Origin of the sequence: Herbaspirillum autotrophicum, assembly GCF_001189915.1 — a bacterium.
Taxonomy (GTDB): Bacteria; Pseudomonadota; Gammaproteobacteria; order Burkholderiales; family Burkholderiaceae_D; genus Herbaspirillum; species Herbaspirillum autotrophicum.
Window position 1 is genome coordinate 1 of the sequence record NZ_LFLS01000035.1, and the last position, 56,955, is coordinate 56,955.

At 57.8% G+C, this 56,955-nt stretch carries 60 protein-coding genes; 33 read left to right on the forward strand and 27 right to left on the reverse strand.

Features of this window, described 5'->3' with window-relative positions:
- The 3 genes from AKL27_RS28535 to AKL27_RS21840 form a co-directional block, all read left to right on the forward strand.
- Positions 1–346 (forward strand): hypothetical protein (locus tag AKL27_RS28535; RefSeq protein WP_232311063.1); only part of this gene is annotated, 346 nt, incomplete at its 5' end.
- Between the two features lie 56 nt (positions 347–402).
- The gene (locus AKL27_RS21835) at positions 403–1,209 is read left to right on the forward strand and encodes a tyrosine-type recombinase/integrase (protein WP_232311064.1); all 807 of its coding nucleotides are present in this window, start codon (positions 403–405) and stop codon (positions 1,207–1,209) included.
- Positions 1,210–1,508: 299 nt separating this feature from the next.
- Positions 1,509–1,973, forward strand: coding sequence for a GNAT family N-acetyltransferase (locus tag AKL27_RS21840; protein ID WP_050464988.1), 465 nt, complete (start codon positions 1,509–1,511; stop codon positions 1,971–1,973).
- Positions 1,974–1,977: 4 nt separating this feature from the next.
- Here AKL27_RS21840 and AKL27_RS21845 read toward each other — a convergent pair whose 3' ends face one another.
- The gene (locus tag AKL27_RS21845) at positions 1,978–2,886 is read right to left on the reverse strand and encodes a LysR family transcriptional regulator (RefSeq protein WP_050464989.1); all 909 of its coding nucleotides are present in this window, start codon (positions 2,884–2,886) and stop codon (positions 1,978–1,980) included.
- 115 nt (positions 2,887–3,001) lie between these two features.
- Here AKL27_RS21845 and AKL27_RS21850 point away from each other — a divergent pair, with 115 nt between their 5' ends.
- Both AKL27_RS21850 and AKL27_RS21855 read left to right on the forward strand, forming a co-directional pair.
- Positions 3,002–3,415 carry a VOC family protein gene (locus AKL27_RS21850; RefSeq protein ID WP_050465048.1) on the forward strand — a complete coding sequence of 138 codons (414 nt, stop codon included), beginning with the start codon at positions 3,002–3,004 and terminating at the stop codon, positions 3,413–3,415.
- Between the two features lie 150 nt (positions 3,416–3,565).
- Positions 3,566–4,528, forward strand: a complete 963-nt coding sequence (locus tag AKL27_RS21855) for a LysR family transcriptional regulator (protein ID WP_050464990.1) — start codon at positions 3,566–3,568, stop codon at positions 4,526–4,528.
- On the opposite strand, the gene AKL27_RS27930 is transcribed toward AKL27_RS21855, so the two are convergent.
- Entirely contained in the window at positions 4,503–4,718 is a 216-nt protein-coding gene (locus AKL27_RS27930) for a hypothetical protein (RefSeq protein WP_157057045.1), read from the reverse strand. The two genes, AKL27_RS21855 and AKL27_RS27930, sit on opposite strands and share 26 nt — an antisense overlap.
- 107 nt (positions 4,719–4,825) lie before the next feature.
- Between AKL27_RS27930 and AKL27_RS21860 the strand changes: the two genes are divergently transcribed.
- The 9 genes from AKL27_RS21860 (at position 4,826) to AKL27_RS21900 (ending at position 14,300) form a co-directional block, all read left to right on the forward strand.
- The gene (locus AKL27_RS21860) at positions 4,826–6,301 is read left to right on the forward strand and encodes a 2-hydroxymuconic semialdehyde dehydrogenase (RefSeq protein WP_050464991.1); all 1,476 of its coding nucleotides are present in this window, start codon (positions 4,826–4,828) and stop codon (positions 6,299–6,301) included.
- 8 nt (positions 6,302–6,309) lie between these two features.
- Positions 6,310–6,708, forward strand: coding sequence for a RidA family protein (locus AKL27_RS21865; protein WP_083439213.1), 399 nt, complete (start codon positions 6,310–6,312; stop codon positions 6,706–6,708).
- Between the two features lie 10 nt (positions 6,709–6,718).
- Positions 6,719–7,501, forward strand: coding sequence for a 2-keto-4-pentenoate hydratase (mhpD, locus tag AKL27_RS21870; protein WP_198156047.1), 783 nt, complete (start codon positions 6,719–6,721; stop codon positions 7,499–7,501).
- 20 nt (positions 7,502–7,521) lie between these two features.
- Positions 7,522–8,310 (forward strand): 2-keto-4-pentenoate hydratase, encoded by a 789-nt coding sequence (locus AKL27_RS21875; protein ID WP_050464992.1) that lies wholly within the window; start codon positions 7,522–7,524, stop codon positions 8,308–8,310.
- Complete coding sequence (locus tag AKL27_RS21880; protein ID WP_050464993.1) at positions 8,307–8,744, forward strand: RidA family protein; 438 nt, start codon at positions 8,307–8,309, stop codon at positions 8,742–8,744. Before AKL27_RS21875 ends, AKL27_RS21880 begins: the two co-directional genes overlap by 4 nt.
- A gap of 34 nt (positions 8,745–8,778) precedes the next feature.
- Positions 8,779–9,339 carry a 3-hydroxyanthranilate 3,4-dioxygenase gene (locus AKL27_RS21885; protein WP_050464994.1) on the forward strand — a complete coding sequence of 187 codons (561 nt, stop codon included), beginning with the start codon at positions 8,779–8,781 and terminating at the stop codon, positions 9,337–9,339.
- Entirely contained in the window at positions 9,336–10,343 is a 1,008-nt protein-coding gene (locus tag AKL27_RS21890; protein WP_050464995.1) for an amidohydrolase family protein, read from the forward strand. Before AKL27_RS21885 ends, AKL27_RS21890 begins: the two co-directional genes overlap by 4 nt.
- A 53-nt stretch (positions 10,344–10,396) precedes the next feature.
- Positions 10,397–11,785, forward strand: a complete 1,389-nt coding sequence (locus AKL27_RS21895) for an amino acid permease (protein WP_050464996.1) — start codon at positions 10,397–10,399, stop codon at positions 11,783–11,785.
- Positions 11,786–12,191: 406 nt separating this feature from the next.
- Positions 12,192–14,300: a TonB-dependent receptor family protein gene (locus tag AKL27_RS21900; RefSeq protein ID WP_050464997.1), complete on the forward strand. Its 2,109-nt coding sequence runs from the start codon at positions 12,192–12,194 to the stop codon at positions 14,298–14,300.
- Positions 14,301–14,367: 67 nt separating this feature from the next.
- Here the strand turns inward: AKL27_RS21900 and AKL27_RS21905 are convergent, their stop codons facing one another.
- From AKL27_RS21905 to AKL27_RS21970, 14 genes are all read right to left on the reverse strand, one after another.
- Positions 14,368–15,312 carry a DMT family transporter gene (locus tag AKL27_RS21905; protein WP_050464998.1) on the reverse strand — a complete coding sequence of 315 codons (945 nt, stop codon included), beginning with the start codon at positions 15,310–15,312 and terminating at the stop codon, positions 14,368–14,370.
- Between the two features lie 64 nt (positions 15,313–15,376).
- Complete coding sequence (locus tag AKL27_RS21910; RefSeq protein ID WP_050464999.1) at positions 15,377–16,135, reverse strand: AraC family transcriptional regulator; 759 nt, start codon at positions 16,133–16,135, stop codon at positions 15,377–15,379.
- 319 nt (positions 16,136–16,454) lie between these two features.
- Positions 16,455–18,188 (reverse strand): LVIVD repeat-containing protein, encoded by a 1,734-nt coding sequence (locus AKL27_RS21915; RefSeq protein WP_050465000.1) that lies wholly within the window; start codon positions 18,186–18,188, stop codon positions 16,455–16,457.
- A gap of 72 nt (positions 18,189–18,260) precedes the next feature.
- On the reverse strand, positions 18,261–19,292 hold the full coding sequence (locus tag AKL27_RS21920; protein ID WP_050465001.1) for a porin: 1,032 nt from the start codon (positions 19,290–19,292) through the stop codon (positions 18,261–18,263).
- Between the two features lie 127 nt (positions 19,293–19,419).
- A complete protein-coding gene (gene kynU / locus AKL27_RS21925; RefSeq protein WP_050465002.1) occupies positions 19,420–20,655 on the reverse strand; it encodes a kynureninase in 1,236 nt (411 codons plus the stop codon).
- A gap of 344 nt (positions 20,656–20,999) precedes the next feature.
- Entirely contained in the window at positions 21,000–21,620 is a 621-nt protein-coding gene (locus AKL27_RS21930; RefSeq protein WP_198156048.1) for a malonic semialdehyde reductase, read from the reverse strand.
- Between the two features lie 24 nt (positions 21,621–21,644).
- Complete coding sequence (locus tag AKL27_RS21935; RefSeq protein WP_050465003.1) at positions 21,645–22,055, reverse strand: RidA family protein; 411 nt, start codon at positions 22,053–22,055, stop codon at positions 21,645–21,647.
- A 2-nt stretch (positions 22,056–22,057) separates the two neighbouring features.
- Positions 22,058–22,969 carry a dihydrodipicolinate synthase family protein gene (locus AKL27_RS21940; protein ID WP_050465004.1) on the reverse strand — a complete coding sequence of 304 codons (912 nt, stop codon included), beginning with the start codon at positions 22,967–22,969 and terminating at the stop codon, positions 22,058–22,060.
- 35 nt (positions 22,970–23,004) lie between these two features.
- Entirely contained in the window at positions 23,005–23,925 is a 921-nt protein-coding gene (locus AKL27_RS21945; RefSeq protein ID WP_050465005.1) for an alpha/beta hydrolase, read from the reverse strand.
- A complete protein-coding gene (locus tag AKL27_RS21950) occupies positions 23,925–24,728 on the reverse strand; it encodes an ABC transporter ATP-binding protein (RefSeq protein WP_232311065.1) in 804 nt (267 codons plus the stop codon). The genes AKL27_RS21945 and AKL27_RS21950 overlap by 1 nt, the downstream gene beginning before the upstream one ends.
- 11 nt (positions 24,729–24,739) lie before the next feature.
- Positions 24,740–25,483 carry an ABC transporter permease gene (locus AKL27_RS21955; protein ID WP_050465006.1) on the reverse strand — a complete coding sequence of 248 codons (744 nt, stop codon included), beginning with the start codon at positions 25,481–25,483 and terminating at the stop codon, positions 24,740–24,742.
- An 87-nt stretch (positions 25,484–25,570) separates the two neighbouring features.
- Positions 25,571–26,116, reverse strand: a complete 546-nt coding sequence (locus AKL27_RS21960; protein WP_050465007.1) for a VOC family protein — start codon at positions 26,114–26,116, stop codon at positions 25,571–25,573.
- A gap of 85 nt (positions 26,117–26,201) precedes the next feature.
- Positions 26,202–27,200 (reverse strand): ABC transporter substrate-binding protein, encoded by a 999-nt coding sequence (locus AKL27_RS21965; protein ID WP_050465008.1) that lies wholly within the window; start codon positions 27,198–27,200, stop codon positions 26,202–26,204.
- Positions 27,201–27,290: 90 nt separating this feature from the next.
- Positions 27,291–28,184, reverse strand: coding sequence for a fumarylacetoacetate hydrolase family protein (locus AKL27_RS21970; protein WP_332308360.1), 894 nt, complete (start codon positions 28,182–28,184; stop codon positions 27,291–27,293).
- A gap of 213 nt (positions 28,185–28,397) precedes the next feature.
- Here AKL27_RS21970 and AKL27_RS21975 point away from each other — a divergent pair, with 213 nt between their 5' ends.
- Entirely contained in the window at positions 28,398–29,342 is a 945-nt protein-coding gene (locus AKL27_RS21975) for a 2-hydroxyacid dehydrogenase (protein WP_050465010.1), read from the forward strand.
- A gap of 102 nt (positions 29,343–29,444) precedes the next feature.
- Here AKL27_RS21975 and AKL27_RS21980 read toward each other — a convergent pair whose 3' ends face one another.
- Positions 29,445–29,927 (reverse strand): VOC family protein, encoded by a 483-nt coding sequence (locus AKL27_RS21980; RefSeq protein ID WP_050465053.1) that lies wholly within the window; start codon positions 29,925–29,927, stop codon positions 29,445–29,447.
- 284 nt (positions 29,928–30,211) lie between these two features.
- Between AKL27_RS21980 and AKL27_RS21985 the strand changes: the two genes are divergently transcribed.
- The 6 genes from AKL27_RS21985 to AKL27_RS22010 all read left to right on the forward strand — a co-directional run bounded on the left by AKL27_RS21985 (position 30,212) and on the right by AKL27_RS22010 (position 36,137).
- Complete coding sequence (locus tag AKL27_RS21985; protein WP_050465011.1) at positions 30,212–30,856, forward strand: GntR family transcriptional regulator; 645 nt, start codon at positions 30,212–30,214, stop codon at positions 30,854–30,856.
- 317 nt (positions 30,857–31,173) lie between these two features.
- Entirely contained in the window at positions 31,174–32,271 is a 1,098-nt protein-coding gene (locus tag AKL27_RS21990) for a porin (RefSeq protein WP_050465012.1), read from the forward strand.
- Positions 32,272–32,542: 271 nt separating this feature from the next.
- Positions 32,543–32,845 carry a c-type cytochrome gene (locus AKL27_RS21995; RefSeq protein ID WP_050465013.1) on the forward strand — a complete coding sequence of 101 codons (303 nt, stop codon included), beginning with the start codon at positions 32,543–32,545 and terminating at the stop codon, positions 32,843–32,845.
- Positions 32,846–32,936: 91 nt separating this feature from the next.
- Positions 32,937–34,316 (forward strand): sulfatase-like hydrolase/transferase, encoded by a 1,380-nt coding sequence (locus AKL27_RS22000; protein WP_157057048.1) that lies wholly within the window; start codon positions 32,937–32,939, stop codon positions 34,314–34,316.
- Between the two features lie 87 nt (positions 34,317–34,403).
- The gene (locus AKL27_RS22005; RefSeq protein ID WP_050465014.1) at positions 34,404–35,426 is read left to right on the forward strand and encodes a porin; all 1,023 of its coding nucleotides are present in this window, start codon (positions 34,404–34,406) and stop codon (positions 35,424–35,426) included.
- Positions 35,427–35,666: 240 nt separating this feature from the next.
- Positions 35,667–36,137: a VOC family protein gene (locus AKL27_RS22010; protein ID WP_198156053.1), complete on the forward strand. Its 471-nt coding sequence runs from the start codon at positions 35,667–35,669 to the stop codon at positions 36,135–36,137.
- Positions 36,138–36,149: 12 nt separating this feature from the next.
- On the opposite strand, the gene AKL27_RS22015 is transcribed toward AKL27_RS22010, so the two are convergent.
- A complete protein-coding gene (locus AKL27_RS22015; RefSeq protein ID WP_050465016.1) occupies positions 36,150–37,181 on the reverse strand; it encodes a GGDEF domain-containing protein in 1,032 nt (343 codons plus the stop codon).
- 641 nt (positions 37,182–37,822) lie between these two features.
- On the opposite strand from AKL27_RS22015, the gene AKL27_RS22020 reads away from it, so the two are divergent.
- Both AKL27_RS22020 and AKL27_RS22025 read left to right on the forward strand, forming a co-directional pair.
- Positions 37,823–39,124: an OmpA family protein gene (locus AKL27_RS22020; protein WP_198156050.1), complete on the forward strand. Its 1,302-nt coding sequence runs from the start codon at positions 37,823–37,825 to the stop codon at positions 39,122–39,124.
- A gap of 86 nt (positions 39,125–39,210) precedes the next feature.
- Entirely contained in the window at positions 39,211–39,630 is a 420-nt protein-coding gene (locus AKL27_RS22025; RefSeq protein WP_050465055.1) for a hypothetical protein, read from the forward strand.
- 28 nt (positions 39,631–39,658) lie between these two features.
- On the opposite strand, the gene AKL27_RS28675 is transcribed toward AKL27_RS22025, so the two are convergent.
- The 5 genes from AKL27_RS28675 to AKL27_RS22045 all read right to left on the reverse strand — a co-directional run bounded on the left by AKL27_RS28675 (position 39,659) and on the right by AKL27_RS22045 (position 46,536).
- The gene (locus AKL27_RS28675) at positions 39,659–39,793 is read right to left on the reverse strand and encodes a hypothetical protein (protein ID WP_269749264.1); all 135 of its coding nucleotides are present in this window, start codon (positions 39,791–39,793) and stop codon (positions 39,659–39,661) included.
- A gap of 92 nt (positions 39,794–39,885) precedes the next feature.
- Positions 39,886–41,244 (reverse strand): sigma-54-dependent transcriptional regulator, encoded by a 1,359-nt coding sequence (locus tag AKL27_RS22030; protein ID WP_050465018.1) that lies wholly within the window; start codon positions 41,242–41,244, stop codon positions 39,886–39,888.
- Positions 41,245–41,250: 6 nt separating this feature from the next.
- Entirely contained in the window at positions 41,251–43,047 is a 1,797-nt protein-coding gene (locus tag AKL27_RS22035; RefSeq protein WP_050465019.1) for a sensor histidine kinase, read from the reverse strand.
- A gap of 78 nt (positions 43,048–43,125) precedes the next feature.
- Complete coding sequence (locus AKL27_RS22040) at positions 43,126–44,433, reverse strand: MFS family transporter (protein ID WP_050465020.1); 1,308 nt, start codon at positions 44,431–44,433, stop codon at positions 43,126–43,128.
- A 483-nt stretch (positions 44,434–44,916) separates the two neighbouring features.
- On the reverse strand, positions 44,917–46,536 hold the full coding sequence (locus tag AKL27_RS22045) for a methyl-accepting chemotaxis protein (protein WP_050465021.1): 1,620 nt from the start codon (positions 46,534–46,536) through the stop codon (positions 44,917–44,919).
- A 571-nt stretch (positions 46,537–47,107) separates the two neighbouring features.
- On the opposite strand from AKL27_RS22045, the gene AKL27_RS27935 reads away from it, so the two are divergent.
- The 3 genes from AKL27_RS27935 to AKL27_RS22055 all read left to right on the forward strand — a co-directional run bounded on the left by AKL27_RS27935 (position 47,108) and on the right by AKL27_RS22055 (position 48,742).
- Positions 47,108–47,260: a hypothetical protein gene (locus AKL27_RS27935; protein ID WP_157057049.1), complete on the forward strand. Its 153-nt coding sequence runs from the start codon at positions 47,108–47,110 to the stop codon at positions 47,258–47,260.
- A gap of 77 nt (positions 47,261–47,337) precedes the next feature.
- A complete protein-coding gene (locus tag AKL27_RS22050; protein WP_083439215.1) occupies positions 47,338–48,039 on the forward strand; it encodes an MgtC/SapB family protein in 702 nt (233 codons plus the stop codon).
- Positions 48,040–48,172: 133 nt separating this feature from the next.
- Positions 48,173–48,742, forward strand: a complete 570-nt coding sequence (locus AKL27_RS22055) for a gamma-glutamylcyclotransferase (RefSeq protein ID WP_050465023.1) — start codon at positions 48,173–48,175, stop codon at positions 48,740–48,742.
- Between the two features lie 32 nt (positions 48,743–48,774).
- Here AKL27_RS22055 and AKL27_RS22060 read toward each other — a convergent pair whose 3' ends face one another.
- Together AKL27_RS22060 and AKL27_RS22065 are read right to left on the reverse strand one after the other, a co-directional pair.
- Positions 48,775–49,404, reverse strand: coding sequence for a LysE family translocator (locus tag AKL27_RS22060; RefSeq protein ID WP_050465024.1), 630 nt, complete (start codon positions 49,402–49,404; stop codon positions 48,775–48,777).
- A gap of 33 nt (positions 49,405–49,437) precedes the next feature.
- Positions 49,438–49,689, reverse strand: a complete 252-nt coding sequence (locus tag AKL27_RS22065) for a VF530 family protein (RefSeq protein ID WP_050465025.1) — start codon at positions 49,687–49,689, stop codon at positions 49,438–49,440.
- Between the two features lie 232 nt (positions 49,690–49,921).
- On the opposite strand from AKL27_RS22065, the gene AKL27_RS22070 reads away from it, so the two are divergent.
- The 4 genes from AKL27_RS22070 (at position 49,922) to AKL27_RS22085 (ending at position 52,337) form a co-directional block, all read left to right on the forward strand.
- On the forward strand, positions 49,922–50,335 hold the full coding sequence (locus AKL27_RS22070) for a VOC family protein (RefSeq protein WP_050465026.1): 414 nt from the start codon (positions 49,922–49,924) through the stop codon (positions 50,333–50,335).
- Between the two features lie 104 nt (positions 50,336–50,439).
- Positions 50,440–50,799 (forward strand): arsenate reductase (glutaredoxin), encoded by a 360-nt coding sequence (arsC, locus tag AKL27_RS22075; protein ID WP_050465027.1) that lies wholly within the window; start codon positions 50,440–50,442, stop codon positions 50,797–50,799.
- Positions 50,800–50,874: 75 nt separating this feature from the next.
- Positions 50,875–51,726 (forward strand): hypothetical protein, encoded by an 852-nt coding sequence (locus AKL27_RS22080; protein WP_050465028.1) that lies wholly within the window; start codon positions 50,875–50,877, stop codon positions 51,724–51,726.
- A gap of 2 nt (positions 51,727–51,728) precedes the next feature.
- On the forward strand, positions 51,729–52,337 hold the full coding sequence (locus AKL27_RS22085) for an IMPACT family protein (protein ID WP_050465029.1): 609 nt from the start codon (positions 51,729–51,731) through the stop codon (positions 52,335–52,337).
- Positions 52,338–52,356: 19 nt separating this feature from the next.
- On the opposite strand, the gene AKL27_RS22090 is transcribed toward AKL27_RS22085, so the two are convergent.
- Positions 52,357–53,787, reverse strand: a complete 1,431-nt coding sequence (locus AKL27_RS22090) for an MFS transporter (RefSeq protein ID WP_050465030.1) — start codon at positions 53,785–53,787, stop codon at positions 52,357–52,359.
- A 54-nt stretch (positions 53,788–53,841) separates the two neighbouring features.
- Here AKL27_RS22090 and AKL27_RS22095 point away from each other — a divergent pair, with 54 nt between their 5' ends.
- From AKL27_RS22095 to AKL27_RS28680, 3 genes are all read left to right on the forward strand, one after another.
- On the forward strand, positions 53,842–54,516 hold the full coding sequence (locus tag AKL27_RS22095; RefSeq protein WP_050465031.1) for a helix-turn-helix transcriptional regulator: 675 nt from the start codon (positions 53,842–53,844) through the stop codon (positions 54,514–54,516).
- A 146-nt stretch (positions 54,517–54,662) separates the two neighbouring features.
- Positions 54,663–55,085, forward strand: coding sequence for a hypothetical protein (locus AKL27_RS22100; RefSeq protein WP_050465032.1), 423 nt, complete (start codon positions 54,663–54,665; stop codon positions 55,083–55,085).
- A gap of 681 nt (positions 55,086–55,766) precedes the next feature.
- Positions 55,767–55,898, forward strand: coding sequence for a hypothetical protein (locus AKL27_RS28680; RefSeq protein WP_269749266.1), 132 nt, complete (start codon positions 55,767–55,769; stop codon positions 55,896–55,898).
- 50 nt (positions 55,899–55,948) lie between these two features.
- On the opposite strand, the gene AKL27_RS22105 is transcribed toward AKL27_RS28680, so the two are convergent.
- The gene (locus AKL27_RS22105) at positions 55,949–56,797 is read right to left on the reverse strand and encodes an alpha/beta hydrolase (protein WP_050465033.1); all 849 of its coding nucleotides are present in this window, start codon (positions 56,795–56,797) and stop codon (positions 55,949–55,951) included.
- Positions 56,798–56,955: the final 158 nt, after the last annotated feature.

The following is a 56,955-nucleotide window of genomic DNA, read 5'->3' on the forward strand; positions in this document are numbered from 1 at the left end:
CGCACTGCCCTTGGGCTGTTTCGATTGGGAGGAAATGATGGGAACCAGAGAAGGCCGGCGCGTACCGACCAAGGAAGCTGCGGCGATTCTCGGTATTGATGAACACCTGATGAGTCGTCTCGATGCTGAAGGTCGCTGGATCAAGCGCTACAAACTGACTCGTAAGACTCATGTCTACGATGTTGAATCACTCTATAACTATCTCGAATCATGCCAATCGAAACCTTTACAAAAGCCGGTCGTAAGCGCCTCCGCTGGACGTTCAACCGCATCATTTCAGGGCAGCGTGTCCGCCAAACAAAAATTCTCCCTGCGGGAATTTCTACCGCAGAAGCGGATAGCCTAGCTCGCAGCTGGGAGGCAGAGATATACGCTCTGGCTACCGGCCAACGGAAGGAGGTAGTGACGATCGGCGAATGTGTGAAATTGCATGTCGCTGATAAGTGCGCCGAATGGAAAGATGCCTCAGCCAGAATCGGGATTTTAGAAAAGTGGGCGCCTGAATACAAAGACCAGGATGCGACGGACTTACACGAATGGTCGAAGCAGCTAGTTGGCTACATGCGCGCAAAAAAAACGCACGATGGCAAGCCGAAGCGATCACTCGCGGATAGTTCGATCAGAAATGTATTGGCGTATCTGCGGGCGGCAATCAAGTACGCCTTCAAGGTCGGGAAAATCGCCGAGGATAAAACTGCTCGAATGGCAATGCCTACTGTCAGCAATGAACGCCACCATTATCCTGACCGGAGGGAAATGCTGAGAATCGCAATGAAATGCCGAAATCGCCAGGTCAGAGCCGCAATCCGGATAGCTTTCTATTCTGGCATGCGGAAGGCCGAAATCTTGCGCGCAAAGCGAACCAAGAAAGGATTCTTGCTGGAGGATACGAAGAATGGCGAACGGAGAATCATACCGATCCACCCGCGTATCGCTGTGCTGGCCCGTAAAATTAGATTCACGATTGATGAGGAAAAAGTGTCTGATCAATGGGACATTGCCCGCGAACTCGCTGGATATCCAGAGACTCGGTTCCATGATCTACGGCATGGGGCAGCATCAGAAATGATCAACTCCGGCGTTGACCTATATACGGTGGGCGCAGTTCTCGGCCATATGTCCCCGGCGTCAACAAGGCGCTACAGCCATTTAGTGACCGATAAGCTCGCCGAAGCAGTAGGAAAAATCGGAGGGAAAAAGCGGAAATAGCGTGTGCATTTTTCTGCCATTTCATTGAATTTCACTGTATTTATTCACAGTATTAAAGTAACGTAAGTCATTGATTTTCTACTGCAATGGCGTAGATATGCTGTGTTTACAAACAGCTAAATGGGACTCTTAATCCGTAGGTCGAGTGTTCGAGCCACTCACGCCCCACCAAGCATTCGAAGGGATTCCAAGCAATTGGAATCCCTTTTCTGTTTAGCGCTGCATATTTGTGTACCTGCTCTTCTGCCCGATTGCCCTCTACTCTGCTGTACGTTTTATCGCTACGGTAAAATCCCGCCATGACAGAAATCCACCACGCCCGATTCCCCCAAGACCTCGAAACGGTCAAAGATATTTTCCGTGAATACGTCGGCAGCGCCACCGTCAGTCTTGAATTTCAGGATTACGAAGCGGAGTTTGCCGCGCTGCCGGGCAAATATGCCGCACCACAGGGCCGTTTGTTGCTGGCCTGGCGCGGTGAACGCCTGGTTGGCTGTGCCGCCTTGCGTCAGGTTGACGCGACTACCTGCGAAATGAAACGGGTGTATGTGCGGCCGGAAGCGCGGGGTGAACAGCTTGGCCGGCGGCTGGTCGAGCGGATTCTCGATGAAGCACGCGCGGCTGGCTACGCACGCATATGCCTCGATGTGTTGCCGGAGTTCACGGCGGCGCAACAGATTTATGCTGCGCTTGGTTTTACCGATGCCCCGCCGGTCACGTTCAATCCGGTGCCCGGCACCAGATTTCTTGCTCTGGATTTATAGGCACTCAATTCTTGCCGCCGAGGCCCCCGAAGCCGGGACAACTGAGGGCCGCCCGTGTCAATGCCGTCACCATGCCCGGCCGCTCGGTCCGGGTATTCGTCAGTAAAATGATTTCTCTGTCGTACTGCCCCGGTGATGCCGATGCGGATGCCGCTATCGGCGTGATCCGGCAATCCGGCGCCAGACGTTTGAGTCCATGCCAGTCCGGCACCAGACTGACGCCGACGCCATCAGCTACCAGCATGGCAATCGCCTCCAACGCGTCGAGATCAAACAGTGTCGCCGGTTGCAAGCCGTTCTCCTCGAGATACTTGACGGCGTGGCGGCCACCCCAGGCATGCGGGTCGTAGCGGATATACGGTTGCTGCCGCAATACGGTGGTGATGCTGTCGCGGGTCTTTTGCTTTGACAACAACACCAAGCGCTCCTTGCGCAAGGACACGGCGCGCATCATCTTCGGCAGTTCGAACGGTGGCGCCACCAGGATGGCGACATCCAGTTCGCCGTCGTGCAGCGATTGATACAGTGCCCGCGAGGTGCCGGGCAAGATCGCCGGTTTGATGCCGGGTGCCTGTTGCGTCAATGCCAGCAAGGCTGCCGGCATCAGTCCGGTCAACACCGTGGAAATGGCGCCGATGCGCAAGGTGCCGGTGAGTCTGGCCGGATCGGCGTCACCCGCCAGCAAGCCCACCTCGCGCACGATCTGTCGCGCCCGCGGCAATAATCCAAGACAGGCATCACTGGCCTTGGCGGCATGGCCGACACGTGACAGCAAGGCAAAACCGAAATGGCGCTCCAGTGCCTGAATGCGCTGACTGACGGCGGCGGCGGTCAAACCTTCGGTGCGCGCGGCGTCGGCAATCGAACCGCAATCAACAACGGCAATCAGGCTTTTCAGGTAGCGGGTATCCATAAATAATTCTTTTGGATGCGATAAAAATTACATGCTATCTCTTTCGCATCAAAAACGCTACGCTGACGGCAATATACAAAACCTCAATCCGCCCATCATTTTTTTGGAGCCTGTCTTGCAATCCATTTTCCATCTGGCGTATCACGTTCTCGATCTGGATCAGTCACGCCACTTCTACGGCCAGTTGCTGGGCTGCAAAGAAGGTCGCAGCACCGAGACCTGGGTCGACTTTGACTTTTTCGGGCATCAGATTTCGCTGCATCTGGGACAGCCGTTTGCCGTGACCAATACTGGCAAGGTCGGCGAGCACTGGGTACCGATGCCGCATCTGGGCATCATTCTGGCGATGCCGGACTGGCAGGCGCTGGCGCAGCGTCTGCGCGAAGCCAGGATTGCTTTTGTGCTCGATCCGAGCATTCGTTTTGCCGGCGAGCCTGGTGAACAGGCCACCATGTTTTTCCTTGATCCCTCCGGCAATCCGATTGAAGTCAAAGGCTTTGCCGATCTGAACAGCGTCTACGCCAGCTGAATTATTCCAGCCGGCAAGGCAGCAAGTATTGCCGAATGCCGGTTGCATGCAGCCGGCACGACGCCATGAGCACGCCCGCAGAGGAAGCCATGTCATTCCATATAATACCGACCGGTATCTGGCTCCGCGCCGGCCGGCAGGGAGACCAGCATGTCCGACAAACGCGCCAACATTCCGCTGACCGATGTCATGTTGCGGCGACTGAAACTCAAACCGCTGCTGATTTTTGACCGGGTACTCAGCTCGTCATCGATTGCCGGTGCGGCACGCGAACTGAATCTGACCCAGCCGGCGGTAACCAAAGCCATTCAGGAACTGGAAGCGGATCTCGACGTGGCGCTGTTCGAACGCACCAATCGCGGCGTAACGCCAACCTGCTATGGCAACCTGTTGGGCACGCGGGTCAAAACGGTGATCGCCGAACTGCGTTACCTGACCGATGAGCTCAACACGTTCCGCACCGGCGACAGCGGTCACGTCATCATCGGCACCGGCATTTCAGCATCGGCCCGGCTGCTGCCGCAAGCGATAACCAAACTCAAGCAACAGCGACCGGGGGTGCTGGTCACCGTGCGCGATGGCCCGACCGATCAATTGTTTCCGGCACTGTCCACCGGCGAAATCGATATCGTGGTCGGTCGCCTGCCCGAACGCGATCTGCCATTGGCGCGCATGTATGCGTTTCAGCATGAAGTGCTGTATCGGGAAGCCTTGTGCGCCGTCACCGGCTGCAAGCATCCGCTGGCCCCACGCCACGACATCGAATTGCGTGATCTGCTCGACTGGCCCTGGATCTTCCCGTTGCAGGCATCGCCGGCGCGCCTGACGGCAGAACATTTGTTTCTCGATGCCGGTCTCAGCTTACCGGTCAACGTGGTCGAATCGCTGTCGCTGCTGACCAACATCGGCCTGATGCAAAAAACGCCATCGATCTCATTGATGCCACGCGCGGTGGCCGAACATTTTTCCGAACTCGGTCTGCTGTCGATCCTGAAGCTGGGCGATCTCGGCGATTTCGGTGATATCGGTTATTCGATTCGTGCCGACCGCGCGCCGACACCGGCGGCAAAAGTGTTCATCGCCTGTCTCAAAGAAGCTGCTGCCGAATACTGACCATCATCAGACAGCGTGACATTTCATGTTTACCCGTTACCGGCAGGCGCCGTCTTTCTGCGGCGCCCTCTTCAACTTCGACAGCAGGCCGAAAAGCGCTTTCCGACAAGGCTTTTCTGCGCTCTCCGCAGGTCGCATGTCGTTGCGAATCGCCATAAATAAGCGGCATGTCAGCGTCCATTTTTTTCATTATGTTTCATATCAGGCAGTTCTTATACTAGCCCTGCAAAGTGATCTGACATGGCCGCCAGCGGCGCTGTCATCCACACCACTTCAGGACCAGTTCAATCAGGAGACATGCTTGTGAGTTCCACCCATCCAAAGCAATTGCAGCACTTCATCAACGGCGAGTTCCTTGCTACCCAAAAGACCTTTCGCAATATCTCGCCGGTGAATGGCCAGGTGATCAGTGATGTGTGCGAAGCCGATGCCGCCACCGTCGATGCGGCAGTCAAAGCTGCTCAGGCTGCCCTCAAGGGACCGTGGGGTCGTATGGGTGTACAGGAACGCGCGGCGCTGCTGCATAAAGTTGCCGACGGCATTCAGGCGCGCTTTGAAGAATTCGTTGCCGCTGAAGTGGCTGACACAGGGCGTCCGGTGCATCAGGCGCGCACGCTGGATGTGGCGCGCGGCATCGCCAACTTCCGCACCTTTGCCGACCTGATCAAGACTGCCGGCACCGAAGTATTTCAAAGCGAAAGCGCCGACGGCCTCGGCGCTCTCAACTACACCATCCGTAAACCGCTCGGCGTGGTCGGCATCATTTCGCCGTGGAACCTGCCGCTGCTGCTGTTCACCTGGAAAGTGGCACCAGCGCTGGCCTGTGGCAATGCGGTCGTGACCAAGCCCTCGGAAGAGTCGCCATCGTCAGCGACCTTGCTGGCGGAAGTGATGCGCGACGCCGGCGTCCCACCCGGCGTATTCAATCTGATCCACGGCTTCGGCGGCAACTCGGCCGGTGAATTCCTGACCGCCCATGCCGATGTCGATGCCATCACTTTTACCGGCGAATCGAAAACCGGCAGCACCATCATGAAGGCGGTGGCCGACGACATGAAGGAAGTGTCTTTCGAGCTGGGCGGCAAGAATGCTGCCGTGGTCTTTGCCGATGCCGATTTCGATGCCGCTATCGATGGCGTCATGCGCTCCTCCTTCACCAATTCCGGCCAGGTGTGTTTGTGCTCGGAACGCGTGTATGTCGAGCGCCCCATTTTTGATCGGTTTGTCGCCGCCATGAAACAGCGCACCGATGCCTTGCAGGTCGGCTATCCCGGCGACGACGGCGTCGATATGGGGCCGCTGATTTCGCATGGCCACCGCGACAAAGTATTGTCGTACTACCGGTTGGCGGTTGAAGAAGGCGCCACCGTGGTGGCCGGCGGTGGCACGCCCCGCTTCGGCGATGAACGCGACGACGGCGCTTACGTACAGCCGACCATCTGGACCGGTCTGCCGGACAGCGCGCGTTGCGTAACGGAAGAAATCTTTGGCCCGGTCTGCCATATCGCGCCATTCGACAGCGAAGAAGAAGTGATTGCCCGCGTCAATGACAGCGACTACGGCCTGGCCTGCGCGCTCTGGACCACCAACCTGAAACGGGCACACCGGGTGGCGCCGCAAATCGAAGCCGGACTGGTATGGGTCAATACCTGGTTCCTGCGCGACTTGCGCACACCGTTCGGCGGTGTCAAGCAATCCGGACTGGGACGTGAAGGCGGTCGCTATTCGCTGGAGTTCTATTCGGAAGTCACCAACATCTGTATCAAGCTGTGAGCCGGATCATGACCAACAACGAGCGCATCTGCATTCAGTCCGACGCCATTCCGGCGCCGCGCTTTCGCTACAGCCCGTGCGTGCAAATCGGCCCGGTGGTGCAAGTGTCCGGCATGGTGGCGCTGGACCCGGCCAACGGTCAATTGGTCAGCGGCGGTCCCGGTGCCGAGACCGCCTGCATCCTGGCCAATCTGCAGCGCGCCTTGCCTGACTATGACGTCACGCTCGAAGACTTGCTGATCGCCCGCATCTTCACCACCCGCTTTGACGCCTTCGCCGACATCAATGCCGCGTGGGAAGCCGTGTTTACCGCTGACCTGGTACCGCCGGCACGCACCACCGTCGGCGTCAGCGCCCTGCCGCTCGGTGCCAGCGTCGAAATCGAATTCTCGTTCATTCAATCCTGAGGCCGTCATCATGAATAATTTCATCGAACAAGCTGCCGACCGTCTGTGGCAAGCGCACAGCAGCAGCCAGCCATGCGCTCCGGTGCGCGATCTGATCGGCGCCAGCGATGTCGCGGCGGCGTATGCCGTGCAACAAATCAATACCGAACGCTGGATCAATCAGGGCCGGCGTCTGGTCGGCCGCAAGATCGGGTTGACCTCGAAGGCGGTCCAAAAACAATTGGGCGTCGATCAGCCTGACTTCGGCATGCTGTTTGCCGACATGTGCGTGGCCGATGGCGAAGCCATCGATATCAGCCGCATCATTCAACCCAAGATCGAAGCGGAAATTGCACTGGTCATCGAACGTCCGCTGACATATGCCAACCATACCGTGGCCGACATCATCAATGCCACCGCCTATGCCTTGCCGGCGCTGGAAATCGTCGGCAGCCGCGTCGCCAACTGGGATATCCGGCTGACCGACACCATCGCCGACAACGCATCCAGCGGCCTGTTCGTGCTCGGCTCGCGTCCGGTCCGACTGGATGCCTTCGACATCGTCAATTGCGGCATGTTGATGGAGCGCCGCGGCGATCAGGTATCGATCGGCGCCGGTGCCGCTTGCCTCGGCAATCCATTGCACGCGGCAGTCTGGCTGGCCGATGTCATGGCCAGCGTCGGCAATCCGCTGCAGGCCGGCGACATCATCATGACCGGTGCGCTGGGACCGATGGTGGTGGCTGCTGCCGGTGATGTATTCGAAGCCCGTATCGAAGGCCTGGGTCAGGTCAGCGCCTCGTTCGGCGTCTGAGCACAAAGGAAAACAGAATCATGACATCAATCAATCTGCAGCAACTGGCGGGTACGCTCGACGCCGCTGCTGCCAACCACACCGAAATCGATCCGCTGACGCCGCAACATGCGTTCTCGCTGGAGCAGGCCTATGCAATTCAGCGCGCCTCGATTGCCTTGCGCCATCAACGCGGCGAACGACCAGTCGGTATCAAGCTTGGCTTCACCAGTCGCGCCAAGATGATCCAGATGAATGTCGACAGCCTGATCTGGGGCTTGTTGACCGATAGCATGCTGCGCGAAGAAAGCAGCGTGATCGATCTGGGTGATTTCATTCATCCGCGCGTGGAACCGGAAATCTGTTTTCTGACCAGCCGTGTCATTGATCGCCCGCTCAGCATGCTGGAAGCCGGCAACTATCTGGCGGCAGTGGCACCGGCCATGGAAATCATCGATTCCCGTTATCGCAATTTCAAATTCACGCTGGAAGACGTGGTTGCCGACAATTGCTCTTCTGCCGCTCTGGTGGTCGGCGCGTTTTCCGAGCAACCGGAAGACCTGCGCAATCTGATCAATCGCGGCGTCGCCATGCGCTACAACGGCCACGCGGTGCAACTCGGCAGCACCGGCGCCATTCTCGGCAATCCCTTGCGCAGCATCGTGCAAGCCTCGCAATTGCTGACCCGTGCCGAAATGGTATTGCCGGCCGGCTCACTGATCATGGCGGGTGCAGCCACCGCAGCCGAAGGGTTGCGTCCCGGTTTGCATGTCAGTACCGATATCGGCGGTCTGGGCCGGGTCGAATTTTTCACCGGAGCGGCAGCATGAACCATCAGGCAAACAATAGTGCTGTACAGGCCAAGGTAGTCGAAGGCAAGGCGCTGCCGCGCGGCAAATTCCCGCATATCAAACGCGCCGGTGATTTCCTGTTCATCTCCGGCACCAGCTCGCGCCGGCCCGACAACAGTTTCATCGGCGTCGAAGTCGATGCCATGGGCACGACCCGGCTCGACATTGCGGCGCAGACGCGTGCCGTCATCGACAACATGCGCGACATCTTGCGCAGCGTGGATGCCGACCTCAGTGACATCGTTGAAATTTCGACTTTTCTGGTCAACATGAATGACTTCGGCGGCTACAACCAGGTATACGGCGAGTACTTCGACTACGACGGCCCGACCCGCACCACGGTTGCCGTGCATCAGTTGCCGCATCCGCATTTGCTGATCGAAATCAAGGCGATTGCCTACAAACCGACATAACACCAACACAAAATCCACAACATCCGGAGACACCATGTTCACTTATGGCATGCCATTCAATTTCCAGCGCTGGCTGGATGACCATGCCGACCGCCTGAAGCCACCGGTCGGCAATCAACAGATCTGGCAAGACGCCGACTTTATCGTCACGGTCGTTGGCGGTCCCAATCAGCGCACCGATTTTCATGACGACCCGCTGGAAGAGTTCTTTTATCAATTCAAGGGCGACGCACATCTGATGATCATGGCCGCGGGCAAGCTGGAACGGGTCGATCTGAAAGAAGGCGACATTTTTCTGTTGCCGCCGCACGTGCGTCATTCGCCGCAGCGGCCGCAAGCCGACAGCCGCTGCATGGTGATCGAACGTCAGCGCCCGGCCGGCATGACCGATGGTTTCGAATGGTACTGCCTGCAATGCAACCATCTGGTTTATCGCGTCGAAGTCCAGCTCAAGAACATCGTCAGCGATCTGCCGCCACTGTTCGAGCGCTTCTATAACGATCCCGCACTGCGCGTTTGCACACATTGCAACGCGGTGCATCCGGGCAAACAGGCCCGCTTCGCCGACACATCACATCAAGGGGCTGCACGTTGACCATCAAACCACCCGCAGTGATTGACATTCACTCGCACTTTTTCCCGCCGATCACGCAAGCCGAAGCCGCTTCGCTGGATCCGCATGCAGCGCCATGGCTGCAGGTCAATGACAATGAACACGGCATGATCATGACCGGCAACAAGCCCTTCCGTCCGGTCTATTCGGCGCTCTGGGATCCGGCTCGCCGCATCATCGAAATGGATGCCACCGGCGTCGATGTGCAAATCATGTGCGCCACGCCGGTGATGTTCGGCTACAGCTATCCGATCAACCAGGCGCTGCCATGGGCGCAACGCATGAACGATTATGCGATTGAATTGTGTGCGCACAATCCGCAGCGCCTGAAAGCGCTGGCGCAAGTGCCGTTGCAAGACATCGATGCCGCCTGCCGTGAAGCATCGCGCGCCAAGAGCATCGGCCACGTCGGCGTGCAGATCGGCAATCACTTCGGTGACAAGGATCTGGACGATGACGACATGCTGGCCTTCCTGACCCATTGCGCCAATGAAGATATTCCGCTGCTGGTGCATCCGTGGGACATGATGGGCGGCGAACAGCGCATGAAGAAATGGATGCTGCCGTGGCTGGTGGCGATGCCGGCGGAAACCCAGCTCGGCATCCTGTCGCTGATTCTGTCGGGCGCCTTTGAACGGCTGCCGCGCTCCTTGAAGATCTGCTTCGCCCACGGCGGCGGCAGCTTCGCCTTCCTGTTGGGACGGGTCGATAACGCCTGGCGTGAACGCGACATCATCCGCGAAGATTGCCCGCAACTGCCCTCTTCTTATGTCGACCGCTTCTTTGTCGATTCTGCGGTATTCGACAGTCGCGCGCTGGAACTGCTGGTCGACATTATGGGCGAAGAACGGGTAATGCTCGGTTCCGATTACCCCTACCCGCTGGGCGAGCAGCAAGTCGGCCAACTGATTCGCGACACCAAATTCAGTACCCGCACCCACGCCAGACTGCTGGCCGGTAACGCCCTCAGCTTTTTCGGCCTGTAAGCCGTCACGGCATATGTTTCAGCAACACCAATAATATTCATCAGGAGACTTTCATGCAGGACAGCAGCGACCATTTTCAAGGCGTCGTCGATCAGGAAAAGGGGTTGCGGCGCAGTTTGAGCAGCGCCCAGATGTCGATGATCGCCATCGGTGGCGCCATCGGCACCGGCCTGTTTCTGGGCAGCGGTTTCGCCATCGGCTTTGCCGGTCCCAGTGTATTGATCAGCTATGCCATCGGCGCCATCATTGCGCTGCTGCTGATCGGCTGTCTGGCAGAGATGACGGTGGCGCACCCGACGTCCGGTTCGTTCGGTGCCTATGCCGGCTATTACATCAGTCCGTGGGCCGGCTTCATGGTGCGCTATGCCTATTGGGCATCGATCGTGCTGGCGGTCGGCACCGAGGTGACGGCAGTGGCGCTGTACATGCAGTACTGGTTCCCCGACTCACCGGCATGGGTATGGATTGTCTTGTTCTCGGGTTCCCTGATCGCGGTCAATGCCTTGAGCGTGAATATCTTCGGCTTTATCGAATACTGGTTTTCGATGATCAAGATCGTGGCGATTGTCGGCTTCATTTTGCTCGGTGCCTATGTCGTCTATGGCGCGCCGGCCGAAAGCGGCATCGGTTTCGCCAATTATGTGTCGCATGGCGGCTTCTTTCCGAAAGGCGTCTGGGGCACGTGGGTAGCAGTGATCGTGTCGATTTTCAGTTATCTCAGTATCGAAATGATTGCCGTCGCCGCCGGTGAAGCCAAGGAGCCGGAGAAAGCCATCACCCACGCCTTTCGCGCGGCGATGTTCCGGCTGGTGATTTTCTATCTGCTGACACTGGCACTGATGCTGGCGATCCTGCCGTGGTCTTCGGCCGGTACCGACAAGAGCCCGTTTGTCCTGGTGATGGAAGCGATCAAGATTACCGGTGCCCCCGGCGTGATCAACTTCGTGGTGCTGATTGCCGCGCTGTCAGCCATGAACAGTCAGTTGTACATCACCACCCGCATGATGTTCAGCCTGTCGCGTGCCGGTTACGCCTCGCCACAATTCGGCAAGGTCAGCGCCCGTGGTGTGCCGGTCCGCGCGCTGGCCTTGTCTTGCATCGGGATTGCCATTGCCACCGCCTTGAGCGTGCTGTATCCGAAAGCCTCGTTCACGCTGATGATGTCGGTGTCGATGTTCGGCGCCATGTTTACCTGGCTGATGATTTTCGTCACCCACTTCTGTTTCCGGAAACGCTGGCTGCAAGAAGGCAACAAGCCGCTGGCATTTCGCATGTGGGGCTTTCCATGGCTGACATCGCTGGGCATCGGCATGATGCTGGCGATCATGATCACCACCTGGTTTGTCCCCGAGTTCAAAGCAACCTTGTTGTTCGGCATGCCGTTCGTGATGTTGCTGAGCGTGATCTACTACCTCTGGTATCGCAAGCCGGTAACACACTGATTACTGACTACCATTCCCCGAGACCAACGCCGTGCATCACTGCACGGTTTTTTTTCTTGTATTTGCCTGCATCCGCCCCCGGGCTGCATGTCACGAGCGCAGGCCAAGTATTTCCCAATGGAAATATTTGATGCCGACGTCGGCATCAACACCACTCAACGCACGATTCCCCCTGTAACAATTCCGCCACACTTCTACCCGTAACAGGCCACCGCCAGCCTACCGCGAGGCGCTGATCGCAAATTTCGTTTGGATGCAAAAACGAAAATGGTTACCATTCTCATTTCCTGTTTTCAGTTACAAAATCCTTGCAAGTATTGCCATGGTGCCGGCCCGTCCTCTGTCTGCTCAGCGCACCAGCTTATTCATTCCGATTCTTCACCTGCTTTTTTCCTGACCAAATATCATGTCCTCGCTCACCCTTCCGCGCGCCGTCGCGACGCCAAACCGTTGTGCCATCGCCATCGCCGCTGCCTTGATGTCCCTCTCCGGCAGCGCCTGGGCGCAGCAGGCACAGACCGGCAGCGGCAACGCGCTGGAAACCATTCAGGTCAGCGGTGACTGGCTTGGCAGCAACAGTCTCGATACCAGTGTGAAGACCTTCCCGGGCGCCCGCACCGTGGTCAAGAAAGATGCCATTGAAGCCAGCGGCGCCAGCAACATCGGCGACGTCATGCGCCGCATTCCCGGCGTGCAGGCCACCGATAATTCCGGCACCGCCGGCAGCGCAATTTCGCTCAATATCGGCGTGCGTGGCCTGACCGGACGCTATTCGCCGCGCTCGACCATTCTGCTCGACGGTATTCCGATGTCGGTGGCGCCCTATGGTCAGCCGCAAATTTCGTTTGCGCCGGTCAGTCTCAACAACATGGAGTCCATCGATGTCATTCGCGGTGGCGGCGCAGTACGTTACGGTCCGCAAAACGTCGGTGGCGTGATCAACTTCAAGACCCGCTCCATTCCGACCGGTCCCGGCGTCACCGGTGATGCCACCGTGCGTTACAACAGTTTCGGCCAGGGTGGTTCCAGCACCCAGTACAGCGCATTTGCCGGCACCCAGCTCGACAGCGGTCTGGGCCTGGCCGTGCTCTATTCGGGATCGGATGGATCAAGCTGGCGCGCCAACAGCAATGAGCGCCTCAACGACTTTGCCTTGAAGTTCCGCTACGAAATTTCGCCGACCTCGGAAATCTACGGCAAGTTTTCCTACTATGACGTCTTGTCGCGCACACCGGGCGGCCTGACGGTAGCGCAATACAATGCCGACCCATTCCAGAACACGCGCAAGCATGATTTCTGGAGCGGCAATCGCAGAGCCTTCGATATCGGCTACCTGAACACCTTGTCCGATACCCAGGAATTCGAAATCCGCACTTATTACACCAAGAGCTTTCGCCAAAGTGTGCTGCTCGATCCCAAAAATATAAACAACTACATCCATCAGCCACGCAACTATGAAACGCTGGGCATTGAACCGCGCTACACCCAGCGCTTCGTCACCGGTGCAGTAACCAACGATGTGACGGTCGGCTATCGCTATATCCGCGAACTCGGCGACGACAACAACTTCAACGAAAGTGCGACCACCGGCGCTTTCGGCCCGACCGGCACATTCAAGAATCAGACTGACGCCCACTCGTTCTATATCGACGACAAGATTGCCTTCGGCGCATGGCGCATCACGCCGGGCCTGCGTTTTGAAAACATCAATTCGATCCGCACCGATGTCACCAACAAAAGTACCTACACCGTCCACAACAACAAGCCGCTGCCATCGCTGAACGTGGCCTATCTGCTGACGCCAGCCGTGACCTTGTTCTCGAACTACAGCACCTCGTTCGGCGCGGTGCAGAACACCCAGCTCAATTCGCTGACGCCGAACAATCCGCTGACCCCGGAAGTGGCGAAAACCATCGAAGCCGGCGCCCGCTTCAAGGGCAGCAATCTGTCAGCTGAAGTCACCGTGTTTGACATCCGCTTCGACAATCAGATCAACCAGATTCCGAACACCACACCGGCGCTGTTCCAGAATATCGGCAAGACCCAGCATGATGGAATCGAAACTTCGCTCGATTACAGTTTTGACAAAGACAGCGTGCTGCGCGGTCTGAACCTGTACGCGACCTATACCTATACGCGTGCGGTGCAGAAATCGGGCACCACGGCCGGCCTTGATGTGCCGTTCTATTCACGCACCACCGATACCCTCGGCACCCGTTACACGATGGGACCATGGGCATTCGATCTGTCGACCACGCATCAAAGCCGTCAATTCATGGATAACGCCAATACCATCGCGGAAAAAGCCGATGCCAGTACTGGTGAAATTCCAGGCTTCCGCACCTGGAATACGCAAGTCAGCTGGAAAGTGCCAGGCGCCAAGGGCTTCGACGTCATGGCCGGCGTCAACAACCTGACCGACAAACGCTATTACACCCGCAACATCGACGGCAATGCCGGCCGCATGGTGGGTGCGCCGCGCACCATGTACGTGCAGGGGCGTTACGCGTTCTGATGCATTGATATTGCCTGATATTCTGCAAAGTCCGCGGCCCTTGGCAGCGGACTTTTTTTCTTCGGCATCAGTTATCCGCTTGCGATGCAGGCATGCGATGCACCGCCACGCAACTGAGCACACTGGCCGCTACCAGTACCAGCGAAATGCTTTCCAGCAGCGTCGGCCAGCGCGCTTCCCATAGCAGTCCGTAACACAGCGCAAACAAGGTTTCAAACAAGATCATCTGGCCGATCATGGTCAACGGCAGCAAGCGGCTGGCGCGATTCCAGAACGCATTGCCAATGATCGAAGCTACCAGTGCCACGCCTGCCGCGATGCCGGCAAAATGCAGCCACGAGATTGATGGTCCGGTATTGCTGTTCCACGCAAAGGCCGGAATCGCGAGCAGCAATGCCATGCCCCCCGTGATCAGTCCGGTCAGCAGATTCCATTGATGGGACGAGATCGTGTGCAAGCGTTGCAAGGCGTGGCTGTTGCCAACGGCATAGGTAGTCCACGATATCAGTGCCCCGACTGCACACAGCAAGCCGAATATCGCGCCGGCACCGTCGCTGCCGGCGGCGCTGCCCAAGGATTGCCACGCAATGCAAAGAATGCCGGCACCGCCCAGCAACAACGATGGCATGAGTTTGCGCAGCGGCACGGCATCGCGGCCGCGACTGCCGACCAGCGTCACCACCACCGGCAGGAAGCCGATTACCAGTGAGGTCATCGCCACGCCGCCAGAACGCACCGCCTGCGCCAGCAAGATGTAGTACAGCACATTGCCGACTGCGCTCAGCCATAACAAGGTGCGCCAGTCACGCCAGCGCAGTTGCGCCCGCAGCTGTCGCCATTGCGGTGCAATCAAGGCCACGGCAAACAGACCATAAGCTAGATAACGTCCCACCGCCAATTGCAGCGGTGAGTATCCCGTGGCCAGTTCGGGCGCGAGGAACACAAATCCCCAGCAAGCGCCGGCGCCGATACCGCACAGCAGCCCCAACCCGGTATTTCTGTATGTCGTCATGAGACGCCTTTCTGATGCGAAAGGCGCATGGTAAGCGGCGTGGAAAAACCTGTCCTGTCGCCGGCTACGGCGTTTTTGTTGCCAACTCCTGTGCCTGCTTGCGATATGCCGCCGGCGACATCTGGCCGGCCCGCCGCATCGCATGGGTGAGCGCGCTTTGATCGGCATAGCCGCAGCAGAAGGCGATCTCGGCCAGCGGCAAATGGCTGCGGGCCAGCATGTCCATGGCTTTGCGCAGCCGCAGCTGACTGAGCCAGGCACGCGGTGTGCTACCCAGTTCGGTTTGAAACAGTTCGTGCAACCGGCTGATACTGAGCGCCGCCTTGTCGGCCATCTGGCCGGTCGTCCATGGCAATTCGGGTCTGGCGGTCATGGCGTGCAGCAACAGTGTCAGCCGTGATTTCGGACGCGGCGCCTGCTGCAGCAAACCATCCAGCAGCAGCGGCACCCAATGCTGCACATTGGTAGTGACCGCAGCCTTATCCGCCAGCAACAATTCCATGTATTCAATCAGGCGCATGGCCGGCGCCGGCAATTGAATTACCGGCTTGCGCGCCAGGCGCTCCGCTACGTCATCGGCCAGTGCGGCAGGATCGAGATCAAGAATCAGGGAGCGATTGGGCGCAGTCCCCGCTTGCGAATGCAACAAGCCCGGTTCGATGACCGAGGCGCTGCCCGGCACCAATCGGCCCGCCGTGCCGCCGACATCGATCAACAGATCGCCGCTCAGCGGCAGCACCAGTTGAAAAAAATCGTGACGATCGGGGCGCTCCGGCTCACCGTAGCTGCGGATGTCGATTTCGGCGGGCGGGTTGATCAACATGAATGGCGATTGTGAATTTTGCTTTCGCATCGGATAAACACCGGAGGGAATCCACCGGCGTCAGGAATTGCTTCCGATTGTATGCGCATCGGCCAGCGCTGGCAAAATCTGCAAAAAAAATGCCATCCGGCGATAACGCCGGATGGCATAAGCTCAAGAGAAGAGATGATGTCACTGACAGACTTGCGTTACTGCTGCTGCGTTACAGCGCGATTGACTGCGCGGTTTTCAGCACTGCTACACTGCCTGACTGCCAGCCGGCAGTGTTACTGAAGGCAGCGGCCGGTTTCAGATACCGAACCGGTCGCTGCCGTCTTGCTTACTTCTTCGGCATGCCGAACACCGGTTGACCCAGCAGCGGTACCGACAAACTGTAGATGCCGTGGTTCGAGAATACCCACACCAGACTGCGGTCCCATTCGACGAAGATGCTGTGCACCGGATTCGGCAAGGCGCGGATCGACTGCGTCTGCTCATCCTTGGTATGACGGGCCGGATCGATCATCTTCGGCACGAAGTACGCGGCGATGGTCGGGTTCAGCGGATCCTTCACATCAAACATTTGCATGCCCGCGTTGTAGTACGAGTAAGGCATGTAACGCGGGCTTGGCGTACCAGGCTGGATCTGGGCATAACCGCTGCGCTTCGGTCCGAAGCTGCCGCGACGCTGGCAGTAATCGGTGAATGGCGCATCCTTCGGCGGTGTCGGCGTCGGCAGCGTGTTGACGATCTTCGGATTCCTCGGATCGCGCACGTCGATCGAATAGATCGCCTTGAGCGGTTCGTAGCAATCTTCCGTCATCGGGTAACCGCTGTAATAGACCATGCCGGTCGATTCCACTTTGGAGACATCGATGTTGTCGCCTTCGGTGCCAGTGACGCTGAGTGGCATGTCAATGTGCGCCACTTGCTTCATGTTCTTCGGATCGGAAATATCGATCACGTAGAAACCGAAGCCACCCATGGCGGCATAACCATACTTGCCGCCCTGCTCCACCGGCTTCGGAATGAACAGCGGCATGCGCGATCCCATCCAGGAAGTCTTGTTGCCGGCACGCGGATTCTTTTTGTATTCTTCCTCTTCACCCAGACGCGAACCGGGCGCCCACCACATCGACAGGCGCTTCGGATTGGCAGGATCGGAAACATCGAACGCCAGTTGGCCGCCGGTGTACAGATAGGTCTTGTACTCTTGATTGACAAAGGTATTGTCCGGCGCGCCGGCCACGAACAGATACTGATCGCCGTTATAGACCGGCACGTCCTGACAGCCGGAACCTTCCTGCGGCTGGTTCTGTGCCGAGTGGTACGGATCGAGCGAAGTTTCCGACAGCAGTTTCCAGTCGGTCCACTTCGGGCTGGTCACTTCAAACATGCGGAAGCCGCGCAGCATTTGCTTTTCGTGGACTTTCTTGACCTGATCCGGATTGGTGTACTTGTTCGACAGCAGGCCGTAACGCGAGATTTCGTAGCACTGCACCGCAATCATCTTGTTCAGCTTCTTGTTGAACTTGACATTGAACGGGCCGAACTGATGTTCGCCGCCACGGGTATTGAAAGTTTTTTGCTGCACCACTTTGACATCATGCGGATCGGTGATGTCGAACAGGTTGTACATCCAGGTTTCATAGTCGTACAGATAGCGACGACCATTGAAGTCGAACGAAGCCTGCCAGCTGTGGCCGGCACCGGCGACGTACGGCACGAAATTCTCGACCTTGACGTTCTTGGCGTATTGATTCAGATCCAGATACGGCAAGCTGCCTTCGACCGGATGCGCGCCATAGGCGTCAGGGGCCGCCTCCGGGCTCTTGAACTTGCCGGTCGTCTTGTCATAGCCCCAGCTGCCCGGCACCGGATAGGCCGGTTCGCCCGGCAACAGGGCGTGCTGGCCGCCGGCTGCTTCCGGCGCGTTCGGCGCATTCAGATTGGCGCCGCTGCGCGGCTGCTGCGCATGGGCCGGCATCATTGCTGCAGCGGTAACTGCACCTGCCAGCAATGTCGTCATTACACTATGTTTGAACATCTTGTTTTTCATGACTCCTTCTTTCATTTTTGCGTCTCCTTGAAACTTTAGCCGGCCGGCTTGCGCCGGCCTGAATCAATGCCAGTCACCGGACTGGCATCAGAATGCGTGACGAATACCGAGTTGAATGCCACTGTTAGGCGCTACCGCACCGGAACTGTTGAACGTCATCGGATAGCTCACCGGCGTATTGTTTTTCTTGTTGATCCGGCCATAGTTGGCATACAGATCGGTACGCTTGGACAGGTTGTAGCCATACCCCACCAGGAAACCGTCGGCATCCGACAACTTCACGTTGTTGGCATCCTGCTTGTGGACGTAGCTGCCGAACACGCGGTGTTGCGCCGTGATCTGCCAGCGTGCACCCAGTTGCACATCCCAGCCCTTGGTCTGGAAATCGACATAGGGTGGATAAGCGTAGTAACCGTTATAGGTGTGATAAATGAAGGTCGGTTCGATACTGCCAAAGCGATAGGCCAGCGCCAGGTAGTTATCGCGCGAGGTGCCGATATTGCTGGAGAAAATATTCTTGGTGTACTTGAGATCGCTGGCAAAACCGGCGAAGAACGGACCATTGCGATATTCCACCGCGGTGCTGACATAGCGACCGTTGCTGCTGCCATCTTCTTGTCCGGCAGTGACCATGAAGCGTCCCATCAGACCGGCCACGCGTGGCGTGTTGTAAGCGACGGAATTGTTTTCGCGATACGGTGCGTAGAAGAATTGCATGTTGCTGACGATACTGTAATCGGCCGACCAGCTCGGATCGGCATACCCGGCGATCCAGTAGGAAGGCGTGTTCTGCCGTCCCATTGACAGCGTACCCCAGTCACCGCTGAGCCCGACAAACGACTGCCGTGGTTGCGGACCGGCGCCGGTATCTGCCGAGAACTGCATTTCATGGGTAAAGAATGCCTTGCTGCCGCCGCCCAGATCTTCCGAACCGCTGAATACCAGACGCGACGCATTCAGGCCGCCGCTGGACATGCGATAGGTACTGTCCTTGGGCGTGGAAAGACGTTCCAGGTTGATATCGACAAAGCCCGAAATAGTCAACCCATCGGCGGCCAATGCCGATCCCCCGGTACCTGCAGCCAGTACTACTGCCGCAACAATTCCTCTTGTTCTCACTTGTACTCCTCCTGGTTAAATTGATGCGATATGCTTCTCGAGAGCATGTCCGCCCATCGTCTTCTGCGAGACGATCAGGTTGGCGCCGGCATGCCGGCGCCGCCATTCATTGGTTCACGCGCGTACCTCAGGTCACGGCCTTCTTGGTCAGGAATTTTTCCTGATTCCATTCCTGGCTTTCCATGATTTCTGCAATCGCCTGCACCGTGTCATAGACATCGGCGAAGCCGACATACAAGGGGGTGAAACCGAACCGCAAAATATTCGGCATCCGGAAATCGCCGGTGATGCCGCGTGCGATCAGCGCCTGCACAATCGCGTAACCTTGCGCATGCGTGAGCGAAACCTGACTGCCGCGCACTGCGGCATCACGTGGCGAAGCCAGTCCGAAATCCCAGGCTTGCAGTTTTTCATCGACCAGCTTGATGAACAACTCGGTCAGGGCCACGCTCTTTTGTCGCAAGGCCAGCATTTCCACGCCATCGAACACTTCCAGCGCCGATTCCAGTGCCAGCATCGACAACAACGGCGGCGTGCCGCATTGCATGCTTTCGATTCCCGGCGCCGCTTCGTAATTAAGGACAAACTCGAATGGCCGTACATGACCATGCCAGCCCGACAACGGTTGCCGCATTTGCTGGTGATGACGGTCTGCCACAAACACAAAGGCCGGTGCGCCCGGACCACCATTGAGATACTTGTAACCGCAGCCGATGGCCATGTCAGCTTTGGCTGCATTCAGATCGACTTCAACGGCACCGGCGCTGTGCGCCAGGTCCCACAATGCCAGTGCGCCCACGGCGTGGGCCTTGGCCGTGATTTCCGCCATCGGATAAATCTGGCCGCTGCGATAATTGACATGCGTCAGCATCACCACGCCAACGCTGTCGTCCAAGCCTGCCAGCACGGCCTCGGCCGTCGATTCCACGTAGCGGATTTCGAGACCGAAGATTTCTGCCACGCCTTGTGCGATATACAGATCGGTCGGAAAATTGCCGCGTTCAGTCAGAATCACCTTGCGCCCCGGATTCATGCGCACTGCGGCGACCAGCGCCTTGTACAAATTGACCGAGGTCGAATCCGCCACCATCACTTCATGTTTGCCGGCACCGACCAGACGCGCCACCTTGGCGGCGACGCGTTGCGGCAAGTCGATCCAGTTGGCATCGTTCCAGGAACGGATCAAGCCTTGCGCCCATTCCTTCGCAATCACTTCCTGCATGCGTGCCGGCACGTGGCTTGGCATCGCGCCCAGCGAATTGCCGTCGAGATAAATTTCACCTTCGGGCAAAGTGAATTTGTCGCGACATGCCGCCAGCACATCTTGTTCATCCAGCTTGATACAGTCTTGTCTCGTTACCATTGTCGTTTTCCAGATACTAAAAATTTTTGTCTGCTGCCCGTTTTCCGGCGCCATGCAAATGCCTGTTTTCCGCGCCAGCTACCACTACTTGTTGCCCAGTATGGCGTCCTGCTGAAATAAGCGAAAATGAATATTTCTGCGCTGATCATTCCATTAATTTATAGGCAGATTACGCACCGCCGCAGTGCATTGGCACTACTCTTTGCAACCTGTACCAGATGCGGTAAACGCACAACAGGGAACCGGTGCAGTTGACTGTACCGATCCCCCGTTGCGCCCCGCATGCGGCTTGCTGTCCGCATCTCTGCATCAATCTCTGGCACCCGTGTTCGTGCGCATTGTCGTCAAAGCAATTCGCAGGCTTGTTCAAAATTCAGACGCGGACTGCGCGGGAACAACTTGCTGCTGTCGCCATAGCCGAGATTGCACAAGAAGTTGACGCGCAGGCGTCCGTCCGCAAAGAACTCGTCATTGAGTTTTCCGGCATCGAAGCCGGACATCGGCCCGCAATCAAGTCCGATACTGCGTGCCGCCAGCATCAGATAAGCGCCCTGCAAACTGCTGTTGCGAAACGCGGTGGCCTCTGCCAGCGCCGGCTTGTCGGCAAACATCGCCTGCATGCTCAGGTTGTGCGGAAACAATTGCGGCAACAATTCATAGAACTTCGTATCGTAGGCAATGATGGCCACCACCGGCGCACTCATCACTTTTTCCACATTGCCGGGATTGAGTGTCGGCCGCAAACGTTCCTTGGCGGCAGCGGAACGCAAAAACACCAGGCGCGCCGGCGAGCAGTTGGCGCTGGTCGGCGCCAGCTTCATCAGTTCGTAGAGACGGCGCAACTGCGCATCCTCGACCGAGACCGGCAACCAGCCGTTTTGGGTACGGGCATTGCCGAACAACTGATCCTGTGCCTGCTGCGAGATTGCTTGCTGCAAGAATGCGTCTTGTGAATGGGTCGTCATGATTTTTCCTTTGCCGTCATGCGGCTACGAAGGTTTGAAAGCGATTGCGGTCAACTCCACCACCATGTGCGGATGCGGCAACTGATGCACGGCGACGGTGGTGCGGGTCGGTCCCTGTTCGCTGAAATATTCGCCATACACCTGGTTATAGGCATCGAAGTCTTGCATGTCGACCAGATAGACCGTCATCGCCGCACAATCTTCCAGACCGGCGCCGTACGTCGCCAGCGCATCGCGGATTTTTTCGATCACTATCCGGGTCTGCACCCGAACGTCACAGTGCACGCTGCCATCGGCGGCCGGCGTGGTGCCGCCGACACTGCCGTCGGCCAGACGCGCACTCATGCCGGACACATAAATATTGTCACCGGCACGCTTGACGTAGGGGTACTTGCCGAGCGGCTTGGCTGGCGTCGATGCAGTGTTGGTCGTCATGCTCAATCCTTCAGGCCGGGCATCGCGAAATCGATGTGTTGCAGTTGCTCCAGCAATTGCGTCTTTTGCGGCGCCGGCAATGCCGTCAACGGTGGCCGCACGATATCCCAGGCCGGATTGCCGCTGTAGTGCGCGGTCGCAAACTTGAGCGCCGCGATCATCGGATAGCTCTGGAAAATCTGCCGTACTGCATCGACTTGTTGCTGCAATTGCGGACCGTTGCTCTGATCCCATTCAGCGCACAGGCGATTGATCGCCACCGGATTGATATTGGCAGTCGCGGAAATGCAGCCGGCGGCGCCGAGCGGGCGAGCGCGCGACAAGAATGATTCCGATGCCGGAAAAATGGCAAAGCCGGGAAAGGCTTTCAGCATCGCTTCGATATTGCTCCAGTCACCGGAGCTGTCCTTGATGCCGACTACCGTATCCGGAAAATCCTTGATCAGCCGCTCGATAAGCGTCAACGTGATCGGCACGCCGGTAAAGGCCGGGATGTGATACAGATACAACTTCAGCTTGGGTGAAGCGACACGGGCGATGATTTCCGCGTAGTAGCGGTACAGGCCATCATCCGATACGCCTTTGTAATAGAACGGCGGCAACATCAGCGCGCCGGCGCAACCGATATCGACGGCGTGACGTGTCAGTGCCACGGTATCGGTGATGGAACAGCAGCCTGTGCCCGGCAACATGCGCGCCGGATCGAGACCGTCTTGCACCAGACGTTCCAGCAATTGCTGCCGTTCCGTCACCGACAAGGAGTTGGCTTCGCTGTTGGTGCCAAAGATCGCCAGCCCGGCGCCCTGGCTCATCAGCCACCGGCTGTGGCGGACAAACAGGTCGGCATCCACACTCAGATCAGACTTGAAAGGCGTGACGACAGGCGCAAACACGCCGCACAATGCTTTGCTCATGATATCTCTCAGATTGGTTTTAATTGATGAAAGCGCTAGCGACCGGCTTCGATAAAGTCGAGAATCTGCCGGCCCAGCAAGTCTTCCCGGGTATCGAAATGGGCGACGATGGACGTATGGTTGTGATTGCGTACCTGGACAAAACGTGGCGCCTGACCGCGCGCCCGACTGACTTTGTAAAACAGTTCGGCGGCGTACACATCGAGATACGGGTTCTCGTGTTCGGCCACGGCAATCATCAGCGGCACGTCGATTTGCGCCGCATACGTCACCGGTGACACTTGTTCATAGCGACTGACATCCTCGCCCCAATAGGCTTTGACGCCACCGGCATTCGGGTTGTCCGCATGCACATCGGCGCGCAAGCGCGCACTGATCAGCACCAGCGCTGCAATGCCGTGCCCGGCAACCGGCCGCACTTGCGGATCAGCGACATAGCTGGCGGCATGCGCACCACCGGCAGAATGACCGATCAGAATAATGCGCTGTGGATCACCGCCATATTCTGCCGCATGCTGCCTGACCCACGCGACCGCCGCAGCCACGTCTTGCGATCCGGCTGGATAAGCGGCTTCCGGCGCCAGTCGGTATTCGATATTGATACCGAGCATGCCCTGCCGCGCAAAGTAGTACAGCACGTTGCCGTAAATCTGCTCGTTGGAATTCATGTTGCCGCGCAAGAATGCGCCGCCATGCACGAACAGCACAATCGGCCGGCCGCCCGGCGGTGCTGCATCGTGCGGCTGATAGATATCCAGCTTTTGGCGTACATGCGCACCGTAGGCAATATCGCGCGTGACACTGATGTCGTCCTTGCTGACTGCATTCAGCACCGGCGTGTAGATATCCACCACCGCCTGCCGGTGCCGGTTGATATCCCTGGCCCACACCGGGCCCATGTCCAGCAATGCACGGCATGCTTCTTCGGACAATCCGAGAAAGACGCTGTCATGCATCAGTAGACTCCCATGATCTTGCTGATCTCGGCGATGTACTGACCGTAGCGCGGGTTGCCCTTGATGTTTTCGGGCAGGCGCGGACGCGGCAGATCGATCTTGATGTCATGGATGATGCGGCCCGGACGCGCCGACATGACCAACACGCGATCCGACAAGAACACCGCTTCCTGAATGCTGTGCGTCACCAGCAATACCGTTTGCATGCGCTCTTGCCAGATGCGCAGCAATTCGACGTTGAGCAAATCGCGGGTCAGCGCATCGAGCGCGCCGAACGGTTCATCCATCAGCATGATGCTCGGGTCGAGCGCCAGAATCTGGCCGATTGATGCACGCTGGCGCATGCCGCCCGACAATTCGTGCGGGTGATTGTTTTCAAACCCCGACAGCCCCAGCATCTTGATCAGGTCACGTACCTTGGCTTCGGTTTCCGCCGCCGGCAACTTGCGCAATTGCGCGCCCAGTTGCATGTTCTTTTCCACCGTCAGCCACGGCAGCATGTTACTGGTCTGGAATACCACGCCGATTTCCGGCGATGGTTTGGTCACCGGCTTGCCATTGACCAGGACATCGCCGCTGTTGTGCGGCACCAGACCGGCGACGATCCGCAGCAACGTACTTTTGCCGCAACCGCTGGGGCCGAGAATCGACACGAATTCACGTTCGCGAATATTCAGCGACACTTCTTCCAGGGCATTGACGGCTTGCTTGCCGGGAAAGCGTTTCAAGACATTGCGTACGACAATCGCTCCACCTGCTGCAGCCGCGGTCGCCTGCGGATTCAACTTATCCAGATTCATCATGTGTCCCATCATTACACCGTCTTTCCACGCCACCACACCAGGCGTGACACCACTTCCACGATCCAGTACAGGAACGTCGCCAGTACCGTGATCGCCAGGATCGCTGCAAACATCAGATCGGTCTTGGCATTGGCAGTTGCCAGCGTAATCAGATGACCGAGACCTTCTTCAGAACCGATGAACTCGCCGACGATGGCGCCAACCACCGCCAGCGGCATGGCGATCTTGATGCCGTCAATAAAGCTCGGCAATGCTGCCGGCACATGCAGACGCCAGAACGTGTCCCACTTGGAAGCACCGAGCGCACGGAAATGTTCATCCAGATTGGCAGCGATGCCGGACAAGCCGCCCAGCGTCGCAATCACGATCGGGAAAAAGGCGAACAGGAACGTGGCGGCGATCTTGGAGGCGAAACCATAACCGAACCAGACGATCATCAACGGCGCCAGCGCGATCTTCGGCATGCTCTGCAACGCCGCGATGAACGGATACAGCGTGCGACGCGTGAAATCACTGAAGTGAATCAGGATGCCCAACACCACGCCACCGGCGACCGCCGCCAGGAAGCCGACCATCACCTCGCTCAGCGTGACCCAGGCATCCGTGACCACCATCTCGCGCGCGTCCCAGCCGGCCACCAATACCGCACTGAGCGGCGGCAACAGGTAACGCCGTACGCCGAGTGCGGCCACGCCGTACTCCCACAGGAGCGCAAACGCGCCCCAAAACACGATTACTTCCAACCACCGCTTCATTACTTGTCTCCTCCGGTTTTGATTGCTGTCGAATGCGGCTCGGTACTTCTGATCTGCATCCGCTGATTGCTGTCGGCTGCGTTGATCTCAGCTTTTCTTGTTGGTCTTGGCGTCGATCACGGCTTGCGGTGGCGGCACCACAAAATGCTTGAAGCGATACTGATCGAAGGAATCGATATTGCGCTCCCAGACCTTGGGCCGGTAATTCGATTCCGGCGTAATCTGCGTCATCTCGCAATACACTTCGACGTTGTTGCCGTCCGGGTCCTTGAACACCAGAAACAGGTTTTCGCCGGGACCATGCTTGCCGATACCACGCACGATTTCGACGCCATGCGCCTGCAATACTTCGGCGGTGCGATCCATCTCGGCGCGGTCTTCCACCAGATACGAAAAATGCTCCATGCCAGGCCGTGTGTAACGCGGCAAGTCATTGATGTCGGGTGAATCCTTGGGAATCTGTGACAGCGCCAGATCGTGGTGATCGGTGCCGGCACGCAAGAACACCATCTGATCGCTGATCCAGTCAGAAACCTGCAACCCCATGATTTCGGTATAAAACTTCACCGAGGCGTGAATGTCGCGCACTGCCAGCACCAGATGGCCCAGTCGTTGTGGTCGTAATTTTTCCATTGTCTTGTCTCCAGTTCAAAATCATTCCTGCGCCGCGCAGGGAAGTCACGTATCACGGGCGCAAGACCTTACATGACGGTGTCGTTCATTCCACGAATTTATTGGTGTAGATATCGCTGGCCTTGATCGGCGCTTGCAGATTGAAGGCTTTCTTGACGAAATCCACGGTCGACTGCATGCGCTCGGGCCGCATCCAGCCAAGCTTTTTGTTCGGTGCGTAAGGGTCGTCGATGATCTGGTTGGTTTCGGTAATCTGTTGCAACAGAATGCCCTTGTCCATCAGCTTTTGCTGGGAGGCGATGGCATCGGCAGCTTCCTTGGCATGCGTACGCTGATAGTCAAAACCGCGATAGGTCGCCTGGACAAACCGCTTGACCAGATCCGGATTGGTCGCCACCAGCTGCTCGGTGGTGACGATGCCGTTACCATACAGATTCAGATTGAAATCGCGATACTTGATGAAGCCGAGTTTCTTGCCATCTTTTTGCAGCAAGGCTTCCAGAATCGGCTTGTTGGCGCCTTCCCAGCATTCCGCCATATCGATCCGGCCTTCCAGGAAAGACGAGTTGATGACGGACGGATCAAGTCGCAACAGCTTGACGTGATTGGCCGGCAAACCGTTGGCCTGCAACCAGGCCGGCACGATGTTCTGCAACGGCGAAGCAGCGCCGCCGCCAATCGACAAGCCTTTCAAATCAGCCGGCTTTTGCAGTTTGCGTTCCGGTTTTTCGATATAGCACAAGGCCGCCGGCCAGCGCGTATTGATGGTGCCGACCATGACCGTCTTGCCACCCTGCGCGCGGTTGAGCATGACGCTGATCGGGTCGCCGTAACCGAATTCGAACAGGCCCTGATCGATTTCATTGACAGTGCGCTGACCGCCATAGCCGCGCACGGCCGAGACGTCCAGTCCGGCTTCGGCATAAAAGCCCTTGGCGATTGCCACCAGGATGCCGCCGGTGCTGCCCTGCGGCAACCAGGCCAGATTGAACTTGACCTTGTCCATCGCCAGTGCCGGTGCGACACAACAGGACGCCAACAGCGTCGAAGCGATACATTTCCTGAAACCCTTGCTGATGTTCATTGCGTTCTCCGTAGATTGCGGCAGACGACATAACGGTCCGTCATCTGCTCACTTATATATATAAATGTCAGTCGCAGCAGCAGCCTTGTTTCAGGCCGCCGCTACCACTGTATTGCGAATACTGCCGATGGCTTCAATCGAGGCGATCATTTCATCGCCCGGCTTGAGATACACTCCGCGCCCCATGCCGACGCCGTCCGGCGTGCCGGTGGCGATCATGTCGCCCGGCTGGAGCGTCAGAATACTCGACAGATACGCGATTTGCTCAGCAATATTGAAGATCATGGCTTCGCCGGTGCCGTCTTGCATCATGTCGCCGTTGACTTGTAATTGCATGCGCAGCTTTTGTGGTTCGCGGATGCAGTCGCGCGGTACAAACCAAGGCCCCATCGGTCCGAAGGTATCGAAACTCTTGCCGCGGAACCAGTCATGCTTGAACGGGTAGTCGCTGCGACGATTCAGATCGCGTGCACTGATGTCATTGAATACGGTGTAACCGGCAATCATGTCATAGGCATCGGCCACGCTGACATCCTTGCAGCGGCGTCCGATGATGACGCCCAGCTCGACTTCCCAATCCAGCTTTTCAGTGTCGCGCGGCATAACCACATTGGTATCGGTCGCCGTGACACTGGTTTCGGCTTTCATGAAGCAGTACGGTGAACTTTCCGAGCGGGGTGCCAGCTCGGTGCCCATTTCTGCCGCGTGATCATAGAAATTGGAAGCCGTCGCGAAAATCCGGCCCGGCGTGAATGGCACGGCGAGGCGGTATGCCTTGGCATCCAGCGGCCTGATCCGGCCTGCAGCGCTCAGCGCCGGTACTGCGGCGGCGAGTTGCGCCACTGCTCCGCTCTGTTGCTCCCATGCTGCCAGCAGAGCCGTCACGCTGACGACACCGGTCGCTGCCAGCAAGTTGTCGCCGGCCTGGTTCACTTCTGCCAGATCGTACAACACCTTATCCAGTACCAGAGCCGGTCGGGTCACACCGCCCTGCTCATACGTTGCTATCGCATACCAAGCCAAGATCGATTCCTTTCGAAGAATTCCAAAACACATTAAATGACATTGGGAATACATTAAATCTTATATGTATACATTGCAAGGTAATTGTGTAAAAATTTTTCATCGAAAAGCGATTTGTGTTTGCCGCACCCTGCTCACCTCGCTCCCAACCCGTTTTGATATGAAAGCGTCTTTATGTCTGCCGTCCCGGAATTGCTGATCCTGATCCCCCTGCCCGCCCAACTGTTGGCGCAATTGCGCGACGACCACAGCCTGCCGGCCTGGCATTACGCACCGGCCGGCATCGACGACGCGCTGGCAGGGTTGCAACAGGTGCGCACGGTCCTGACCAATGGCTCGACCGGACTGAGTCAGGCGCAGATGCAGGCTATGCCGCAATTGCGACTGATATCCGCATTCGGTGCCGGCTACGAAAACATCGATCTGGCCGCAGCGCGGCAAGCGGGAATTGCAGTGACCCATGCGCCGGGCGCCAATAACGCCACCGTGGCCGATCACGCAATGGCACTGATGCTGGGCCTGACGCGTGGCCTGCATGTGCTCGACAGCGCGGTCAAGGCCGGCGGCTGGGAACACAACCGGGCCGCACGCCCGACCGTCAACGGCAAGCGTCTTGGCATTTTGGGATTGGGCAATATCGGCGCCCAGATCGCCCGCCGCGCCGCCGGCTTCGATATGCAAATTGCCTATCATGCACGGGATGCGCGCAGCGATGTACCTTATCAGTACTGCGCTACTGCGGGCGCACTGGCGCAATACAGCGACTACCTGATACTGGCCTGCCCCGGCGGCCCGGCCACGCGCGGCATCGTCAATCGCGATTTGCTGGCGCGACTGGGGCCGCAAGGCTTCCTGATCAATGTCGCGCGCGGCAGCGTCGTCGACACGCCGGCACTGATTGAAGCCTTGCAGCAGCACACCATCGCCGGCGCGGCACTGGACGTGGTCGATGGCGAACCGGCCCTGCCGGCGGCTTTTCATGCACTCGACAATCTGTTGCTGACGCCGCATATATCGGGCCGCTCACCGGAAGCCATGGCGACCCAGTTGCGCATGTTCACCGACAATGTGGCGGCCTCTTATGCCGGCAAACCCTTGCAGCATGTCGTGCCATCCTGACCGCCTGCCTGAACAACCGCACCGTCAGCCGCAACCCGCAATGCACAACGGCTGCCAGTTTGAACTGGCAGCCGTTGTGCTGAGTACCGGTCAGTAACGCAATTACAAACCGTTGCGATCAGCCTTCAGCTCCGGGTGACGCAATGCCGGGCCGCTCGCCGCACCATCGCCTGCCACCGGCCCCTCTTTGGAGGCACCGCCCCAGCCATGATCGGTCAGATCGCAGATGACACCATCGGGATCCTTGTATTTGACTTCATAGAAGATGTTGCCCTTCACCGGTACTTCACCCATGTAGTACTCACCGCCGGCTTGCTCCACATCCTTGCGGGCATCGACGATGTTGTCGACCCAGACGCCGATATGATGCAGGCCGACGAATTCGCGCCCGCGCTCGCCGGCAGCTTCGTCGGTTTTGTAATTCAGCAGTGCCAGCGACATGGTGCCGTCGCTCAGATAGACGCCGCGCGCCAGGGAAGAATCAGTTTCACCCACTTTCTTGAAGCCGAAAGCCTGTTGATAGAACTCCGCCGTTTTCCATGGATCAGGAACGGAAATGGCGATATGACGCAGTTTGTTAGCCATGATGCAGCACTCCTTGAACAAGTTGAAAGACACAATACCGGGCACCAATTTTACTGAATGGATTTTTATATGTATACATTATTATTTAATTGTATTCATTAGATTAAATAAATATACTTTACGACATTAGCGAACCTAGATATAGATTCTTGTTATCGCCCAAGCAATGTAAAATATGCGCGTTTGCGCTATACAATTTGCCCACGATCCGCCTGCAGGCGTTACTCACCGGTAGCGGCCCGCAGCGAATAATTAAAAGAAACCAGTCTTCAAAGAACGCAAGAATGGAAACCATCTCTCTACGCATCTACCGCACACTTACTGACGAAATCATCAGCGGCGTCTTGCCGCCGGGGTCGGCATTGGAAGAAATCGCACTGTCTGAACGCTTCAAGGTATCGCGCACGCCGATCCGGCAAGCACTGCGCGAGCTGGCGGCACGCGGCATGATTGAATTGCGTCCGCGCAAGGGCGGCATCGTCACCAGCATCGGCGTCGACGAACTGGCCGACATGCTGGAAGCCATGTGCGAACTGGAAGCCTTGTGCTGCCGCATCTGCGCCGAGCGCATGAGCGCAGTACAGAAGAAGCAACTGGAACTGGTCCACCTGCAAAGTCAGGAATGCGTCGCCAACGGCGACGATGCCGGTTATCTGGTGCTGAACAAGAAATTCCACAGCCTGATCTGTGCCGGCGCCCACAACAAGAGTCTGGCCGACACCATCGACAATCTGCGCGATCGCCTGGCGATGTTCCGCGCCGCCCAGGCCGGCGTCGACAAACGACTCACCGTCTCCCACGATGAGCATGACGCCATCATTGCCGCCATCCTCGCCTCCGATCCGGAAAAGGCGTATCTGGCGATGCGTAACCACACTACCCGTCTCAGTATCCATGTCCTGGAAATGATCAAGGAACATCAGGCCTGACCCTGTTCCGCGCGCAGGACGCCCGCCGTCCTGCGCACCATCCCCTGCACTGCTCTGCCCCGCTGTCATCTCCGCTTGCCGTCAAGCTCGCGGTCGGTCCACGCCTGCCGCCAGCGCACACGCACCGTACCGGCGACTGCTGATTTCCACTGGCCGCAAACCGGCACATCTGCATTGAAATTTTCCTGGCCAGCCCGTTGTTATCCCTCAACAACAGAACTCAAATGGATTTATATGTATACATATAAATCCATAACGATTAACATTTATCGAAGGGAATACACCTGTTCATAAAATAAAATCTGGAGAGACACAACATGAGACATGCAGTAAAGGCATTACTGGCCGGCGGACTGACATTGGCAAGCAGCGCTGCGCTGGCCCAAACCGACAACATCACGATTTACGGCTTTTTGAAAGTAGATGCGGAAAGCGTCTGGGCCGGCGGCGCCAAAGGCGGCGTCCCCAGCATTCAGCGTCTTTCCAACAATCTGTCGGTAATCGGTTTCAAAGGGGTGGAAGATCTCGGCGGCGGCTTGCAGGCATTTTTCCAGATCGAATCCAACGTCGGCGTCGATACCGGTTCCGGCGCATTGGCCGACCGCAATGACAATGTCGGCTTGCGCGGCAGCTTTGGTGAAATCTTTGGCGGCCAGTATGAGTCGCCCTATCGTTTTGTCACGGTGTACGCGATTGACCCGTTCACTGCCGGCATCTTCGCCTCCAACTCGATCATGGGCAATGGCTTTACCACTGCCGGCAATGCACAATCGCCGGCGTCATTTGACCGTCGCCAAAAAAATCTGGTGCAATATTCCACACCCGATTTCAACGGTCTGGTCGGCAAGATCGCCTATGCCGCGCGCGAAGAAGCCACCAACACCACCAATCCCGGCCTGATCGCCGGCAACCTGATCTATACCAACGGCCCGCTGTACCTGGCTTACGGCTTCGAACAGCATAAAGACTATTTCGCCAGCGGCACCAAGGACACCGGCAACAAGTTCGGCGTCGCCTATTCTTTCGGCCCGACGCGCGTGCGCTTCGCCTGGGAACGGTTGCGTTATGAACCGACCGCCAGCACCAATCTGCGGCGCGATGCCTGGCAACTGGCAGTCACGCATAACATTGGCAACGGTCAACTGCGCGCTTCCTACGTACGCGCCGAAAAATCGAAAGGCAATGCCACCACCGGCATCGGCGGCATTGGCAAACCCGGTACCGAATCCGGCGCCCAACAATTCAGTCTCGGTTATGGTTATCACCTGTCGAAGCGCACTGAACTGTGGGGCGCATTTACCAAAATCAACAACCAGCAGACTGCCAGTTACAACCTGTCGGCCAATGCCATCCCCGGTTTGAGCGCAGGCCAGAGTCCGGCTGGTATCGGTCTCGGCATCACGCACAAGTTCTGATTATTCAATACCGCGTTAATCATTCCCTCTTTACTGCGTCGTCTTGTGTTGACGGCGCAGTATCGCCAGCACTCCGGTGCTATCAATTATTTGCATGCCCAGTCCTGTTTTATTCATTATCGAATATCCCGCCATCACGGCATAATTCTCGCAAAATAAAATTGCGCTGCCATGACACAGTTCATGCGCACGTGGATCACCGCCTTTGTCCGATATCGGCACACGAGATGCAGAACGCAAAGGGACTTATTCATAACGATGGAGACAAATCATGAAACGCATTTTTCTGGGATTGACAATCGCATTGCTGGCACCCGCCAGCAGCATGGCGGCTTCGGCCAGCGAGCAAAGCTGCCGTGCCTGCCACGTGATGGACACGACTCTGGTCGGGCCCGGCTTCAATCAAATCGCTGCGCGCTATAAAGGCGACGCCGAGGCCATTCAAAAATTGAAGACCAGCATGCTCGAAGGCAGCGCCGGCAAATGGGGCACGATTGCCATGCCGGCCAACAAAGAACTGACCGCCGCCGAAGCAGACCGTTTTGCGCACTGGATCATGAGTCTGAACAAGTAAGTTGCGGGCAGCATCGCCGTAACCGATACCTGCGCGCCGCCACTCATGGCCGGTGCGTGTTCAACCATTTCATTTGCGACAGGACTTTTGCATGTCTTCTTCACATACGGATATCAAGCGACGTCATTTTCTGATGTCGATGAGCGCCGCTGCGCTGGCCACTCAGTTGCCCGCCGCCAGCGCAGCCGCCAGCCGCGGCAAAACACCCAACTTTCTGTTCATTCTGGCCGACGACATGGGCTATGCCGATGCCGGTTGTTACGGCGGCCGGCACATGATTACCCCGACCATTGACCGTCTGGCCCGCGAAGGTGTCAGGTTCACCGACGGCTACGCCAATTCGTGCGTATGCTCGCCAACGCGCTTCGGCCTGGCGACCGGACGCTATCAGTACCGGCTGGTTGGCGGCAACACCGAACCGATTCAAAACGAACGTGGCAGTGATACCATCGGTTTGCCGCCGTCGCATCCGACCATGATGTCGCAGTTGCAGAAAGCCGGTTACCGCACCGCGCTGATCGGTAAATGGCATATGGGATATCTGCCGCACTTCAGTCCGATCAAAAGCGGTTACGACGAATTCTTCGGCGCCTTTGGCGGCGGTCTCGATTATTTCTCCCACGTTGATCCCGATGGTGTCAAAGACTTGTGGCTCAACGATGTGCAAATCGACGCGCCGGGCTACCTGACCACGCAATTCACCGATCGCGCGGTGGACTACATTGGCCGCATGAGCCAGCAAGATGCGCCGTTCCTGCTGAGTTTGCATTACACCGCTCCGCACTGGCCGTGGGAAACTTCAGCCGATGAAGCCACCAGTCGTCGCATCGGCAAGAATATCTTGCATTTCGACGGCGGCTCGGTGGAGCTGTACCACCGCATGGTGCAGGAAATGGACAGCGGCATCGAACGCGTCTTGCGCGAACTCGATAAATGCGGCATGGCCGACAACACGGTGGTGGTTTTTTCCAGCGACAACGGTGGTGAACGTTTCTCCGACATGTGGCCGTTGCGCGGACGCAAAGATGAGCTGTGGGAAGGCGGCATCCGGGTTCCCACCATCGTGCGCTGGCCGCAGCAGATTCCGGCCGGCAGCGTATCGCAACAACCGGTGCTGAGCATGGACTGGATGCCGACCTTCCTGGAACTGGCCAATGCCAGCGCCGATCCGGATTTCCCGCTGGACGGCATGTCATTGGTGCCGTTCCTGCGCGATCCGGGGAAGACTGTCGAACGCGACCTGTTCTGGCGCTATCAGCAAAACAATCAGGAAGTATTGCGACGCGGCAACTGGAAGTACATCCATTACGGTAATCGCGACTATCTGTTCGACCTCGCACAAGATCAGCGCGAGCAGGCCAATTTGTGGCGTCTGCAACCGGATATCGCCCAACGGCTGAAAAGCGATTTTGCGCGCTGGAGCAACAGCATGCTGCCCTACGACAGCAAGAATCAGCGCCGCTCTACCTGACCCTGCCCGCGTTTGCAACTCAGCACGCAGGCCACGCGCCGTGGAGCCGCACTCATGCCTGCGATGCACTGACTTGAGGAAAAGATCATGAAAAAAACCTTGTATGCCGGCCTCGGCCTGGTATTTTGCAGCTCTTCTGCCATGGCGGAACTGACCCTGTCCGGCTTCGTCGACATGTCCGCCGAAAGTATCACTTATCAGGGAAAATCGGCCCGCCGTCTGCAGAGCGGCAACCTGAACACGTCGCGCATCGTGTTCCGCGATGTCGAAAAACTCGATAACAATATGGAAGCGCAATTCGTCTATGAATGGCGCTTCCGTGCCGATACCGGCGCGCAACCGGTGCCGCCGGCGCGCGATTCCTATGTCGCGCTCAAGGGTGACTTCGGCCGCATCCTGGCCGGACGCATGCGGATCACCTCGGCCACCACCTACGGTCGCATCGATCCCAGCTATACCGCCACCTATAGCGTGATCACCAACATCAATGCGTCGTATCAGCGCTGGCTGGAAAACAATACGGTGAAATATGAAACGCCGGTCTGGAACAACTGGCAAATCATTTCATCACTGTCGCTGGGCAAAGAAGGAGAAAATCTGGCGCCCAAAGAACAGCAACTGAGCGGACGCGGCACCAGCACCGGTGTGCGTTACAACAACGGCCCGTGGTTTGCGTCGCTGGTGTACGACAAGTTCAACAACGCCTTGCCCGGTGAAGTCATGCAAGACATCTGGCTGGTCGGTGAATACTGGATGCGCCGCGACTACAAGATCACGGCGGCGATTCATCGTTACTTCGGCAACTATGCCTCGGGCAAGCCGGAACAACACGGCTATGACTGGCAAATCGGCGGCCGCTATTTCATCAATCCGGTCAATGAACTGGTGCTGTCGTATGTCAATCGCAACGAAGCCGGCGGCCCCAACGGCGATGCCAGCGGTCTGTATCTGAGCCTGGAACACAGTCTGTCGAAGCGCACCATTCTGTATGCCACCTATGCGCAGATCAACAATCGCGGCAACAGCCGCTATGCCTTGTCCTTCGATGCCATACCGAATGCCGGCGAAACCACGCGCGGACTCAGCCTCGGCATCAGCCACGCATTTTGATGTCCCTGCTCATGCAGCTTGCCTGCCGCATGAGCATCTTCAGTCCCGCTTCAAGTCACGCCGTATTTCAGACCTTGCACCTCAGGTTTCCTGAGCGCTGCCGCGCGCCCGGCGCCATCCGGAAAAATGTTACTGCGCCACATTTTTTCTTCATAGTAATATTCACGGTGTCACAGCGCACCCGTCCCAAACAACACCCGCAGCTCCATTACATCCAGGCAGGAGACAGCCATGGCCAGTTTGCAAAAGATCAGTCCGTTTTTGTGGTTCAACGATAATGCCGAACAGGCAATTCAGCATTACCTGTCCATCTTCAGACACGCAAAAATCATCTCCAGCACGCGTTGTGGCGATGCCGGCCCGGGCCCGAAAGGCGCGCTGATGACGGCCACGTTTCAACTGGAGAGCGTCGAATTCATGGCGCTCAACGGTGGTCCGCATTTCAGATTTACCGAAGCAATATCCTTGTTGGTGCGTTGTGAATCGCAGAATGAAGTGGATTACTTATGGGAACAACTGGGTGCCGGCGGCCAACCGGGCCAATGCGGCTGGCTCAAGGACAAATTCGGATTGTCGTGGCAAATCGTGCCGGTGGTACTGATGGAATTATTGCAAGACCGGGATCCGGAAAAGGCCGCGCGCGTCATGCAGGCCATGCTGCAAATGGGCAAGATTGACATCAGCCGATTGCAGCAGGCATACAACGGCTGACACCCTCCCCGGTCAATCCAGAAAGAAACAATCCTTGCCCGCGCGTTTGGCCTGATACAGCGCCTGGTCGGCGCGTTGCGTGATCGCGGAAACCGACTCCCCCGAGCGCATGACGGTGCCGCCGATGCTGATCGATATCGGACTGCCCGGTATCGAATGGGCACGTACCGCTCCCAGCATGCCGGTCAACATCAACGGCACCGATTCCTGACTGACATCCAGCAACAGCACCCCGAATTCTTCACCGCCAAGACGACCGCAGTAATGCTCTCTGGTCAGCTCGGCGATGGTAGCAGCGACCTCCACGATCACTTTGTCGCCGACGTCATGTCCGGCGGTATCGTTGATGCGCTTGAAGTTATCGATATCGATCATCAGGAAAAATGCTTCGCGCATGCTCAGGCCCTTGACGATCTGATCCATCCGGCTCATGAAGCGGCGGCGATTGTCGATCCCGGTCAGATAGTCGCGATTGGCCAGATTGAACAGTTCCTTTTTCACCAGAAAGTTTTTCCGGCGCAAGGCGCACAGCATGACCGAGATGATCCAGCCAAACAGAATGCCCGACAGCGTGGTCAGAACCACCAGCACATTTTCTTCTTCGATACCGGACCAGGCAAAATTGCCGCGTCCCAGAATCAGCCAGGTCAATGCGGTAGCGATCAGGAAATGCCAGGTCTTGGAAAAAATGCCGGCAATGCTGAGGGTGACGGTCAACGCCACCGGCATGATGAAGAACGCCGGATTGGGCGTCGCATCAATCAGTATGCGCAACAAGTACGACTGACTGATGATCATGGCCAGGCCGGACAGCCACAACTGGGTAAAAGTGCGGGACCAGATGGCACAGCAGAGACTGACTGCCGCGCCGAGAGCGCCAATCGACAGCCCCCGCAGGTCATAGGAATAGCGTGCATGCACCAGATAAACAGCGACCGCGCAACAAAAGCATGCTGCCGTTTGCACCGCGATGGTAAGCGGCTTCATGTCCAGAAAAGACGCATGTTCAAAGCTTGAGAATGCGCTGTCGAACTCCCTGCTCATATTCAGCCTTTCCCCAACAACACTGCGAGCAACACTGACGGCACATTCCGTTCTTGTTTCACTGATCCGGCGCCAGCGTGGGAAAAGAATAGCATGCCGCACACAAAAACAGTGGAATCACACACCTGCCCGGCGTCATTGCCATGGCTGCAGCCGGAATTCATTATCCAGACGGAAACAATGCGGCGACGGATGCGATACATGCCATGCAGAGATGGCCGCGGGCATCTTTCAATCCGGGACCGACGGCATTCTCTTCAACAACAATTCCAGACATTTCCGGTATTTTTTGTTGCAATATCGTCAATTACATTCCAAGTCGAAATAATTGCTTTATGATGGTCAGCGCCATTAAATACAATGAGCACTATGGCCCTGCCCCGATACTGAACACATCGCGGGCGCAAAGGGGGGAGTTCAAACCAGTCTGGTGTCAGACGTCGCGTATTCGCCGCAACATCCTTATGTTGATACCTTTCAAATCGGCACTGCTGCCGGCCTCAGTCATGCTGGCATGTGGACTGTTGTCGTCCGGATGCACACTCAATGCGAGCCACCCCCCCCCATCTGCGGCCCAGGCCACCTTGGCGGACGACAATCCGTGTTCAGATAAAAATGGCACGGCTCCCGGTGCCGCCGACATGGCCCGCAAGAAATGCGCCCTTTCTGCCATCGCCAAAAAATACGCGCTCGATATCAGCCTGACGGATGTCAGGATGTCCGGCACTCCATCAAACGTATTGCAGACAGTCGGCTTTGCGGTTGCCGTGCGCCCGCAAAATGTGGACGCATCAATTCCCAGGGCCGGCGATGACCTGGCGCCGACCGAACGCAGCTATCTGACAGAGATTGCCAAAGAATATGCCGCCGGCCAGCAGACCTCCGGCCTGAGCCAGGATATCAGCCTGCCGCTGCGCGCCGATGCGGTTCAGTCCAAAGGACGACGCTTGTTGATCGTGGCGCATACCGACGATATTGGCGACTCCCGCCTCAATGCCAATTTTTCAGAACGCCGCGCCCATGCGGTGGCCAGAATTTTTCGCGACGCCGGCATGGCCGACAGCAAAATTTATTTTCAGGGTGCAGGAGAAGTATTGCCCGTGGCCGATAACCGCTTGCCCGAAGGCCGCATGAAAAACCGCCGCATCGAAATCATGGATTTGTCCGATGGCGCAGTACTGCGCCAGTATCTGGCGGCACGCAATGCCCGCCTTGATTTCTATCGCATCAACGGCAGCAGCCCCGCGGCGGTAACCGGCAAGAGCAATGAAAATGCTGCCGCCAACCTGAAAAGCGGCGGTAAAAAATCAATCGTCGCCAACATCCGCAAGACGCCGCAAGTATTTTTTGATTTTGGCGGCACCGCCCTGAGTGCGGCTGCCGGCGGCCCGAATATCGGTCAGCTCTATATTGCCGGCAGCCAGCCGGAAACGGCCGCCAAAGCAGCCGCGCCGTTGCCGGCGGTCGTCCCGGCAACCACGCTGGTCAGCGATTCGCCACTGGCGCACAGCTGCCGCGCCGACCGGCCACGGCTGTCGAATGGCATCAAAGCGCTGCGCGACGGCAAGGAAATCGCTACTGCCGAATTCATGCCGGGGCTGTTCAGCACGGTGTGGTCGGCCAAAGTGCATGAGCATGTGATTTCACTGGCGCGGGTGGCGGTGTCACGTGACGACGGCGCGCCGGTCGGCAAACCGCAATTGCAGTTGTACAAGAATTATGGAACCGGGAAAAAGCGGGCAGACTTTGTCGCCGCCCCCGATGTGAATGTCTATAAAGGCGACAAAGCTTTGCTGTACCGGGTATTTGTCAACGGCCCGCTGCGTTGCATGGATATCGTCATCCCCAATGACAACCCGGCTACCACCGGCGCGTCAACGCTCTATTACGACAACGGCGCGCGGCCGATGATGGTCAACTTCAATCCGTTGCTGATCGAATAGATTCCCGATCAGCTACCTGCACTGCGGGGAAAGGCGGATAATGCGCAGCATTGACCGCCGGTCACCACTTCCTCCGTTTCGCCACCATGCCAGCCCCTGATCAAGAAGCAAGCACAGAACAACCGACCCGGCCATGGATCGTGCTCAACACGACCTATGACGTTGAAGCATGGATCGACAGCTACAACCGCGATCTGCAACAAGCCGTCACGAAAAACAATGCGGCTGGCCAGGGCATTTGTTTCGGTCTCGAACTCGGAGGTGAAGTGTATCTGCATACCACTTCCGAAGGCGAAGTCTTGCTTGATGTGACCGAAGATGCCAGTTGGGTAACGCCACTGATCGCAGCGGCGACGACCTTGCCGGCACCGACCGGGTCAGTCTGGGTATTGCCGCCGGATACGCTGACGCAACTGATACTGGGCCTGAGCACACTGATTGCCTCCACCAGAATTGTTGTCAGCCATGAGTTCCGGCTCAAGACGCCGAAGTTTTCCCGTTATTGAACCACCGCCGCCGGCGGTCCATCCCGCATCACGGTTTGGGCTTGGTATTGACGATACGCCGGTCGCGCGCATCCTGTTCCGATTTCTTTTCGAACTCTGTTCTTTCGCACGCCAGCAGCATGCCGGCAAAACAAAGCATCAGTAACGCTGTCAGTAATCGCATCTTCCACCCCTGTTGTGTCGCGAATGTGCTTCGCTTGTTCATTTCCCTGTAGCAAGTCTAGTGGAAGACGGATAAATGTCAACGCCGCAATCTCAACCTGACGTCGCTCCGGCGGCGCCATTGAGCGCGTGTTTGCGAATCTTGTCGTACAGCGTTTTTCTGGGAATGCCTAGCTGATCGGCGGCAGTGGCGACATTGCCATCAGCCGCCGTCAATGCCTCGGCAATCAGGCGCGCCTCCAGCAAATCAAGTTGTTGCGGCAGCGAACGCTGCTGAACATCCGCCGCGACCGGTGGCGTACCGGCCTGGTTATCCGCCACGCCAAGCACCCAGCGCTCGGCAAAATTGCGCAGTTCGCGGACATTGCCAGGCCAATCGCGTTGCTGCCATTGCGCCATTTGCACCGCCGTCCAAGGCGCCGGCTGGCGTTGATAGCGTTGCGCTGCCGCATGGATAAAACTGGCCAACAACAACGGAATGTCATCGCGCCGCTCTGCCAGACGCGGCAAGTCGAGGCTGACCACCCCGATGCGGTAATACAAATCTTCACGAAAATGGCCTTGTCCGCTCAGTTGCAGCAAATCAGCCTTGCTGGCGGCAATCACCCGGCAATCGATTTCTATCGAATCGTTGCCACCCAGCCGTTCCAGCCGGCGCTCTTGCAACACGCGCAACAGCTTGACCTGCAACGCCAGCGGCATGCTTTCGATTTCGTCCAGAAACAGCGTGCCGCCGCTGGCATACTCAAGCTTGCCGATGCGACGTTTTTGCGCGCCGGTAAAGGCGCCCGGCTCATGCCCGAAAATTTCACTCTCGAACACGCTTTCCGGCAAGGCGCCACAATTGATCGCCACAAACGGTCCCCGGCGCCGGCTGGCCGCATGCAACTGGCGCGCCACTACTTCCTTGCCGGTGCCGGTCTGGCCGTTGATCAGGATATCCACGGCGGTCGGCCCGAGACTGCCGATCAACGTGCGTATCTGCATCATCGCCGCCGATTGCCCGATCAGCGGCGGCAAATCGGGGTCGCTGATCCAGGCCGCCCGCAAGCGACGGTTTTCCAACACCAGCCGGCGCTTTTCCTGCGCCCGCCGCGCCGTTTCCAGCAAGCGTTCGGCGGCAAACGGTTTTTCGATGAAGTCATAGGCTCCGGCCCGCATGGCATCCACCGCCATGCCGACATCGCCATGACCGGTGACCACGATGACCGGCAAATCGGCATCCAGTGCCATCGCGTGCACCAATACGTCCAGGCCTGAACGTCCCGGCAACCGCACATCGGTGACGACGATGCCATCGAAATCGATCGTCAGCAACGGCAATGCCTGTTCCGCACTGTCACATGCCGTCACGCTGAAGCCGCCGAGTTCCAGCGTCTGGGTAGTGGCCTTGCGCAATACCTGTTCATCTTCGATCAGCACTGCGCGCGCCACCTGGCTCATGTTGTCCATCGTTTGCTACTCCTGAGTGACCGGCAGACGCACCACGAATTCGGCACCGCCACCGGCATGATTGCGGGCACTCAACTGACCGTCCATGGCCTGCACGATTGAAGAAGAAATCGCCAGTCCCAGCCCCAACCCCTTGCTGGAGGACTTGGTGGTAAAAAAGGGTTCGAACAAATGTTCGGCGGCACGCGCATCAATCCCCGGACCGGAATCATGAATGGTAATCACCGCCATGCCGGCTGCGCGCGTCAGGCGCACCGACACCTCCTTGCGGTCGGCAGTGTCCACTGCTTCCAGCGCGTTACGCAACAGGTTGAGCAATACCTGCTCGGTACGCACCGCGTCGCCGACTATCTGTACCTGATCGGCAATCTCGATCAGCAACTGCACCTGGCGCTGTTCGAATTCATTGCGCAACAACAAGGTCGCGGCCTCAATCGATTTTTGCAAATCCACCGGCGCGATTGTTTCGCCATTCTTGCGCGCAAAACCGCGCAATTGCGCAATGATCTTTCCCATGTGCGCACTGGCTTCGCTGATATGTTGCAGATTTTCTTCCACCTGCCCGGGCTGACCACGCGCCAGAAATTTGACGGCATTGTCGGCAAAGGCACGGATCGCCGCCAGCGGCTGACTCAATTCATGCGTGACGCCACCGGCCATCTGTCCCAACATGGTCAGCTTGCCGGCCTGTACCAGTTCGTTCTGGGTGGTCCGCAACAGACTTTCCGTCTGCTTCAGACGCCCATATTTGGTTTCGATGTCGCGATTGGCCTGCATCAGCTCTTCGGTCCGCACGGTAATCATCGCATCCAGCTCTTCCGCCGCGCGCCGCAATGCATCACGCGATTCGATCTGTTCCTGCAAGCGGCGCCGGCGCTGATACAAGGCCCAGATGGAAATCACCGCAACCGCGATCAGCAGCCCGACCCACATGGACCACAACAAGGCCACGCGATGTATCCGTTGTTGCGAAGGGAACAGCATCAGCCGCCAGCCCTGACGTTCGATATTGCGTTCGATATGTTCACCGAAGCCGCTGCGCATCGCCGGCGGCATGGTGCTGACCGGCGTAATGATCCGGTCGGCATATTGATGGGTGCCTGCCAGTTCTTGCTGCATGCCCGGATCAAGCGGTTGCAGGCTGTGATATTTCCAGGCTGAGCGATTGCTCAGGAAAACGACGCCGCTGTGATCCACCAGCGTGATCGGATCATCGCTGCTGCGCCAGGTATGCTCGAATTCGGACAAGTCGACCTTGACCGCCATGACGCCAATCGGCGCTCCTTTGCCCGGTTCGGATGGCAGCCGGTAAATCGGTTGTGCGATGAAATAGCCGGGTTCGCTGGAGGCATTGCCGATGCCGTAAAAGCGCCCGGCACCGCCACGCATCGCTTCGCGGAAATAAGGACGGAAACCGAAGTCGCGGCCGATAAAGCTGATGGCTTGATCCCAATTGCTGGATGCCAGCGTTTTGCCGTTGCGGTCCATCATGTAAATCGAGACTACTTTGGATTGCCGTTGAATCGTCTTCAGTGCGGCATTGAGTCGCTGGATGACAGCCTGGTCATCGGGATGTTCCAGCGCCTGTCGCACATCGGCCTGAAAGCCGAGTGCAAACGGCAGCGTTTCAAATTTTTCGAGTATGGATGCCAGATCCAGCGCAATGATTTGCAATTGCCGTTCACCGGCTGCACGGATGTCGCTGGCGGCTTTCACGGCGGCCAGCCGATAAGTCGCACAAAACACCAGCAGCGCGCCGGTAACGATGGCAACAAGCAAGATAATGGGTTTGCTGGGTCTCATACCATACGGGTCGACGCGGACAGTCTGATCAGGCACCTATCATACCTGCCATCGGCAAACCGTCTGCAATCGCGCCGCTCAGGATGCAGAACCGGCCGGCACGCCGTCGCGCAGGTAGCCCTCTTTGGTCGGATCCGGCATGCGCAACGAAACCAGCAACGCCACCGCGCACATGGCGGACACGTACCAGTAAAAACTGGATTCCAGTCCGTTCGATTTGAACGTCAGCGCAACAAATCCGGCCGAGCCGCCAAAAATGGCATTGCCGACGGCATACGACAGACCGACGCCGAGCGCACGCACATGCGAGGGGAACATTTCAGCCTTGATCAGGCCGCTGATCGAGGTGTAAAAACTGATGATCGCCAGCGCCGCAATCACCAATGCAAACGCCGCATACGGATTGCTGACACTACCCAGCAGATGCAACAGCGGCACCGTGCACACGACACCCAGCGAACCGAACCACAGCATCATCGAACGCCGGCCGATCTTGTCGGACAAGGCGCCGAAAGCCGGTTGCATCAGCATGTAGAGAAACAGCGCTGCGGTCATGACAATATTGGCGGTCTTGGCATGCATGCCGGCCGTATTGATCAGATAGGTCTGCATATATACCGTGAAGGTGTAGAACATCAGCGAGCCACCGGCCGTGAATCCCACTACGGTCAAGAATGCGCGCTTTTGCTTGAGCAAACCGGCCAGGGTGCCGGCGTCCTTGCTCTTGCGCGATTCTCCGCTTGCGGTTTCGGTCAGGTTCTTGCGCAAGAACAGCACCACCACGGCACCGATTGCGCCCAGGAAAAACGGAATGCGCCAGCCCCACGCGCGCAATTCATCGGCGCTCAGGAAGAATTCGAGCACCACCACCGCCAACACCGCGAGCAACTGACCGCCGATCAGCGTGACGTACTGAAACGAAGCAAAGAATCCGCGTCGTCCTTCAGGCGCCACTTCACTCATGTAAGTAGCGCTGGTGCCGTATTCGCCGCCTACCGACAGGCCCTGCAACAGGCGCGCCACCAACAGCAGGAATGGAGCAGCGGCGCCGATGCTGGCGTAGGTTGGCAAACAGGCGATCATCAAAGAACCGCCGCACATCATCAACACCGAAATCATCATCGAGGTCCGCCGGCCATGGCGGTCGGCAATACTGCCGAACAACCAGCCGCCGATGGGCCGCATCAGAAAGCCGACCGCAAACACGCCGGCAGTCTTCAGAAATTGCGTGGTCGAATCGCCTTCCGGGAAAAATGCCGGTGCAAAATAAATGGCACAGAAGGTATAGATATACAGGTCAAACCATTCGATCAGGTTGCCGGATGACGCGCCGACGATGGCGAAGATGCGGCGGCGATTGTCGCTCGCTGGGGATATGGCGGACATGGTGGGTCTCCTTTATGTTGAAACACGCTGCTTGAGATAATGGGCCTGGAACGAATCAATCACTGCTGGCTGGCCGTGGCTGGCAGCGGCATTGGTATTCGCCTGTGATCGGGGGTAATGCAAGTCGGAAGCCGGTAACCTGGCGGTCTGCCGGGGAGGTCGCGGGTTGCAGGAAAAATGAAGGGTGATCGCATGTCTGGTCTCCTGATTGTCTGTTTTTGGACAAGCTATGCAGACTTCGTGCCAACTGAAATGCGCACCACCGTGTTTCCCAAGCGACTGATTCAAAAGGATATTAATTTCGCGCAATGGCGAGCACCATCGCTAATTTGCGAAATATCGGAATATTCGGCAGATCGATTCCGGATATCCAGCCAGCGCGTGCGGATTTACCGCAACTGATAAATCCCGCTCAATGGCAGCGGCACTGCGGACAAAAAAAAGCCCGGACACTAGTCCGGGCCGGGCAACATGCTGCGCAGTTTATCTTTCGAGTCGCGCTTCCCGCGGGGTAATGTCGATAGTGCGATGGACTGGCGCCGGTAAGGCATTGCTGGTGTTGAGCGTAAACACACTCACCAGTTGTTCCAGGCTGGCGGCCTGAGTCTGCATTGAGGCTGCTGCCGCAGCGGCTTGCTCGACCAGCGCCGCGTTCTGTTGTGTCACCTGATCCATTTGCGTGATCGCGTGGTTGATCTGTTCAATGCCTGCGGCCTGCTCCTGACTTGCAGAACTGATCTCACCGACGATATCGGTAACGCGCCTGACGCTCACCACTACCTCGCGCATGGTCGATCCGGCTTGCTCCACCAGACGGCTGCCGTTACCGACGGTTTCCACCGAATGATCGATCAGCGCCTTGATTTCCTTGGCGGCAGCAGCACTGCGTTGCGCCAGGCTGCGCACTTCCGATGCCACCACCGCAAAACCGCGTCCTTGTTCGCCGGCACGCGCCGCTTCGACTGCGGCATTGAGCGCCAGAATATTGGTTTGAAAGGCAATGCCGTCAATCACGCTGATGATGTCCACAATTTTTTTGGACGAGTCGTTGATGGAACCCATGGTTGTCACAACCTGACCCACTACGGCACCACCCTGAATCGCGATTTCCGATGCCGACACTGCCAGTTGATTGGCTTGTCGCGCGTTATCGGCATTTTGTTTGACGGTGGAAATCAATTCTTCCATGGACGATGCCGTTTCTTCCAGTGCGCTGGCCTGCTGTTCGGTGCGCGATGACAAATCAAGATTGCCGGCAGCAATTTCACCGGAGGCGGTCGCAATCGTTTCAGTACCGCTGCGCACGTTGCTGACAATATTGCCCAGACTATGATTCATGTCTTTCAACGCCTGCAACAACAGCCCGGTTTCATCGTGCGAAGTCACATCCACTTCACCGCTCAGGTCACCGTCGGCAACGCGGCGGGAAATGCGCACCGCCGAATTGATCGGACGCGTGATGCCCACCGTCAGATACCACGCGCAGATCACGCCCAACACCAGCACCAGCGCTTCCAGCAGCAACAACAATTGCCGGCTTTCTCTGGCCGTCGCGTCAATATGCGCGGCCGTGGCGTCAATTTCCTGACGCTGCACTTCCAGCAGTTCGCGCATCGTATCCTGATACTTTCTGGCTTCCGGCACGAATACCTGATCCAGCAATCTTCCTGCTTCCTCCACATCGCCGGCGGCTTTGGCCTTGTTGATGGCGTCACGCGATGACAGGTAGACCTTGCGCAATTCGCCGATTTTCTGGAACAGGCCTTTTTCCACATCCGAACTCAACAGCGATTCGACTTTTTTCTGATACTCGCCGGAGGTCTTGGAGGAAGCGGCCGCTTCCTCAGCGAAATACGGTCCCAGCGCCGGGTCGCTGCTTTTGGCGATGGCGATGGTGCGGCGAATGCCGCTATGCAGATTGGCATACCAGTCGCCAATCACCCGCTCTTTCAGCAATGGCTGCGCCATCATGGCATTGGTTGCATCCGACACGGCTTGCAAACGCCAGATGCCGATGGCGGTAATCACGATCGAAAACGCCAGAATAATGGCGAATCCAAAGGCCAGACGCTTACCTATTTTCATATCCCCGATGATCTTCATGCTCTTCTTTCTCTTAATCTGATTGCTACAAAATGTGCCGCCGCAAGCCACGCCCCTCGCGGCGCAGACGTATTACAAATCAAAAGCGAATATTTTTCCACCCGGAAACACCGGCGTTTTCCCGAGGTACTTACCGTGATGCCGCCCCGCAGATGAGAAATGTCGGCCACAAGCCATACCCAGCAAGGACAGGAAGGATTTTCACCAATCCCGGCGGCAACGGCTGGTTCATTCACCCAACCGCCACGAAAGAATTGACGGTGCGACAACAACGTTGTCTTTTGGAAACAATCCCGCACCGCGACGCAAGTCAGCCACAGCACTGCGGGCGTCGCAACTGCCACGCGACGAATACGCAATCTGTCGTGTTCGCACTCAAATGCCGACGCCCCGGTCATCGAAGTTTGACGATTCCGCATCATTGCCATGTTGCAATAACGGCAACCGGCGTACAGTAAGCTTAATCGCCCGAATTGCACACTTGCCAAGCAATTAATGATATAAACTATTTACACCATATCTGCTTCGAATTGCGACATCGCTCTCGGCAGATCAACAACAAGGGGACATCATGATGAATCTCATCGCCATCTTGTATAAGAAATTCGTCGACTATCTCAACGACTCCAGCGCACTGACGACCGGATCGCATCGCGGCGAGCAGCATTGCTGCGGTCTTTACTCGGGCCTGTCAGAGCAGGATCAGCACGACGGCAAATACTGAATCGCCAGTGCCCAATCAGCGGCGTCTGCCACTGTCACCTTTTTCACCAACATCAACCGAAAGGAGCGGGCCACGCCATGCCTTCAGACTGGACACCCCTGCTTACCATGCTGGCCCAGATGACACTGGCACTGGGCGCCGGCGGACTGGTCGGACTGGAACGCAGCTTCCACGGCCGCGCCGCCGGCTTTCGCACTTTTTCACTGGTCGCCTTCGGTTCCTGCATTCTGATGATGGCGTCGTCCAATACTACCGGCTGGCATCATCCGCCGATTCCGGGCGCCAGTTCGATGGACCCGCAACGGGTACTGCAAGGGATCGTGACCGGGGTCGGCTTTCTCGGCGCCGGCGTGATCTTCCGCGACGGCTTCACGGTCCGCGGGCTGACCACCGCCGCTTGCATCTGGGTGGTGTCTGCCATTGGCGTGCTGTTCGGGATCGGTTTTTATGAAATGGGATGCGCTGCCACGCTGCTGACGCTGATCGTGCTGTCGTTGTTCAAGCGGATCGAAGCGCTGATGCCGTCGCAGCAATATACCCATTTGTCGATCGGATTCCTGCGTTCGGATGCACCAAGTGAAGCGGCGCTGCGGGAGCGCTTTCGCAAGCAGGGGATGGAAATCATCGAGATCGCCTACGGCGTCAAGGACAAGGGCGATCTGTTTGAATATCAGGCCACCGTGCGCACGGCGAAGATCGACAATATCCGGCAACTGGTTGACGAACTGCGGGTTGATCCGCAAGTCATCAAATTCCGCCTGTCGCCAACCAAAGACTGAAGACCGCCCGGCGGCGCGGCAGATGCGAATTGACGATTGACGGCTTGTCGATTGACGATTGACGAATTATCGATTGAATCTATAATCGCCGGACCGCCCTTCTTTCAATCGTCTTCCGGAAGCCCGCCTCGCCATGTCCGCCGATACCATTTCCCAGAACCGGGCCATGACTGCATTCGATAACCACAACAGCGTGTGGTTGTTCGGTTATGGCTCACTGATCTTCAAAGCCGACTTCCCGTTCCTCGAACAGCGGCCTGCATCGATCAGCGGCTGGGCCCGTCGCTTCTGGCAAGGATCGCATGATCACCGTGGCACGCCACAGGCACCGGGCCGGGTGGTGACGCTGATCCCCGAAGCCGGTGCGCAATGCGCCGGCATGGCCTACCTGATTACACCGGAAGTATTTGCCCATCTGGATTATCGCGAAAAGAACGGCTATCTGCGCCTCAGCACCACCATCACGTTCGATGACGGCAGTCATGCGGAAGGTTTGGTGTATATCGCCACGGCGGAGAATGCCGCTTTTCTGGGACCGGCATCGGAACAGGAAATTGCAAGCCAGATTGCAGCCTCACAAGGACCCAGCGGCCGCAACCAGGATTATCTGATCGGTCTGGCGCAAGCCTTGCGCGAACTGGGTCAGGAAGACCAGCACGTATTTGAAATCGAACGGCATCTGCTGCAACTGCCACCCACCTGAAGCCAAGCCGGCATCAGCGCCGGCCAGATGCTTCAGTTACGCGCCGCCAGCAACAAGGCGCCGGCGCCGATGAAAAAGCCACCGGTAGCTTTATTGAGCCGGGCCACGCCACGCGAAGTCTTGATCCAGCGCCTGATTTGCTTGCCGCAAGCGGAATAGACCGCGCTCGAGACGAACTCGGCACACAGATAAATCGAACCCAGCACCAGAAACTGATGCGCCGCCGGTTGTGCCGGATTGATGAATTGCGGAAAGATCGCCGCGAACAACATGATCGCCTTGGGATTGGTGATGCCCAACAGAAATTCTTGCATGGCCAGCGCCCGCGCGCTTTTCGGCCGCACTACTGCCGCTTCGCTGCCGTCCACCAGATCCACACCGCTGAATTCGCGACTGCGCCAGGCATGCCAGCCGAGATAGAACAGATACGCCGCGCCAATCCACTTGACCGCGTTGAATGCCGTTTCGGATGCCAGCAGCATCGCCCCCAAACCCACTGCAGAAACCGTCAGGAAAATCGCAAATGCCGCTACCCGTCCGAATGTGGCCAGCATGGCCATGCCGATGCCTTGGCGAATGCCATTATTGAGCGCACAAAAATTATTGGGGCCGGGCACCAGCGCCAGCATGATTGCGACGGGAATGAAGAAGAGCGGATCCACGGAAAACCTGACCAAAAAAGGAAGGAAAGCTGATTATAGACTTTGTTTTGTGACCACGTTGGCAGCCGGCAACTGCACAAACAAGGCTTCGACTTTTTGCCGCGCCCACGGTGTCTTGCGCAAAAAGGACAAGCTTGATTTGATGCTCGGATCATGCCTGAAACAATTGATATCAATCAGACGACTCAGCTGTTCCCAGCCGTAATACGCTACCAGCGCCTGCAAAATGGCTTCCAGCGTGAATCCGTGCAACGGATCTTTGTGACGGGGTTGGTCTTGCGGCATGGCCTGTTTCCTGTGCGCTTGTGGACATTCATGTGCGGACGATAACAATCCGACGCCCCCGAGTATACCCGCGATACCTGCGCTTGACAGACCCGGACAAAACAATACACTTCAGCAGCAAGCCGCCATCACCCTGCCGCAGCGGACCCGTGCCTGTCCCGCGTTACCGCTTCCGGCGCTGCCCTCCCGGCTGACTTGTCCCTTCACTGCACTCATTGCCCCGGAGTACATCATGCAACTGCACACGTACCTGAATTTCAACGGCGACTGTGAAGCCGCCTTCAATTTTTACGCCCGGTGTCTGGGCGGCAAGATCGAATTCAAGATGACGCACAAGGAGTCGCCGATGGCGCAACAGACCCCGCCCGACTGGCAAGACAAGATCATGCACATGCGCATCAATATTGATGGCCAGGTCCTGATGGGATCAGACAGTCCTCCGGGCTGTCACGAAAAGCCGGCCGGCTTTCAGGTCTCGATCAATCTGACCGATGCCGCGCAGGCCGAACGTATTTTTACTGCGCTGCAGGAAGGTGGCACGGTCCGGATGCCATTGCAGGAAACCTTTTGGGCGCTGCGTTTCGGCATGCTGACCGACCGCTACGGTACGCCGTGGATGGTCAATTGCGAAGCCGCGCCGCAATAACCACGGAAAACACCGGCAGCGGACTGAGGCGTGGCGTGCAGATGCCGCCGTCAATTACGCGGTAACATCGCACGCCCGATCAATCACTCATCGCAAGGAACATCATGTCCGACGTCACCATTTATCACAATCCGGCCTGCGGCACTTCGCGCAACGTGCTGGCCGCGCTGCGCGAGCGCGGCATCGAACCTGTCATCATCGAATATCTGAAGAACCCGCCCGATCAGGCCACGCTGAGCGCCATCGCCAAGGCCACCGGCAAACCGCTGAGCGCATTGCTGCGACGCAAGGGTCCGGTCTACGAGGAATTGCAACTGGACCGCGCCGACCTCAGCGATCCGCAATTGCTGACCGCCATGCTGGCACATCCGGTTCTGATCGAACGTCCGATCGTAGTGACGCCGCTGGGCACTCGCCTGTGCCGGCCGGCGGAAGTCTTGCAAGAGATCCTGCCACCCGCCTGAAGCACTGCCGCCGTGGTGTAAAATTCCGGCCCCGGGGTAGCAGTTTGGCGCTACCTCTCTGCACTCTGGAAAAACATGAACATCACGATTAACGAAGAATTGCGCAAGTACATCGATCCGCTGACCGAGAACGAATATGCGGCGCTGGAACGCAGCATTTTGGACGAAGGTTGCCGCGACGCGCTGGTGGTCTGGAATGACGTCCTCATCGATGGCCATAACCGGTATGAAATCTGTTGCAAGCATGGTCTGGAATTCAAGACCGTGCGCAACACCCGCTTTACGTCGATCGAAGAAGTTTTTCTGTGGATGATCGACAATCAGCTCGGTCGCCGCAGCGTCACCGATTTCCAGCGCGGCATGCTGGCACTGCGCAAGCGCGACATCATGGCGGCCCGCACCCGCGAACAGGCTGCGGCACCCGCCGACGCCAGCGCTGAAACACCGGCACCGGCGGCCGTGTTCAAAACCCGGGAAGATATCGCCAAGGTGGCGGGCATCAGCAGCAACACCATCGGTCAGATCGAGAAAATTCAAAAGACGGCGGCACCGGAACTGGTGGAAGCCGTACGCAGCGGCACCATTTCCATCAATGCGGCAGCGGCAGTTGCCTCATTGCCAAGTACCGAACAAGTAGTCGCGGTCGCCGGCGGCAAAAAGGAATTGCAGCAAGCGGCAAAAATGGTGCGCGAACTGAAAGCCGCCACCCGCACGCCGCGCCTGCCGCCCGTCACGATTGAAATCGACGATATCGATACCGGCAGCGACGATGCCGAGGTTGACGTCGATGGCCTGCGCAGCAGAATCACCATGCTCAATGCCGCCGTCAACGAACTGCGCAATGAAAATGCACGCTTGCAACGCGAAAACATTGACTTGCACGCACAACTGGCGGCATATCGCAGCAACGCCGACGCCGCTACCTGAACATGGCTGACGCCGCCGTTTACACGCTGGCAACGGCGGCTGCGAGCGAGATCGACATCCGCAAAAGCCGCTTCATCGGCATCGTCATGCCGGTCGCCAACCGCCCTGATGCAATGCTGGAACTGGAGCGCATTCGCACCGAGCATCGCAGTGCCACCCATGTTTGCTGGGCACTGCTGGCGGGCGGCCAGTCCGGCATGTCGGACGATGGCGAACCTTCGGGCACTGCCGGCCGGCCCATGATGGAAGTGTTGCGCCACCACCAGCTGGACGGCGTATTGGCGGCGGTAGTGCGCTATTACGGCGGCATCCAGCTCGGTGCCGGTGGTCTGGTCAGGGCTTATACCGAAGCCGTCGCTACCGCACTGAAACAAACCGAACGGGTCTTGCGCGTGGCTATGACCGAGCTGGTGCTGACCCTGCCTTATGCCGACGAAGCCCATCTGCGGCGCTGGCTGCAACAACACGATTATCAGTTGCTCGACAGTCGCCACGATGCACTGGTGCAGTTGCGGATTCGTTTGCCGGCGGCCGGGCTGGACGCCGCGCGACAAGCATTGTCGTGCCTGTCACCAACGCACAGCGAACAGCCTGCCGATGACGCTGCCTGAATGACGTCGCCTGGTGTGGTCAGCTACGCGTAATCCCGCGCGTCAGCAAAATCGCCAGCACCGGCGCCAAGGCAAACAAACCAAACAGACTCATCGCCGCCACTTGTGCGCCAGCCACGCCGCCCGGCGCGGTCAAACCCGCGGCATTCGCGACCAGACCGGCCAACGCCGCACCGATTGCCATTGCATACAGCTGCACGGTGGTAATCGCCGACGCCGCCAGATTTTCTTCGCCGGCAACTGCGACCTTCATGACGCGTGTCAGCAAATGCGGCCAGCCCAGTCCCACGCCCAGACCGACACCCGCCAGCGTCACCGCCAGCAACACGCTGTGCACTGGCACGGGCATGCCATCCTGCAGCGGCAACAACACCGCCAGCGCGGCCAGCGACACGGTCATCAGCAGCGGTCCCAGCCGCACCATGCGATCAGCTCCGCCATCGGCACGGCCGGAACTGAGCAGTGAGGCAATGCTCCAGCCACCGGCCATGGCGGCGGTCATGTAACCGGCCAGCAAGGGGGTGTAGCCATGAATCGTTTGCAGGAAATACGGCACGAAAATTTCGGTGGTAGTGCCGATCATCAACAGGCATACGCAGGCGAAGACTTTACCCATGACGCTATCGAGCCGGTAAGCACCGGTCGGCAACAATTGCACGCCGGGACGCTGATCCAGCCGCGCCACCAGCATCCCGAATGCCAGTCCGCAGGCGACACCGGCCAGTTTGGCGCCGGTCTGTTCGAACTGTCCGGCCAGCGCCACGCTGAGCACCGACAAGGCCAGCAAGATGATCTTCAGCACCGGCACCCGCACCTGGCCAGTACCGCTTTTGGCGACGCCGCGCAATTGCAGCAGTACGATCAGCGCTTGCGCCGCCGACACCGGCAACAAGACCCAGAATGCCATGCGCCAGTTGCCGCTCTCGGCAAACAACCCGCCGACCGCCGGCCCGAACAAGGTTGCCACACCCCACATGCCCGAGACCAATGCCACCGCGCGCGACCACAGCGGCGGCGCGAACACGATACGGATCAGGGCGTAACTCAGGCCCGCCAGCAAGCCGCCGCCCAGACCTTGCACACTGCGACCGGCCAGCATCCATCCCATTTCCGGCGCCGTGGCACAGATCACCGAGCCGAGCGTGAACATCAGCAGCGCCGCCAGATAAGCGCTGCGCGCGCTGACGACGTCCAGCATTTTGGCGGTCAGTGTCGAGCCCAGAATCGACGTCACCACAAACAAGGTGATATTCCAGGCGTAATACTCGAGGCCGCCGATATCGCGCACGACCGACGGCAGAATGGTGGTAACGATGTGAACATTGATAGCATGCAAGGCGACACCGCCGGTGAGTGCGATGGAACGCAGCAAATTGGGGCCGGACAATAAGTCGGCCCAGGAGGGCGTGGCAGGAGTTTGGGGAGCAGCAGACAAAGGAAACCTCGACATTGGTAGGAGCAAGACGTAATATGCAAGCGAATATTTGGATATTACGTGGACATCATGAAATACACAAGTAAAGACTTGGATAAAGAAAGCGCACTGCCCACGGCCGAGCGGATTTTGTTTCGCCTCAAAACCAAGGGACCGGCATCGACAGCGGTGCTGGCCCAGGAACTGGCGATGACGTCCGAGGCCGCGCGCTTGCAAGTCCAGAAATTATTGGCCGAAGGCTTGATTGCCGGATTGCAGGAAACCGGCGGCGGTGCCGGACGACCGCGGCAAAACTGGGAATTGAGCGCAGCCGGTCACGCCCGCTTCCCGGACTCGCATGCGCAATTGACCATCCAATTGATCGGTTCCATCAAAACCCTGTTCGGCGAAGCCGGCCTGGAGCGTTTGATCGGGCAACGGGAAGAAGAAATGCGGGCCGATTATCTGCGCGCCTGCGCCGGCTTGACCGGGGTCGAGGCCAAACTGGAAAAACTCGCCGCAGTACGCAGCGCCGAAGGCTACATGGCCCGGCTCGAAGCCGATGGCAAGGACTGGCTGCTGATCGAAGATCATTGTCCGATCTGCGCCGCCGCCCAAAGCTGTCAGGGATTTTGCCGCTCCGAACTGCAATTGTTCCGCGAAGTCATCGGCACCGATGCCGCCGTCGAACGCGAAGAACATTTGCTGGCCGGGGCACGGCGCTGCGTCTATCGCATCTGCCGCAGCAAAGACGGCAAAGCGTGAGTCGCGTGGCAAATCGCGCTACCATTCATGCGACACTGCAATAAAGCACCAGACCGAGGCCAGGCCGCTGCCATTCCGAGGGCGTCATGATCGAGCAACGCCAGCAGACAGCAACTCCACAGCAACCATAAAATAAGGAAGCACACATGAAACGATTTGTCCTGATCAGCCTGATTGCGGGATCGCTGGCCGCCTGCGCCGTCGAACCCACGAACCAGCGTCCGGACCATCAGGTGCCGGCGGCGCGGATCTACATTCCGAGCATGACCGAAGCCGCTGCAGGTCTGAGCGAAGTCAAAATCAGCCGCAGCACCGGGGTTTTCTATAGTCTCGGCGGCATGGAACTGTCGATCAATGATGTGGTGCTGGCCGAATTGGCCGATGGCGAACACATGAGCGTGTGGCTCAAACCCGGGACCTATACTTTCGGCATCAAACCCAAGCATGCGCTCAATGGCGCCGCCGCCGAAGTCACCGCACCGATAGCGCTGGACGTCAAAAGCGGCAGCAACTACGCCTTGCGCATCGCGGGCAGCGGCGGCCGCATCACGTTCCGGCAGGGTAACTGATCCCATCCTGAGCGGGTGTGCGGCAACACACCCGCTCAGGGCGAAACACTTTTGTCCCGCAAAACGCGGACATCAACCGCATGTGCGCTGCACAATCCCGGCTTTGGCCGACACCAACGGCATTTCTGCCGCGTCTGCCAAGCTGAGCGCAACAGGCGGCAAATTTCTCTAAAAGCGGCTGATATTCAATAATTTCATATCTGATATTGGGAATCAGAATTGGCGCGATCCCGTTCAAACATTTATATTGCCATGCAACATAAACATATTTACGGAGCTTGCCATGCGCATTCTGATCGACGTCCTGCCATACACCCTGCTGATCGCTGCAATGGTTGCACGCTATATTGCCTCGACCAAGTAAGACACCGCGAAGATAGTCCGACGCCGGCACTGCCCGGCGCCAGCGGCAAGCCGCCACCGGCTGCCGCTGCGAACTTCGCTTCCAGCGCACTTGCCACGCCTCTGCACCACCTGAAGTGCCCCGCTTCACAAACATCCCCCGCCATCACCTCGCCCGCGCTGCTTTCTTTCGCTTGCGGCGATCGTCATCGCCGTCCATCAGGGCGATCCGGCCCTTTACATTTGTTAGCATCACGTCAAGAAATTCAAGCGCTGGTCGATAACAATCCAAGTACATGACGAGGCTGGACCCGGATAACTTTCGAAAGATGATGACCCATGCGACAAATCACGCGCCTGCTGGCTTATGCAGCACTGGCTTACACCTTGACGGCATGTGCCTGCGTGCCGGGATTTATCGGCTTTGACAGTCGCTGCGGCTTTACCAATGTCCCCAGCGGACAGCCGTGACCCTCTTTGCACTGGTAAATAAATGTTAATTCTTTATACCGGTCCGGCTCTCACACATGCAGGTCCAGCCAGCTCTGCATGTCCCGCTCAACGATCACACGACGCTCAGGCGATTCATTGAATATTTCATGATAAGCATCGGCGTAACAATGAAAGGTCTTGTCCCCTGCCGGCAATCGGGCAAAGAAATCACGGCTGCCGCGGGGATCGACAAACGCATCGTCGCCGGCAATCTGCAACAGCAACGGCAACGAAAATGAAGCAGCATCGCGCTGCACCTGCGCCCCTGCCTCCAGCATGAAATTGACCATGCGCGCCGCAGCCCGGTTGTGATTGAGCGGATCTGCGCGGTAAGCCTGCACGGCGGCAGCATCATGTGAAACCAGCGTCGGCGGCAAACCGGTAGGCACTGCCAGCCCCGGCGCCAGCCGGCTGCTGAGCGCCAGCAACACTTTCTGAAACCCCGACAGCCGTAACGCCAGCGCCGGCGATGACAACATCAAGCCGCGTACCGGCGACCAGCCACCCGTCGCAAAGCGCGCCGCCACCAGGCCGCCGAGACTGTGGCCAAATAAAAATGGCAACGTTTGCTGCTGCTGGCAAAAATCATCGAACACCAGTTTCAGGTCAATCAATAAATCATTCTGCTGCGTCAGGCTGCCGCGCGCGCCGCCGGAACGACCGTGGCCGCGATGATCATGAATCCGTACCGACAAGCCATTGCGCGTCATCAGTTGCGCCAGTTCGGTATACCGGCCGCCATGTTCACCGAGTCCGTGCACCAGTTCAACTGCGCCACGGGCATCCGCCACCAGCCATTCACGATAAAAAAGCACGGTGCCATCGGCCGCCGTCATGCTGCTTTCGACGTACTGTAGTTGATCCGGCTGGCTGGGCATGTCGCTTCTCTCCTGATACGGTTGAGCCGGCAGTCGCACTTGCGGTGATGGGTAAATGAGTTCTAGACAAGTCGCCGGCGAAGATGCATTGTATCCGCAAGAGATGATACCAATTGCGTTCTCGACAGCAAACTGATACCCGGCGGTCTGCTGCCATT

Bases quoted from the DNA above. Each gene is read 5' to 3' on its own strand.
- kynU (WP_050465002.1), bottom strand. From the start codon at position 20,655: ATGGTAACGAGACAAGACTGTATCAAGCTGGATGAACAAGATGTGCTG.
- AKL27_RS21910 (WP_050464999.1), bottom strand. From the start codon at position 16,135: ATGTTGATCAACCCGCCCGCCGAAATCGACATCCGCAGCTACGGTGAG.
- AKL27_RS21965 (WP_050465008.1), bottom strand. From the start codon at position 27,200: ATGAACATCAGCAAGGGTTTCAGGAAATGTATCGCTTCGACGCTGTTG.
- AKL27_RS28675 (WP_269749264.1), bottom strand. From the start codon at position 39,793: ATGCGATTACTGACAGCGTTACTGATGCTTTGTTTTGCCGGCATGCTG.
- AKL27_RS22080 (WP_050465028.1), top strand. From the start codon at position 50,875: ATGAACATCACGATTAACGAAGAATTGCGCAAGTACATCGATCCGCTG.
- AKL27_RS21935 (WP_050465003.1), bottom strand. From the start codon at position 22,055: ATGACGACCAACACTGCATCGACGCCAGCCAAGCCGCTCGGCAAGTAC.
- AKL27_RS22025 (WP_050465055.1), top strand. From the start codon at position 39,211: ATGCCAGCCCCTGATCAAGAAGCAAGCACAGAACAACCGACCCGGCCA.
- AKL27_RS21905 (WP_050464998.1), bottom strand. From the start codon at position 15,312: ATGACGACATACAGAAATACCGGGTTGGGGCTGCTGTGCGGTATCGGC.
- AKL27_RS28680 (WP_269749266.1), top strand. From the start codon at position 55,767: ATGCGACAAATCACGCGCCTGCTGGCTTATGCAGCACTGGCTTACACC.
- AKL27_RS21885 (WP_050464994.1), top strand. From the start codon at position 8,779: ATGTTCACTTATGGCATGCCATTCAATTTCCAGCGCTGGCTGGATGAC.
- AKL27_RS22095 (WP_050465031.1), top strand. From the start codon at position 53,842: ATGAAATACACAAGTAAAGACTTGGATAAAGAAAGCGCACTGCCCACG.
- AKL27_RS21930 (WP_198156048.1), bottom strand. From the start codon at position 21,620: ATGACGACCCATTCACAAGACGCATTCTTGCAGCAAGCAATCTCGCAG.
- AKL27_RS22015 (WP_050465016.1), bottom strand. From the start codon at position 37,181: ATGAGCAGGGAGTTCGACAGCGCATTCTCAAGCTTTGAACATGCGTCT.
- AKL27_RS21880 (WP_050464993.1), top strand. From the start codon at position 8,307: ATGAACCATCAGGCAAACAATAGTGCTGTACAGGCCAAGGTAGTCGAA.
- AKL27_RS21855 (WP_050464990.1), top strand. From the start codon at position 3,566: ATGTCCGACAAACGCGCCAACATTCCGCTGACCGATGTCATGTTGCGG.
- AKL27_RS21945 (WP_050465005.1), bottom strand. From the start codon at position 23,925: ATGCATGACAGCGTCTTTCTCGGATTGTCCGAAGAAGCATGCCGTGCA.
- AKL27_RS22045 (WP_050465021.1), bottom strand. From the start codon at position 46,536: ATGAAGATCATCGGGGATATGAAAATAGGTAAGCGTCTGGCCTTTGGA.
- AKL27_RS22105 (WP_050465033.1), bottom strand. From the start codon at position 56,797: ATGCCCAGCCAGCCGGATCAACTACAGTACGTCGAAAGCAGCATGACG.
- AKL27_RS21915 (WP_050465000.1), bottom strand. From the start codon at position 18,188: ATGAAAGAAGGAGTCATGAAAAACAAGATGTTCAAACATAGTGTAATG.
- AKL27_RS27930 (WP_157057045.1), bottom strand. From the start codon at position 4,718: ATGAAAAAAATGGACGCTGACATGCCGCTTATTTATGGCGATTCGCAA.
- AKL27_RS21955 (WP_050465006.1), bottom strand. From the start codon at position 25,483: ATGAAGCGGTGGTTGGAAGTAATCGTGTTTTGGGGCGCGTTTGCGCTC.
- AKL27_RS21865 (WP_083439213.1), top strand. From the start codon at position 6,310: ATGACCAACAACGAGCGCATCTGCATTCAGTCCGACGCCATTCCGGCG.
- AKL27_RS22020 (WP_198156050.1), top strand. From the start codon at position 37,823: ATGGCCCGCAAGAAATGCGCCCTTTCTGCCATCGCCAAAAAATACGCG.
- AKL27_RS22035 (WP_050465019.1), bottom strand. From the start codon at position 43,047: ATGAGACCCAGCAAACCCATTATCTTGCTTGTTGCCATCGTTACCGGC.
- AKL27_RS21860 (WP_050464991.1), top strand. From the start codon at position 4,826: ATGCTTGTGAGTTCCACCCATCCAAAGCAATTGCAGCACTTCATCAAC.
- AKL27_RS22065 (WP_050465025.1), bottom strand. From the start codon at position 49,689: ATGCCGCAAGACCAACCCCGTCACAAAGATCCGTTGCACGGATTCACG.
- AKL27_RS21895 (WP_050464996.1), top strand. From the start codon at position 10,397: ATGCAGGACAGCAGCGACCATTTTCAAGGCGTCGTCGATCAGGAAAAG.
- AKL27_RS21845 (WP_050464989.1), bottom strand. From the start codon at position 2,886: ATGGATACCCGCTACCTGAAAAGCCTGATTGCCGTTGTTGATTGCGGT.
- AKL27_RS21995 (WP_050465013.1), top strand. From the start codon at position 32,543: ATGAAACGCATTTTTCTGGGATTGACAATCGCATTGCTGGCACCCGCC.
- arsC (WP_050465027.1), top strand. From the start codon at position 50,440: ATGTCCGACGTCACCATTTATCACAATCCGGCCTGCGGCACTTCGCGC.
- AKL27_RS22090 (WP_050465030.1), bottom strand. From the start codon at position 53,787: ATGTCGAGGTTTCCTTTGTCTGCTGCTCCCCAAACTCCTGCCACGCCC.
- AKL27_RS21950 (WP_232311065.1), bottom strand. From the start codon at position 24,728: ATGATGAATCTGGATAAGTTGAATCCGCAGGCGACCGCGGCTGCAGCA.
- AKL27_RS21990 (WP_050465012.1), top strand. From the start codon at position 31,174: ATGAGACATGCAGTAAAGGCATTACTGGCCGGCGGACTGACATTGGCA.
- AKL27_RS22070 (WP_050465026.1), top strand. From the start codon at position 49,922: ATGCAACTGCACACGTACCTGAATTTCAACGGCGACTGTGAAGCCGCC.
- AKL27_RS21960 (WP_050465007.1), bottom strand. From the start codon at position 26,116: ATGGAAAAATTACGACCACAACGACTGGGCCATCTGGTGCTGGCAGTG.
- AKL27_RS21975 (WP_050465010.1), top strand. From the start codon at position 28,398: ATGTCTGCCGTCCCGGAATTGCTGATCCTGATCCCCCTGCCCGCCCAA.
- AKL27_RS22055 (WP_050465023.1), top strand. From the start codon at position 48,173: ATGTCCGCCGATACCATTTCCCAGAACCGGGCCATGACTGCATTCGAT.
- AKL27_RS21840 (WP_050464988.1), top strand. From the start codon at position 1,509: ATGACAGAAATCCACCACGCCCGATTCCCCCAAGACCTCGAAACGGTC.
- AKL27_RS21900 (WP_050464997.1), top strand. From the start codon at position 12,192: ATGTCCTCGCTCACCCTTCCGCGCGCCGTCGCGACGCCAAACCGTTGT.
- AKL27_RS21985 (WP_050465011.1), top strand. From the start codon at position 30,212: ATGGAAACCATCTCTCTACGCATCTACCGCACACTTACTGACGAAATC.
- AKL27_RS22030 (WP_050465018.1), bottom strand. From the start codon at position 41,244: ATGGACAACATGAGCCAGGTGGCGCGCGCAGTGCTGATCGAAGATGAA.
- AKL27_RS27935 (WP_157057049.1), top strand. From the start codon at position 47,108: ATGATGAATCTCATCGCCATCTTGTATAAGAAATTCGTCGACTATCTC.
- mhpD (WP_198156047.1), top strand. From the start codon at position 6,719: ATGAATAATTTCATCGAACAAGCTGCCGACCGTCTGTGGCAAGCGCAC.
- AKL27_RS22085 (WP_050465029.1), top strand. From the start codon at position 51,729: ATGGCTGACGCCGCCGTTTACACGCTGGCAACGGCGGCTGCGAGCGAG.
- AKL27_RS21980 (WP_050465053.1), bottom strand. From the start codon at position 29,927: ATGGCTAACAAACTGCGTCATATCGCCATTTCCGTTCCTGATCCATGG.
- AKL27_RS21940 (WP_050465004.1), bottom strand. From the start codon at position 22,969: ATGAGCAAAGCATTGTGCGGCGTGTTTGCGCCTGTCGTCACGCCTTTC.
- AKL27_RS22100 (WP_050465032.1), top strand. From the start codon at position 54,663: ATGAAACGATTTGTCCTGATCAGCCTGATTGCGGGATCGCTGGCCGCC.
- AKL27_RS22000 (WP_157057048.1), top strand. From the start codon at position 32,937: ATGTCTTCTTCACATACGGATATCAAGCGACGTCATTTTCTGATGTCG.
- AKL27_RS22050 (WP_083439215.1), top strand. From the start codon at position 47,338: ATGCCTTCAGACTGGACACCCCTGCTTACCATGCTGGCCCAGATGACA.
- AKL27_RS21875 (WP_050464992.1), top strand. From the start codon at position 7,522: ATGACATCAATCAATCTGCAGCAACTGGCGGGTACGCTCGACGCCGCT.
- AKL27_RS22040 (WP_050465020.1), bottom strand. From the start codon at position 44,433: ATGTCCGCCATATCCCCAGCGAGCGACAATCGCCGCCGCATCTTCGCC.
- AKL27_RS22005 (WP_050465014.1), top strand. From the start codon at position 34,404: ATGAAAAAAACCTTGTATGCCGGCCTCGGCCTGGTATTTTGCAGCTCT.